This window comes from Kribbella sp. NPDC043289, from assembly GCF_056436705.1.
Genome location: NZ_JBWKCB010000001.1, coordinates 1249765 through 1307119, shown reverse-complemented (window position 1 = coordinate 1307119; position 57355 = coordinate 1249765). Strand labels below are relative to the sequence as shown.

The following is a 57355-nucleotide window of genomic DNA, read 5'->3' as shown; positions in this document are numbered from 1 at the left end:
CCGCGACCAGGCCGAGCGCGCGACGATGTCGATGCTGCTGCCGCCGCAGATGCTGAACACGATCGTTCCTTCGGGGGCGGCCGACTACACCGAGGCGTTCTACGCCGACCCGGTCCGCCGGTACATGCTGCCGGTGTTCACGGACCGCCGTACCGACTGGCCGTCGCACCCGCACGCGACGCGGGACTCGCTGCACGAGCACGAGATGTGGGCCACGGAGGGGTTGACCCACCGTTACCCGACCAAGGTGCTCGCGGAGATCCTGCCGACCTGCCCGCAGTACTGCGGGCACTGCACCCGGATGGACCTGGTCGGCAACTCGACGCCGGTGATCGACAAGCTGAAGTTCGTCGCGAAGCCGCAGACCCGGCTCGACGACATGCTCGACTACCTGCGCCGCAACCCGGGGGTCCGGGACGTCGTCGTCTCCGGCGGCGACGTGGCGAACATGCCGTGGCCGCGGCTCGAGGCCTTCCTGATGAGCCTGCTGGAGATCGAGAACATCCGCGACATCCGGCTCGCCACCAAGGCGTTGATGGGGATGCCGCAGCACTGGCTGTCCGACGACGTCCGCAGCGGCGTCGAGCGGGTCGCGTCGGTCGCGCGCACCCGCGGCGTGATGCTCGCGATGCACACGCACGTGAACGCGGCCCAGTCCGTGACGCCGCTGGTCGCCGAGGCATCCAAGGCGATGCTCGAGGCCGGCCTGCGGGACGTGCGCAACCAGGGCGTGCTGATGCGCGGCGTGAACGACTCCGTCCACCAGCTGCTCGACCTGTGTTTCGCGTTGCTCGACGGCGCGAACATCACGCCGTACTACTTCTACATGTGCGACATGATCCCGTTCTCTGAGCACTGGCGGGTGTCGGTGCGCGACGCGCAGCACCTGCAGCACGGGATCCTCGGGTACCTTCCCGGCTTCGCCACCCCGCGGATCGTTTGCGACGTCCCGTACGTCGGCAAGCGCTGGGTGCACCAGCTCTCGGAGTACGACGAGGTTCGCGGCATCTCGTACTGGAAGAAGAACTACCGCACCGGGATCGAGCAGCAGGACCCGGAGGCGCTGAACCGGACCTACGAGTACTACGACCCGATCGACACGCTGCCGGCCGAGGGTCAGAAGTGGTGGGGCCAGCACACCGGCACCACGCTCGCCGAGGCCGAGGCCCGCGCCGCCGCCTCCCGCGAGGCAGCCGAGGCCCAGAAGCTCCTCGACATCAACTGATTCCCCCGAACTGCCTTCGGTGCCACAACTGCAGGGGGTGGCACCGAAGGCTTCGTCGTATCCGGCTGTTGACGACTTGCAAAGTTCTTCAATTCGCTACATGCTGAAACTGTCATGTCGGCGAAGGGAGGACCCCGTGAGTGGCAACGAGTTCGCGCTCGACCTGCGCCGCCGGGTGCGTGAGGCCAGGCAGGCACAGGCCGAGGCAAGAGCAGCAGGAGATCTGTACGCCGTCGATGTCCGCGAGGGTGAACTCGACAGCCTCCTGCGGCTGGCGATGGAGAACGGCGTCGACCTGACCGGTGACCGCGAAACCGCGGACGAGAGCCGGTGAGCGCTCCGGTCCCGCTTTACCAGGCGAAGGCGGAGTTCTTCCGGATTCTGGGGCATCCGGTCCGGATCCGTGTCCTCGAGTTACTGCAGGACGGTCCGCGGCCGGTGCGTGATCTGCTCGCCGACATCGGCATCGAGGCGTCCAGCCTGTCCCAGCAGCTGGCCGTACTGCGTCGCTACGGCATCGTGGTGTCGCACCGCGAGGCGTCGAGTGTGGTGTACGAGCTCGCGGGCGGCGACGTCGCGGAGCTGCTACGGACCGCGCGCCGGATACTGACCGAGTTGCTGGCCGGCCAGAGCGAACTGCTGGCCGAGCTGCGCGAGGCCGAGGCCGTCACGCGATGAGCCTTGGCGCCCGGGCCCGTGATCTGCTGCCGGCCCGCGACGACCTCGCCGCCATGCTCCACCAGCCCCGCCGCGACCTGGTCGCCGGCCTGACGGTGGCGATCGTCGCCCTGCCGCTCGCACTCGGGTTCGGGATCTCGTCCGGGCTCGGTGCCGCGGCCGGTCTCACGACCGCGGTCGTGGCCGGGGCGATAGCCGCCGTGTTCGGCGGGTCAGGTCTGCAGGTTTCGGGACCGACCGGAGCGATGACGGTCGTGCTCGTGCCGATCATGCACGCGCACGGAGCCAGCGGTGTGTTGACGGTCGGGTTGCTGGCCGGCCTGATCCTCATCGGCCTGGCGATCGCCAAGGCCGGCCGTTACATGGCGTTCGTTCCGGCTTCGGTGGTCGAGGGCTTCACCCTCGGAATCGCCTGCGTCATCGGCCTGCAGCAAGTCCCAGCTGCGCTTGGTGTCCCGACCCCGGACGGCGACCAGGTCGCCGTTGTCGCTGCCCGCGCCCTTGCCGAGGCTGCCCGGCACCCGCACTGGGTCACCACGGCTCTTGCCGCCGGCGCAGCGGTCCTCATTCTCGTCGGGGCCCGACTGCGGCCCGCCGTACCGTTCTCGATCCTTGCGGTGGTCGCCGCCACAGTGCTCGCCGAAGCCGCCGGTCTGGACGTGACGCGAATCGGTGAGCTGCCCACCGGCCTGGCCGCACCGACGCTGTCGTTCCTCGACCCCGCCGCGCTCTGGTCGCTCACGGGCGCGGCGGTGGCCGTCGCCGCTCTGGCCGCGCTGGAATCCTTGCTGTCAGCCGCCGTCGCCGACGGGATGGGCGTCAACCACAAACACGACCCGGACCGAGAACTGTTCGGACAGGGCCTGGCCAACTTGATCACGCCACTGTTCGGCGGCGTCCCCGCAACCGGCGCGATCGCCCGGACCGCCGTCAACGTCCGCTCGGGAGCAGGTTCACGTCTCGCCGCGCTGGTGCACGCCGCCGTCCTGGCCGCGATCATTTACACCGCCGCGCCACTGGTCAGCAAGATCCCGCTGGCCGCGCTCGCCGGCGTCCTGCTTGCCACGGCCGTGCGCATGGTCGAGGTCGGATCGGTCCGCGCGATGACCCGCGCCACCCGATCGGACGCAATCGTGCTCGTCCTGACCGCGATCGCCACGTTGGCCCTTGACCTGGTCAAGGCCGTCATCCTCGGTCTCGTCGTGGCCGGCGCCCTCGCTCTCCGCGCCGTCGCCCGCAGCGCACGCCTACGGCAGATGCCGCTGCACCCGGACCTGCCCGGCGACCACAGCCCCGAAGAACGAGCCCTCCTCGACGAACACATCGTTGCCTACCGCATCGACGGACCACTCCTGTTCGCCGCCCATCGGTTCCTGCTGGAACTGTCCGAGGTCGCCCACGCCTCGGTCGTGATCCTGCGGATGTCGGCCGTCAGCGCGATCGACGCCAGCGGCGCCCTGGTCCTCAAAGACGCAATCGAGAAACTCCAGCACCGCGGCATCACCGTCCTGGTCTCCGGCATCCAGCCCGGTCACCACCGCCCCCTGGACGCCCTCGACGTCATCAACACCCTCCGCGCCGAAGGCCGCGTCTTCACCAACACCCCCGACGCCATCCACGCCGCCCAGACCCACCTCCACCACAACGGCCTTCTGCAACTTCCTGCAATCACCCCCGAGTAACCCATTAGATGCACGCAGCAACCGCTACGATCACACCTCGCCACCTACCCGGGGAGCTTGTGTGCGGGGATTCCACGCAGCCGTTGCAGCCACCGCTTTCGTAGCCCTGGCCGGCTGCTCCGCGATCCCCCCGGTCGACACCGTCACCACGCAAAGCCGTCCCGCGATCAGCAACGACGCGGCGCAGGCGGTGATCAAGCACTACACCGAGGTCAACAACACCGCCAACCATCGCCGCGACGACAAACTCATCGCGACGGTCGAAGGCGGCAACCTGGTGCGGCAGAGTCACGCCTTGTTCACGATCGATCGAGCCACGGACAAGGCCGGCAAGAATCTGGCCAAGCCGATCTCCTTCACCAACTCGGTCGTCGGCGCTCCGTCGTACGGTGGGTATCCGATGCGTTTCGTCACCAAGATGGACACATCGAATTCCAAGGAGTACCTGCTGGTCGGCGTGTGGGAGCGCGCGAGCGCCGGGAGGCCCTGGCTGCACACGTTCTCGGGTTGGGTGCCGAAGGCCACCAAGCTCCCGGAGCTCAAGGAGCTGCGAGAGGTGACGTCGACCGACGCCTCTCGGTGGGTCGCCGCACCGGGCACCCTCGCCAACCAACTCGCCGACTATCTGACGGTCGGGGCGAAGTCGCCGTACGCCGCCACGTTCGCGCCGTCGAAGGACATCAGCGAGCTGCTCGCCGAGGTCGCTGAGGGCAAGTCGATGGTCGTCAAGTACCCGAAGCAGTACCGGAAGGTCACCAACACTTTCAAGGTCACGGATCCGCCGGCCTCGTTCGCGACCAGTTCCGGCGAGTTGCTGGTCTTCGTCACGCTGACCGACGAATACGAGATGGGGATCGGCGAGGGATACAAAGTGTCCTGGTCGACGCCTGACGTGAACGCATTCAGTGCGGCCACCACGTATTACGAGAACGTGCTTTCCAACGTCAGCCTGCACGACGTCGTACTCGTCGTCCCACCGAAGGGTTCGGGGAAGGTCCGCGTCGTCTCCTTCGGCAGTCAACTGATCGATGCCGGTGGGTACTGAGGTTGGGCCGGGTGAGCGCTACCATCACGCGTCGTCTGTCATGCGGTGTGTCTGGGGCATGCCGCGATCTCGGGAGTTCTTGTGCGGGTTGTCCGCTCGATCGTTGGTGTTCTGCTGGCTCTGATCGGTCTGGTCGTCGCGGTGGTTGGTGGTGCGGCGGCGTTCTGGTTGATCGGTCCCGATGACACGGTTCATTCCGGTGATCAGCACCTGGGCAGCAAGGGGCTGGCGATCGCGAGTACGCCGGACTTGCTCAACCGGCATGGTCCGGTGCTGCACGTCGACGTTCACTCGACGAAGGACCAGCCGGTCTTCGTCGGCGTGGCGCGGGACTTCGACGTCAGCAGTTACCTGAAGGGCATCGGGCACACGAAGCTCGTGCAGGTGCAGTACCCGATTGCGTTGAGCACCCAGGACGAGAAGGGTACGGCGGGCCCGCTGGCCGCACCGAACTCGCTCGACTGGTGGGTCGCGAAGGCGAACGGCGCCGGTACGCAGTCCATCGCCTGGCCGATCGAGGACGGCCCGTACGACGTGGTCGTGATGAACGCCGACGGGAAGACCGCACCCGACGTCCAGGTGAACCTCGGGATCGAGATCCCGCACGCGTTCCGCAATGCGCTGCTGATCTTCGTCGGCGGGATCGTTCTGCTTGCCCTGGGCATCCTTCTCGTCCTCCTCCGGCGGCGCTCGCCCAAGGCTCCGAACAAGAGCACCGGCGCGCCCGACCAGCAGTTCCCGCACCAGGGTGGCGGGGGCCAGTATCCGCAGTCTCATGCCCCCGCGCCGCAGCAGCCTGGCGTGCCGCCGCAGTACCCGCCGAACCAGTACCCGCCCAACCAGCAGCCGCCGGTTCAGCAGCCGCCTGTGCAGGGTGGGAGGCCGCAGCGGTCGTCTGGTGCGGTCAAGCGAGTGCTGGCCGTCGGGCTGACCCTCGGGTTGGTGACGGGGTGTTCGGCAGTGCCGGCGGTCGACACGGTGACCGCGTTGACCCGCCCGGCGATCGGGCACGACACGGCGGTGCAGGTGATCGCGCACTACAACGCGGTCAACAACACCGCGAACCGCACCCGCAACAGCAATCTGATCGCCACCATCGAGGGCGGCAACCTCGTCCGTGAGAGCCAGGCCGGCTACAAGGTCGACCAAGCAGCGGGCGCCAAGACCAGTCCCGCGTTCACCTACACCGCCCCGGTCGTCGGCGCCCCGCAGTACGGCGGCTACCCGATGCGCTTCGTCAGCTCGTCAGGGATCTCGGACGACAAGACCTATCGCCACGTCGGCCTCTGGGAACGCACGTCCGCCGGCAGCCCGTGGAAGCTCATGTTCGCCGCCGGCGTACCGACGGCCGTCAAACTGCCGTCCGTCGACGGTCTCCGGCCGGCGACCAAGGCGGACGACACCAAGCTCGCGACCGCGCCGCAGACGGCCGCGACCGCGCTGGCGACGTACCTGACCATCGGGACCAAGTCGCCCAAGGCCGCGGCTTTCGTGCCGAGCTCCGAGATCACCAGCCTGATCAACGAACTCGCGAAGGTGCGGGCGGGCCAAGCGAGCACACCGAACTCGGTGCGCAGCGTCGCCGACGTGTTCACCGCTCCCCAGGCGGCACCGGCGTTCGTGACCAAGTCCGGCACCGGGATCGTCTTCGTCACGCTGACCCACGAACACACCCTGATGGTCGCGAAGAACTACAACTTCTCGTGGGCCGCCCTGCCGATGACGGCGTTCAGCCCGGCGACGGCGAAGTACGAGAGCGCCCTCACCTCGACGACCCTGCACGACCTGGTCCTGCTGATCCCGCCGAAGGGCAAGGGCAAGATCCAGATCGCCTCGCACGAATCCCAGGTCGTCGACGCCGGCGGCTACTGACACCCTGGGGAGGATTTCCTACCCTGAACGGGCCGAAGATCCTCCCCAGCCTCATCATTCCGGGGCCAAGAGGTCGGCCAGTTCGGCGTAGGACCTGATGGAGGGGCCGGCCCAGGCCGGGGCGCTGTTGGAGTGTTCGAGGGTGCGGATCGTGTGCATGCCCAGGGCGGCCGCGGCAGACAGTTCGTTGTCGCGGCCGTCGCCGACGTAGACGCAGTCGGTGGGGTGCGCGCCGAGCGCGGCGCACGCGGTGAGGTAGATGGCGGGCTCGGGTTTCGCCGCGCCCACCTCGGCGGAGAAGGCCGTCGTGTCGAAGTACGGCGCGAGCGGGCTGTGGAACCACTGCAGCTGCGTCTCGGCGGTGATGTTGCTGACCAGACCGATCCGCCACCCGGCAGACCGGAATGCGGCCAACGTGCCGAGAGTCGTCGCCGGTGCCGCAGCGAGTAGACGCTGCGAGAGCGTCCGGCGCAGACTCGTTGCCTCTTGCACCTGTTCGTCGCTCGGTGCTCCCCCGCAGCGCTCCGCGATCACCCGCAGCGTCGTCGGCAGGTCGCCGTACGCCCCGATGAAACGCTCGTACGACGCCGCGTCGAAGGCCCGCTGGAAGTCGATCGGATCGACCCCGAGCAGCTCGCCCATCCGCGAGTTCACCACGTCCCGCTCGGAGTCCCCGCCCGGGATCAGGGTGCTGAAGAGGTCGCTCAGCAGCACCTTCACAGGGCCGGGGGACGGCGCTCGTACGGCGTACTCAGGACGATCGTGGTCGTCGTCGACACGTTCGCCCGGGCCCGGATCACGGCCAGCAGGTTCTCCAGGGCGGCCGGGGACGCGACCCGGACCACCAGGACGTAGCTCGAGTCACCGGCCACCGAGTAGCAGGACTCGATCTCCCGGACCTCGCGGAGCCGCTCCGGCGAGTCGTCCGGTTGCGACGGGTCGATCGGCCGGATCGAGATCATCGCCGTCAGCGGCAGCTCGAGCGCGGTGTGGTCGACTTTCGCCGCGTACCCCTGGATGATGCCGCGCTGCTCGAGGCGCTTCACCCGCTGGTGCACGGCCGACGTGGACAGGCCGGTGGCCTTGCCCAGGTCGGTGAAGCTCATCCTGCCGTCGGTCGCGAGCAGCCCGACGATCTTTCGGTCCAGGTCCTCCATCCTGAAGACCCTACTGCCGAGACGGCCGGGCATGAAAGCATCGCCCTATGGCTGAGACAGGACAGCGGCTGATGCTGCTCGACACGGCGTCCCTCTACTTCCGCGCGTTCTTCGGGGTGCCGGACACGATGAAGGCCGCCGACGGTACGCCGACCAACGCGATCCGCGGGCTGCTCGACTTCATCGCCCGGCTGACCGAGAACCACCGGCCGACCCACATGGTCGCCTGCTGGGACGACAACTGGCGCCCGTCCTGGCGGGTCGCGCTGATTCCGTCGTACAAGGCGCAGCGGGTCGAGTTCGTGTCGCCGAAGGGCGAGCAGGTCGAGGACGTCCCGGACCGGCTCGAGGTCCAGGTGCCGTACATCCGCGCCTGCCTGGACGCCCTCGGGATCGCCGTCGTCGGCGCGCCGGACCACGAGGCCGACGACGTGATCGGCACGCTCTCGCACCAGGCGACGATGCCGGTCGACGTCGTCACCGGCGACCGTGACCTGTTCCAGCTGATCGACGACAGCCGCGGCATCCGGGTCGTCTACACCGCGGCGCGCGGGGTCGGGCGGGCCGATGTCTACGACGAGAAGGCGCTGCTCGCGAAGTACGAGATCCCCGCCCAGCGGTACGCCGACTTCGCCACGCTCCGTGGTGACGCGTCCGACGGCCTACCGGGGGTGAAGGGTGTCGGCGAGAAGACGGCCGCCTCGCTGGTCACGGCGTACGGCGACCTGGACGCGATCCGCGCCGCGGCGGCGGACCCGAGCACGCCGATGGCGCCCGGGGTGAAGAAGAAGATCGTCGCCGCGGCCGACTACCTCGACGTCGCGCCGAAGGTGGTCGCGGTGGCGAAGGACGCCCCGGTCGGGACGTACGACGCGACGATCCCGCACCAGATCAAGGACCCGGAGAAGTGGCTGGATCTCGTCGAGCTGCTCGAGCTGGGCGGCAGCGCGCAGCGGGTGATGTCCGCGCTGAACCTGGGGCCGAAGGCATGAGCCGCACCCGCGAGCTCGCGGAGCAGTTCCGCGACGAGGTGGTCGCTCTGCGGCGGGCCCTGCACCAGGTGCCGGAGTACGACCTGGACCTGCCGAAGACGCAGCACCTGATTCTCGACGCGCTCGACGGGCTGCCGCTGGAGATCACGCTCGGCAAGGAGCTGTCGTCGGTGACCGCGGTACTGCGGGGCGGTCGCCGGCCGGGTCCCGTCGTACTGCTGCGTGGGGACATGGACGCGCTGCCGGTGACCGAGCGGACCGACGTTCCGTTCGCGTCCCGGCATCCGGGGATGATGCACGCGTGCGGTCACGACCTGCACGTCGCGGGGCTGGTCGGTGCGGCGAAGGTCCTCTGCGCGATGCGGGACGAGCTCGCCGGTGACGTGGTCTTCATGTTCCAGCCGGGCGAGGAGACCAGCGGCGGGGCGCCGATCATGATCCGCGAAGGAGTGCTCGACGCCGCGGGCCGGCGGGCGGACGCGGCGTACGGACTGCATGTCGGGGCGTCGTCGCAGCCGCTCGGGATGTGGAGCAGTAAGCCGGGATCGTTCATGGCGGCGGCCGATCAGCTGCACGTCCGGGTGATCGGGGAGGGGACGCACGGGTCGACGCCGTTCCGTGGCAAGGATCCGATCCCGGTGCTGTGCGAGATGGTGACCGCGCTGCAGACGATGATCACCCGGCAGTTCGACGTGTTCGACCCGGTCGTGCTGACCGTGGGGCGGATCGCCGGCGGCACGAAGGAGAACATCATCCCCGACGACGCGCTCTTCGACGCGACGGTGCGGACGTTCTCCGAGAAGACACGCGCGAAGGTGCAGCAGTCGTCGATCCAGCTGGTCGAGTCGATGGCGGCGGCCCACGGGCTGGCGGTCGAGGCGGAGTACCAGATCGGGTATCCGGTGACGGTGAACGACGAGGCGGAGTACGACTTCGCGCGGGAGACGATCGTCGACCTGTTCGGCGCCGACCACTTCCGGCAGCGCGCCAACCCGCGCTGCGGCGCCGAGGACTTCTCCTACATCCTGCAAGAGGTCCCCGGCGTCTACGTCAACCTGAGCGCCTGCGCGATCGACGACCCGGACGCGGCCGCCGACAACCACTCACCGCTGGCCAACTTCGACGACTCGATCCTCCCCGACGGCGCGGCCCTACTGGCCGAACTCGCGGTACGGCGTCTCGCTCGCTGACGGCCTGTGCGACGGCTGGCTGGTTGTAACCGGCCAGCCGTCGCACAACCTGCTAGCGGCCCTCAGCTCAGGGCCTCGGTCAGCCAGCGCATGAAGGCGGCGTAGTCGGCAGAGATCGACATCGAGATCTCGGAGCCGCCTTCGTTCAGGCTCATCCGGGCGATGTCGTCGAGCGCGACGTGCTCCCGCACGAACCGCACGCCCGGCCAGAGCAACGCCGCCGCCAACGTCAGCGCGTCGTGCTGCATGGACCCCGGGTACTTCGCCATCCACCGGTCGAACTGTTCCCGCAGTACCCGCTCCCAGGGGCGGGCGTCCGGCTGGCCCCAGCGTTGGTAGAGCGCGGACTCTGCCGTGATCTCCATCGCTGGGTTGAAGGTCACGTCCGACACCACGAACGTCGGGTTCCACAGGCCGAGCTCCGGCAGCATCCGGATCGCTGCCTCGGGGTCCACCCGGAAGTTGTGCTCGGCGCGCGACGGGTCGCGGTAGTTGATCGCGCCGCCCATCTGCGTGACCACGAACCGCGGCACCAGCAACGGTTCCTCGCGCTGTAGGCGGGCCAGATTCGACAGCGGACCCATGCCGACCCAGCGGATTTGTCCCTCGATGCCCGCGCAAACCTCGTCGATCACGCCGACGACGTCGGGGTCCTGCCGGGGCACCTCGGGCGGGCAGACGCCGTCCATCACCCACATGCGACTGTTGCCCAAATCGGACCCGGCGACGACGCGTACATCCGGCCGGCCGACCAGATCCAGCAGGTACCGCACGAGCCGCGCCCGCTCCCCGCCGTACTCGTCGCTCGTCACCACCAACCGCAACTCCGGCACCTTCCGAGCCGCCACGATCAACGCCACCGTGTCATCCGGATCCCCACCCAGATCGGTATCAATAATCATCGGCGCCTTCGCAATAGCCGGCATCCCAACCCGCGGCGGCGGCCCGCCCTTCAGCATCTCGTCCGCCATGTCCTCCAACCCCTCAAAGCCCGCGGTCGTCTCGGTGAGGGCCATCCATTCCTCTTCCGGGTCGCTTCCCGTCCCGCCGCCCATCACTACCTCCGCTTGCCCGAGTCGAGTTCAGAACATTCTCTACGAAGACCTTCTTGTCCCCGTCCCCGCCACACTGCTCGTACGCCGTCCAGATCGTCTGCCGCTGCGCCTCGGGTACGTGCGCCCGGTCGAGCGCCCGTTGCAGCAGTGCGACCTGATTCTTGTCCGCGCGATGCACGAACGAGTCGAGGACCTCCGCCAGTCGTGGATCGGTGGATCCGCCGCTGATCCAGGCTCGGATCTCGGTCCGGTACCTCTGCGCACCGTCGTCCAGCCAGGCACGGTAGTTGCCTCCGGCATCGCGCACACCGGCGACATCCGCCGCGAGGTCGACGACCGCATGGAGGTTCACCACCTTGACGCCTTCACGCACCGGAAGATGCTCGAGCCGCGAGGAGATCCGGCCGCGGCTCAGCCCTTCCAGAAGCGCCGGATGATGGCGCTGACCGGTCTGTTCAGGGCCGGCCGAGCCGATGCGGACCGGACTCGACATCGGCCCGTCGAGGAGCTCCTCGACGCTGTTGATCGCAAGCTGATGCGAGAACGTCCTGGAAGCATCCGCAGGCAGCTCGTAGTGCGGCAGGCCACCCCGCGTCTCCGGAGCCGTCAGGTGCACCTCGTACCCCTTCTTGCTCCCGGGATGCGGATCGTACGGCGACCCGCCGTGGAACGCGTACCGGCCGGTGAAGGTCGTCTCCGGATACACCGCCGACAGAAGCTCCTGCGCCGTTCCCTTGTAGCTCGTGTCGAACAGACTCACCCGGCTCCCCGACCGACCGACCGGCACTTGCCGCGAGTGCAGATACTCGGTCAGGACCCGGAAGCCACCGACGGTGTCCGCCGGATCCACCCTCGATGCCACCCGCCGGAACTCGTCGACCTGCGGGAACTGCATCCCGTGGTGGTTCTCGAGATCCTGCAGAGCGTTCTCGACCAGAGCCCGCGACACCACCAGGTTCGAGCAGTTCTGCCGGATGAAGTCGCGATCGAGTGTTCTCATCGCCAGCGCCAGGTGGTGCCCGTCACGGCCCAGACCGAGGATCCTGTCGGTACGACGGGATCCGACATCCTCCCGCAGATCGGCCAGCATGTCGTCGGCCACCCGGACCATCAACGGTGCCGGGAATTCGTAGGCGACAAGATAGGCGTCCCGCAGGGTGGTCAGGTCGGCCGGGTCCGTGAGGCCGAGCTTCGCCGCGATCAGCTGCGCCCGTTCGTTGCCACGTCGCCGTACCTCGTCCGCGTCCATTGCCCAAGTACGCCACATTTGGCCTAAGGCGCGCGGAAGTTATCCACAGGGGTTGTGGCCGAGGCCGGCTTTGCGGGCTTGGATGATGGCTTGGGCTCGGTCGGCGACGTGGAGTTTGGCGAAGATGTTGGAGACGTTGTTGCGGACCGTTTTCGGGGACAGGTAGAGCTCGGTCGCGATCTGGGCGTTCGAGCGGCCGGCCGCGACCAGGGCGAGGATCTCGTGTTCGCGGGCGGTCAGTTGCGGGAACGGGCCGCCGGACGGCGCGGCCGGTGTCGCGGCGAAGAACTCGGCCACACGCATCGCGATCGCCGGCCCGAAGATCGCCTCGCCCTGGGCGACGGCGGTGATCGCGCGCAGGATCTCGCCCTGGTTGGCGCCCTTCAGCAGATAGCCGCGGGCACCGGCGCGCATCGCGGCGAACAGTGTCTGGTCCTCCTCGGCCATCGTGAGTACGACGATCCCGATGTGCGGACTGTCCGCGGTGATGGACCGGGTCGCCTCGATCCCGTCAAGCCGCGGCATCTGCACGTCCATCACCACCACGTCCGGCTGCAGTTCGCGAGCCCGTTCCACCGCCTGCACCCCGTCGGCCGCCGTACCGACGACCTCGATCCCGTCCAGCGAGCCGAGCAGCATCGCCAGCCCGTCGCGGTACACCGGGTGGTCGTCCGCCAGCAGAACCCGCACCGCCTCACCCATGAGCAACCTCCGGTACGGCGTCCAACGGCAACCGGACCCGTACCTCGGTGCCACCATTGACCGGGCAACTCACACTGCACACTCCCCCGAGCTCCGCGGCCCGTTCCCGTAACGACAACATCCCCACGCCCGCCCGCACGTCCTCCCCGATCCCCGTCCCGTCATCCGTCACCGTCAGCTCCAGATCCCCCGCCACCCGCAGCACGATCGAGCACCGCGACGCCCCAGCGTGCCGCGCCACGTTCGTCAACGCCTCGGACGCAATCCGGTACGCCGCCACCTCGACGCCGGCCGGTAGCGACCCGATCGGATCGGCCTCGACGGACACGACCAGCCCGCTGAGCCGGAAGCGCTCCGCCTGCTGCTCGATCGCCCGTACCAGCCCCAGCTCGTCCAGCGCCGGCGGCCGCAGATCGTGCACCAGCCGGCGTACGTCGGACAGCACCGCACCGACCTCGCTGGTCGCCTGCTCGAGCATCCGGTCGGCGTCGTCCGGCGCGGACCTCGAGAGGTTGCGCGCGGTTTCGATCCGCAGCGCGACCGCCCCGAGACTCGGCCCGAGGCTGTCGTGCAGATCGCGCCGGATCCTTCGCCGCTCCTCCTCGCGGGCGGCCACCAACCGACTCCGGCTGCGCCGCAACTCCCCGCTCAGCTCACTCGCCCGCGCGGCCGCCGCAGCATGCCGGACCAGGTCGCCGAGCAGCCGCTGGTCCCGCACCGACAGGCGCGTCCCGTCGCCCGGACAGAACACCAATCGGCCGATCGACTCACCCCGGTACCCGACCGGCAACGCGTGCAGCGGACCCGCGACGCGTCCGTGTTCGACGATCGCCGTACCGCCGTCGGACCGTTCGATCTCGACCCGCACGTACGGGAGCCGGAACGCCTCGGCCAGCGACCTGGCCACCGTGCGCAGCTGGTCGTCCGGATCCGCCGCCGACTCCAACCGCTCCGCGAGCGCCGACATCGTCGCGTACGGATCGTCCCGCGATCCGCGCACGAGTCGACGGGCCCACCGCCACAACCGACTCCGCACCGGCGCATACAGCACCGCGACCACGGCGATCGCGACCAGGGCCGCATCCCGCTCACCGAGGACGCCGCCGGCGATCGCGAACACCGCGAGGTCGATCCCGACCACGAGCACCGCGAGGACGCCGTACAGGAAGGTGGCCGAGAGCAGGCGGTCGACGTCGTACAGCCGGTGCTTGGTGACCGCGCCGACGATCGCGGCCGACGTGAGGGCGATCGCGAGTCCGAACAGGACCGCGGGTACGGCGGGTGGGTTCTCCATCGGCACGATCAGCACCAGCATGTCGACCAGCGCCGCCCACATCAGCCACCGGATCTGTGCCCGCCGCTCGGCCGGCGCCCCGCGGTACCGGTGGACGGTCACCGCGAACGGTACGACGAGACTCACGATCACCCCGGCATACGCGACGGGCAGTACCGCGGCCCACACGCCGTACGGCAGGTTGATGCTGATCGGGTCCAGCGCCAACCGCTCGATCTCCGGCGGCAGCGCGGCGCCGTGGTACCGCTCCATCACCCGCATCGGCGCGATGAGCAGCAACACCGGCAACAAGGTGGTCAGAGCCAGGCTCGCGATCGACAACCGCCGCCAGAACTTGGCCGTCGGCAGCCGCCCGTCCGGGAAGAACAGGATGAGCACCGGCAGCCCGAGCAGCAGGAACGCGCCGAAGCGTGCGTAGAGCCAGTACGCCGCCGACGCGCCCGGCAGACCGGGATCGGTGTAGATCGCGTACGTCGCCCAGCTCGACGCGAACCCGTCCACGATCCACAACAGACCCGACCCGGTCAGGATCCAGGCGATCGGATGGCGCGGTAGCCGACGCAGGAGCAGCAGTCCCGGCACGACCTGCGCGAGCCCGGACAGGGCCGCCGCCCAGCCAGCCTCCAGCTCGGCTGCCGCAGGTGCTCCGGCGCCGTTCACAATGTCCAGCGCAACGGTGGCAGCACTCAGCAGGAGCGCGACCGCACCCAGCGCCGCCGGCCCCCAGCCCCCGCGTCTCCCCTCCCCCATCGCTGCATTGTGACCCAGAGTGTGTCCCGCCGTCGCGGGTCCGCTGTCCCGACTTGCACGGGACACCATCAGAGACACCAGAAGGGACGCCGGACCCTGCCGCCCGGGTCACCCTCTCCGGGAGAGTTCAAGGCACAACGAACCTCAGGGGGAGGAACCCGCAATGACCACCACACCAGCCAGGGCCCGCACCGATGTCGTGCCGGCCGTGCAGCCGGCGACCGGCCTGGCCGATTCCACGATCCGCAAGCTCGGCCTCGGGCTGACGGCTGGAACGCTCGCCTGGGCCGCGAGCATCTTCGCCTTCACCACCGTCGCCGACGGCGTACCGGGCCGGATCGGCGACCTCACCGGTCTCGCCTTCCAGCTGGGTGTGTTCTGCCTGCTGGCGGTCCAGTACAGGACCCGCGCGACGGGCCCGTCGACCGTCCTGCTGAAGGTCGAGGCAGTGATTCTCGGGATCGCGAGCGTCTGGTCGCTCCTGCACGGCGTACTGCCGTCGAACCTGCAGGACGCCGCGTGGCTGGTCCCGATGGATATCTGCTGGCCGCTCTCGATGCTGGGAATGATGGTGATCGCCGTCAAGATCGCACTGGCCGGCCGCTGGCGGGGCCTGCTGCGCTGGTGGCCGCTGGCCGCCGAGAGCTGGGCGATCGTTACGGTCCCGTCGCTGTTCCTGTTCGGCGACGGCGTGGCCCGCTGGGTCGGCGGTTTCCACCTGCTGATCGGGTACGCCGCCCTCGGCGTACTGCTCGCCGTACGGCCGGAGCTCGTGAAGAACTCAGAGCTCGTGAAGAACTGAAGACGCCGAAAGGGCGCCACCCGTCACGGGTGGCGCCCTTTCGCTTTGTCGATCAGCGGGCCATCGGCCGGCCGGCTGGTGCTGCTGCCGGAGCTGCGATGGCAGCCGCTTCTTCGTCGATGTCTACTACGGCGCCGCTGAACTGGGCGTTGTAGAGGCGGGCGTAGGCACCGTCGACGGTCAGGAGCTCGTTGTGGTTGCCCTGTTCGACGATGGCGCCGTCCTCCATGACCAGGATCAGGTCGGCGTCGCGGATGGTGGACAGACGGTGGGCGATCACGAAGCTCGTACGGTCGGAGCGCAGGGCGGCCATGGCTCGCTGCACCAGGACCTCCGTGCGGGTGTCGACCGAGCTCGTCGCCTCGTCCAGGATCAGCAACTGCGGGTCGGCGAGGAACGCGCGGGCGATGGTGAGCAGCTGCTTCTCACCGGCGCTGACGTTGCTGCCTTCCTCGTCGATGACCGTGTCGTAGCCGTCCGGCAGGCTGTGCACGAAGCGATCGACGTACGTCGCCTTCGCCGCGGCCAGCATGTCCTCCTCGGTGGCGTCCAAGTTGCCGTAGAGGAGGTTGTCCCGGATGGTGCCGCCGAACAACCAGGTGTCCTGCAGCACCATCCCGATCCGCGACCGGAGATCGTGCCGGGTCAGCTCGGTGATGTCGACACCGTCGAGCGTGATCCGGCCGCCGTTCAGTTCGTAGAACCGCATGATCAGGTTGACCAGCGTGGTCTTCCCGGCACCGGTCGGACCGACGATCGCGACCGTCTGACCAGGCTCCGCGATCAAGGACAGGTCGCTGATCAGCGGCTTCTCCGGGTCGTACGAGAACGACACGTGCTCGAACTCGACCCGGCCGCGCGCGTTCGTCACCTTCTCCGGCGTCGCGTCGTCCGGCACCTGCTCCTTGGCGTCCAGTACTTCGAACACCCGCTCGGCCGAGGCGACACCCGACTGCAGCAGGTTCGCCATCGACGCGACCTGCGTCAGCGGCTGGGTGAACTGCCGCGAGTACTGGATGAAGGCTTGGACGTCGCCCAGCGACATCGTGCCGGACGCGACCTTCAACCCGCCGATGACCGCGATCACCACGTAGTTCACGTTCCCGATGAACATCATCAACGGCATGATCAGACCGGAGATGAACTGCGCCCCGAACGCGGCCTTGTAGAGCTCCTCGTTCTTCTCGGCGAAGTTCGCCTCGATCTCCTTCTGCCGGCCGAAGACCTTCACCAGCTCGTGACCGGTGAACGCCTCTTCGATCTGGCCGTTCAGCGCTCCGGTGTGCCGCCACTGGGCGACGAACCGGACCTGCGACCGTTTCGCGATCGCTGCCGTCAGCACCATCGAGATCGGGATCGTGACCAGCGCGATCAGCGCCAGCAGGGGCGAGATCACGAACATCATCGTGATCACGCCGATCACCGTCAGCAGCGAGGTGAGCAGCTGGCTCAGCGTCTGCTGCAGGCTGGTCGAGATGTTGTCGATGTCGTTCGTCACCCGGCTGAGCAGCTCACCGCGCGGCGCACCGTCGAAGTAGCTCAGCGGCAGCCGGTTCAGCTTGTCCTCGACGTCGGACCGCAGCGTCATGATGGTCCGCTGTACGACGCCGTTCAGGATGTACCCCTGCGCCCACGAGAGGAAGAACGCACCGGCGTACAGCAGCAGGACGCCGAGCAGGACGTTGCGCAGGGCATCGAAATCGATGCCGACGCCGGGGATCAGGTCGATCCCCTGCAGCAGGTCCGCGAGCCGGCCGTTTCCGGACGCGCGGGTCTGCTCGATGACCTGCGCCTTGGTCAGCCCACCCGGCAGGTGCTTGCCGATCGCGCCGGCGAAGATGATGTCGGTCGCGCGACCGAGGATCTTCGGACCGAGCACCGACAGCCCGACGCTGCCGATCGCGAGCAGGACCACGACGGTGACCTGCGCCCGGTGCGGCCGCAGCCGGCCGAGCAGCCGCTTGGCCGATGGCAGGAAGTTCAGCGACTTGTCCCCCGGAATACCTCCGGGCGGACCGAACCCACGACCGGTCGTCGGCCGCTCCGTCGCCTTGACGGTCTTCGCCGCCTGCCCATCCGCAGGAGCCGGACCTTGTCCGTTCGCCGGACCTTGTCCGTTGGGGGACGGCTTCTGTTCGTCGCTCATGCCGCCTCCTCCGCGGACCGCTGGGACTCGACGATCTCGAGGTACGTCGGGCAGTTGTCCAGCAACTCCTGATGCGTGCCCTGACCGACGATCGCGCCGTCCTCGATGACGATGATCTGGTCCGCATCGATGATCGTCGACACGCGTTGCGCGACCACCACCATGCAGGCGTCCCGGGTGACCGGTCGCAGCGCCGCCCGCAATCGCGCGTCGGTCGCCAGGTCGAGCGCCGAGAACGAGTCGTCGAACAGGTAGATCTCCGGCTTCCGGACCAGCGCCCGCGCGATCGCGAGCCGCTGCCGCTGCCCACCGGAGACGTTCGTGCCGCCTTGCGCGATCGGCGCGTTCAGTCCTTCCGGCATCGCCTCGACGAAGTCCTTGCCCTGGGCGATCTTCAACGCCGACCAGAGCTCCTCGTCGGTCGCGTCCGGGTTGCCGTACCGCAGGTTGCTCGCGACCGTCCCGGAGAACAGGTACGGGCGCTGTGGGACCAGCCCGATCCGCTCCCACAAGGACTCGGGCTCGATCTCGCGGACATCGATCCCGTCCACGAGCACCCGTCCTTCGGTCGCGTCGAACAACCGGGGTACCAGCGACAGCAGTGTGGTCTTACCCGCACCGGTGCTGCCGATGATCGCGGTCGTCTGGCCCGGCGAGGCGACGAAGCTGATGTCCCGCAGGACCGGCTCGGCGGCGCCCGGGTACTTGAACGAGGCGTGCTCGAAGGCGAGCTGGCCGCGTCCGGTGAAGGTGGTGATCGGCGTGACCGGCGGCCGCACCGACGAGTCGGTGTCGAGCACCTCGGAGATCCGGTCCGCGCAGACCGACGCCCGCGGCACCATGATCATCACGAAGACGCCCATCATCACCGAGAACAGGATCTGGATCAGGTAGCTCAGGAACGCGGTCAGCGCGCCGACCTCCATCGTCCCGCTCTCGATCCGGGAGGCGCCGAACCACAGCACCGCCACGCTGGACACGTTCAGGATCAGCATCACGGTCGGGAACACCAGCGCCATCAGCCGCCCGGCCCGGATCGCGGTGTCGGTCAGGTTCCCGTTGGCCTCGCCGAAGCGCTCGACCTCGTGCGGCTCGCGGACGAACGCGCGGACCACCCGGATGCCGGCGATCTGCTCGCGCAGCACCCGGTTCACCCCGTCGATGTTCTTCTGCATCTTCCGGAACTGGGGCACCATCCGGCTGGCGATGAAGCCGACACAGCCGGCCAGCAGCGGTACGGCGACCGCGACCAGCCAGGACAGTCCGACGTCCTCGCGGACCGCCATGATCACGCCGCCGACCATCGTGATCGGCGCGGCGACCAGCATCGTCGTGGTCATCACGACCAGCATCTGGATCTGCTGTACGTCGTTGGTGCTGCGCGAGATCAGCGTCGGCGCACCGAACTGGTTCACCTCACGGGCGGAGAACTCCCCGACCCGGTGGAACACCGCGGCCCGGACGTCCCGCCCGAACAGCGCGGCCGTCTTCGCACCGAAGTACACCGCCGTCACCGTGCAGGCGATCTGCAGCAGACTGACCGCCAGCATCCAGCCGCCGGTGGCCATGATGTAGCCGGTGTCGCCCTTGGCCACACCGTTGTCGATGATGTCGGCGTTCAGGCTGGGTAGGTAGAGGGAGGCGATCGTCCCGATCAGCTGCAGGACGACCACCAGGGACAGGTTTCCCGCGTACGGACGCAGGTGCGTACGCAAGACGCGAACTAACATCAATCATCCCCAGAGTCGTGACGATGGGCTCCGTCGAGTGCGTACTCGACAGGCCCTCCGGTCGCCGGGTGCTCGTGCGTGCGGACACCGTCGAGGGCGAAGTCGACGATCTCCTCCGCGGTCAGCACCTGACCGCCGGAAATCATTGGGTGGGTCGCGGAGAACGTGATCATCGCGATCCGCCGGACCACTTCTTCGGGCGTGAACCGCAACTGGGCCGCGTCCGGGCGGATCAGGTCGGCGAACAACTTCTCCGCCGCCTCGATGTCGGCCTTCCGCCGGGCCTCGTCCTCGGGCGAGGGCTTCCAGGACGGCGGGCGTGCCATCCGGAGCGCGAACAACAGTTTGAAGACGCCGCGTAGCCGGCTCTGCTGGGCGTCGACCGCGGCGACCATCCGGTCCCGCAGTTCCAGCTCCGGATGGATCCGCCGGAGCATCTCGGTCAGCGGAGCGGAGTCGAACGCGGTCCGCAGCGCGGCCTCGATGAGGGCGTCCTTACTCCCGAACGCGCGGAAGATGGTGCCCTCGGCGATGCCGGCCGCCTCGGCGATCTGCTTGGTGCTGACCTCCGGGCCGAACTCCTCCAGCAACGGCAGCGCGGCCTCGACGATCGCGGCGCGCCGCTCCTCGGGGGGCAGTGGGGTTGCTCGTGGACTCACGAGATCCAAGGTAACTGAGTGAGTACTCACTCACAACTTCGTTTACCGGTCCGGCGTAGACCGGTTCGCCACCAGCGCGAAAACGCCGTCCAGCACCCGCTGCAGACCGTACTCGAACGCGTGATCGACATCGTACGGCGCGTCGAACTCATTCCCGACCGTGGTCCCGACCCGGGCCGCGAGCGGGAACTTCGCCAGGTCGGAGATCTGGTCCAGGTGCGGGACGTGCGCCAGCCACCACTCCTTATCCGTCATCCCGGACCGCTGGATCACCTGCCGCGCTTCGACCGCCGTTCGCACCGCGCCGTGCACGAAGCCGTTGACGAGCGCGACGGTCGCGTCCATCTCGACGTCGGTGAGCCCGATCCCCTCGACCGCGGACAGCTCCCACTCGTACTTCGCCATCACGTTCGGCCCGAGCGGCGGCCGGCTGATCGCGACCTGGAGCAGCCACGGGTGCCGTAGATACAGCTCCCGGTTCTCGCGAGCGACCTCTTCGAGCGCCGCCCGCCAGTCCCCCGGTACGGCGCGGCGCGGCAACTCGCCGTACACGGTGTCGAGCATGACGTCGAGGAGCTCGCCCTTGCCCGGGACGTAGCGGTACAGGGTCATCGCGCCGACACCGAGCTCGTCGGCGACCCGGCGCATCGACATCGCGGCCAGTCCCTCGGCGTCCGCGACCCGCAGCGCGGCCGCGACGATCTGGTCGACGGTCAACGCCGGCCTCGGGCCGCGGGTCGGCCGCGGGCGGCGGCGCCAGAGCAGCTCGAGGCTCTTGGCCGGGTCACCGCTGCCGCTGTGCTCCTGATTCATGTGCGTGATCCTGGTCGATCGGCTATTCTTCGTACAGTGTACGCAGTTGACCTCAGGTTAAGTCGAGGTTCTAGCGTCGGGTTTTGTCGGTGGTGTGCGGAATCATCGACGACCCCAGCCGACCGAGTCAGCGGAGCACTGCCGTGAGTATGGAAATGACCGCGTGGAACTCGCTGTACCACGCGATGCACGCCCAGGACGACAAACGCCCCTTTTCCCGGGTGACGCTACGGCGGATCCTCGCCTTCGCGCGCCCCCACCGGACCCAGCTGATCTGGTTCCTGATCATGAGCGTCGGTGCCGCCGTGCTGGCGGTCGCGACCCCGATCCTGGCCGGCAGCGTCGTCAACGCGATCGTCGGCGGGAAGGCCTTCGACGTCGTACTGCGACTCTCGCTGCTGATCGCGGTGATCGCCATCGCCGAGGCCGGGCTGAGCATGCTGACGCGGTGGCTGTCGGCGCAGATCGGTGAGGGCCTGATCCTCGATCTGCGGACGGCCGTGTTCGACCACATCCAGCGGATGCCGATCGCCTTCTTCACCCGAACCCGGACGGGCGCGCTCGTCTCCCGGCTGAACAACGACGTGATCGGCGCGCAGCGAGCGTTCAGCGACACCTTGTCGGGCGTGGTCGGCAACCTGGTGATGCTGGTGCTCACCCTCGTGGCGATGCTGCGGATCTCGTGGCAGATCACGCTGCTCGCGCTCATCCTGCTGCCGATCTTCGTCATCCCGGCGCGCCGGGTCGGTTCCCGGTTGGCCGGTTTGCAGCGGGAGGCGGCCAACTACAACGCGACGATGAGCACCCAGATGACCGAGCGGTTCTCGGCGCCGGGCGCGACGCTGGTCAAGCTGTTCGGGCGGCCGGCGCGGGAGTCGACGGAGTTCGCGGTGCGGGCGCGGCGGGTGCGCGACATCGGCGTCCGGACCGCGATGGTGCAGTGGCTCTTCGTCACCGCGCTGACGCTGGTGTCGGCTCTGGCCCTGGCTGTCGTCTACGGGCTCGGCGGGTTCCTGGCGCTCCGGGATCAGCTCGATGCCGGCGCGGTCGTGTCGATGGCGCTGCTGCTCACCCGGTTGTACTCACCGCTGACCGCGCTGGCGAGTGCACGCCTCGAGGTGATGACGGCGCTGGTGAGCTTCGAGCGCGTCTTCGAGGTGCTCGACCTCGAGCCACTGATCAAGGACAAGCCGGACGCGGGCCGCGTGCCCGAGGGACCGGTCGCGGTGGAGTTCGCCGACGTGAGCTTCGCCTACCCGTCGGCGGACAAGGTCTCGCTCGCCTCGCTCGAAGAGGTCGCGAAGCTGGACACCCGCGGCGGTGTCGAGGTGCTCCACGAGGTCTCGTTCCGCGCCGAGCCCGGGCAGATGATCGCGCTCGTCGGCTCGTCCGGAGCCGGCAAGTCGACGATCGCGCAACTCATCCCCCGGCTGTACGACGTGGACTCGGGTGCGGTGAAGCTCGCGGGGGTCGACGTCCGTGACGTGTCGGCGGAGTCGTTGCGGCAGACGCTCGGGATGGTCACCCAGGACGGGCACCTGTTCCACGACTCGATCAGGGAGAACCTGCTGCTCGCGCGCCCCGAGGCCGCGGAGGAGGATCTCTGGGACGCGCTCGAGCGGGCGCGGCTGGGTGAGCTGATCCGGTCCTTGCCGGACGAGCTGGACACGGTGGTCGGCGAGCGTGGGTATCGGTTGTCGGGTGGCGAACGGCAGCGGTTGACGATCGCGCGGTTGCTGCTCGCGCAGCCGCGGGTGGTGATCCTCGACGAGGCGACCGCGGCGCTCGACTCCACGAACGAGGCCGCCGTACAGGCCGCGCTGACCGAAGCGCTGGCCGGGCGTACGGCGGTGGTCATCGCGCACCGGTTGTCGACGATCCGGGCCGCCGACCAGATCCTGGTGATCGAGGCCGGGCGGATCGTGGAGCAGGGCCGGCACGCGGAGTTGCTCGCGGCGGGCGGGCGGTACGAGGAGTTGTACCGGACCCAGTTCGAACAGCCCGGGACCGAGACAGTTCCAGTCTGAGTCCGGTCTGACGTTTCATTCATCGAGTAGGAGGTTGTCGGGTTGGTGGGCACGGGGCAGGAGCTGGCTGGATACGCGGTGGTCTTCCAACCAGCCGATCCACCACGGACGAGCCAGATCGCCTTCTGGGATGCCTCAGGTGCCCCACTCCCCCTGGGTGTGGGCGAGCAGGTAGACCTGCACCTGGTCGTCGACGGTCAGCTTCAGCAGGTACCAGCGATCCAACTGCCTGTTGCTGACGCTGTCCCCGTCCTCGGGCGGATGCGGCGTGCGCCGGGGTCGCATCCGTCGGCGGCCTTCTGGGGAGGGGCGTCGCTGGTCGCACTCCAGCTGGTTGCCCGGGGCAAGCTCCTCCCCGGCGTCTCCCCCGCGGGCCACGACGCCTGGCGCGTCGGCCCGCTGGACCCCGAGGACATCACCCGCGTCCTCACCCTCGCCGAGTCGATGCCCGCCTCGGCCCGAGCGCTGCCACTGCCGGGAGACGAGGTACGGCTACCGGTCGCCGAGGACGTGGTGCGGGAGTTCCTGGATGCGGTCGCCGACGGGATGCCTCGATCGCCGGCCGCCGCCAAGGCACACCAGACAAACCTGTTCACCGCCACCGCACCGCAACGCGCCGATCGTCTTCGTCCCTGGGCGGACGAAGTCTCCGCCGGTCTCGACACCGGTGTCCGCATCTCGCTCCGGATCGACATGACCGAAGCGCTCGCCTTCAGCGCCGCCGTCCAGCTGCACAGCCTCAAGGACCCAACGCTCGTGCGCGACGCCGACGACGTCTGGGCCGAGGACGTTCCCGGCTTCGGACCGCGCGCCCGTATCGACGCCACCCTGGCGATCCGGCGTGCGGCCCGTGTCTGGGCGCCACTCGGTCGCCTGCTCGACTCCGCCGTACCGGATCGGATGGAGTTGGCGGATGAAGAGGTCGCCGATCTGCTCGCTGGGTCGGCGCAGCGGTTGGCTGCGGCCGGTGTCGACCTGCACTGGCCGCGTAGCCTCGGCCGCGCGCTCAAGGCCCGTGCTGCGATCACCTCGGCGGATGGTCCGCCGAGTGACATGCCCGGGTTCTTCGGCGGTGCGAAGACGCTCGACTTCAGCTGGCAGGTTGCCCTCGGCGACGATCCGCTGACCGAGGCCGAGCTCGACCAGCTCGCCGAAGCCACCCGCCCGGTGGTCCGGCTCCGCGACCAGTGGATGCTCATCGATCCCGAGCTGGCGCGCAAGGCCCGCGAACGCGTCCTCAAACCTGTCACGGCCATCGACGCGCTCGGCGTCGCGCTCACCGGCACCGCCGAGATCGACGGCCAGCAGGTCACCGTCACGCCGACGAAGTGGCTCGACGATCTCCGCGCCCGGATCGCCGACCCCGACCGCGCCGACGAACCGATCGAAGCGCCGCCCGGTCTGAACGCCACCCTGCGCGACTATCAGCTCCGCGGCCTCCGCTGGCTGGCCCGGATGACGTCGCTCGGCCTCGGTGGCTGCCTCGCGGACGACATGGGCCTCGGCAAGACGATCACGCTCATCTCCCTACACGTTCAACGCCAGCAGTCCGACGACACCGCCGGCCCGACGCTCGTGGTCTGCCCTGCCTCGCTCCTCGGCAACTGGGAGCGCGAGGTGCAACGGTTCGCGCCCGGCACTCCGGTGCGGCGGTTCCACGGCACGTCTCGTTCACTCGACGACGCGCGCGAGGGGTTCGTGCTCACGACGTACGGCACCCTGCGGCGCGACGCCGTACGGCTGGCCGATCATCGGTGGGGGCTCGTCGTCGCCGATGAGGCGCAGCACGTGAAGAACCCGACCTCCGGTACGGCGAAGGCGCTGCGGACCGTCCCCGCGCAGGCGCGGGTCGCCCTGACCGGTACTCCGGTGGAGAACAACCTCTCCGAGTTGTGGGCGATTCTCGACTGGACGACGCCCGGGCTGCTCGGGCGGCTCGGCAGCTTCCGGAACCAGTGGGCGACGCCGATCGAGGCGGACAAGGACGAGCAGGTCGCGGCGCGGCTCGCGAAACTCGTGCGCCCGTTCCTGCTGCGCCGGCGGAAGTCGGACCCGGGGATCGCGCCGGAGTTGCCGCCGAAGACCGAGACCGATCAGCCGGTGTCGCTGACGCGCGAGCAGGTTGCGTTGTACGAGGCAACGGTTCGCGAGTTGATGGACGAGGTTCGCGCGAGTGACCGGATGGCGCGCCGCGGGCTGATCGTGAAGCTCCTGACCGGTCTCAAACAGATCTGCAACCACCCGGCGCAGTACCTCAAAGAACCCGGCGACGCGCGGCTGACCGGTCGCTCCGGCAAACTCGAGCTCCTCGACGAGCTCCTCGAGACCATCGTCGCCGAGGACGGCGCAGTCCTCGTCTTCACGCAGTACGTCGCGATGGCCCGGCTGCTCGAGCGGCATCTGGCGGAGCGCGGGATACCGACGCAACTGCTGCACGGCGGGACACCGGTGCCTCAGCGCGAGGAGATGGTGGATCGCTTCCAGGCCGGTGAGGTCCGCGTGTTCCTGCTCTCGTTGAAGGCTGCGGGCACCGGGCTGAACCTGACGCGTGCGGATCACGTCGTGCACTTCGACCGGTGGTGGAACCCGGCGGTCGAGGATCAGGCGACGGACCGGGCGTACCGGATCGGGCAGACGCGGCCGGTGCAGGTGCACCGGTTGATTGCCGAAGGCACCATTGAGGACCGGATCGCCGGCATGCTCGCCGCCAAGCGCGAGCTCGCCGAAGCGGTGCTGTCGGGCGGCGAGGCGGCCCTCACCGAACTCTCCGACTCCGAACTGGCCGACCTCGTCGAGCTCCGGGCAGGTGCCCGATGACTGAGGCACAGGGATTCCCGGCGTTCGGGATGCAGCGGCGGAGTACTCGCGGGCGGTCCTGGTGGGCCCGGGCGTGGGTGCAGGCGTTGGAGGACACGTCGCTGGACAACGGTCAGCTCCGCAAGGGCCGCCAGTACGCGAACTCGGGCCAGGTCGGCACCATCACGATCAGTCCGGGCCGGATCGCGGCGACCGTCTACTCCCCCGAGGACACCTACGAGTCCGTCGTGTACGTCGACGAGCTGAGCGACGACGACTGGCGCCGGTTCCAGGAGCAGGTCGCCGCGCGTGCAGGGCACATCGCCGCGTTGCTCGACGGCGAGATGCCGCACAGCCTGGTCGAGGCCGCGGCCGACGCCGGCGTCACGCTGCTGCCGGGCATCGGCGATCTCGACCCGAGCTGTACGTGCGACGCCTGGGAACTCCCCTGCCAGCACGCGGCCGCGCTCTGCTACCAGGTCGCCTGGCTGCTCGACGCCGACCCGTTCGTCCTGCTCCTGGTCCGCGGCCGCACCCGCGAGGCCCTCCTCGACGATCTGCAGGCCGCGTCCACCCAGCCTGTCGAGGAAGCGGGCGTCTCGGTCGCCGACGTCCTGTCCGAGATCCCGGCCGAGCTTCCCGATCCGCCGGAGCTCCCGGCGAAGATCGGTCCGGATGAGCTCGCGGTGACGGGCATCGAACCGCCCGACGGCTTCGGGCCGCAGGCCCTGCAGGTGCTGGTGCTCGACGCCGCCCGCCGCGCGCGCTCGATCCTGAACGCGCTCCTGCACGGCACCGCCGAGCCACAGCCGCTCGACGAGTGGCAGGACTCCGTCCGGCTGGCCACCGACTTCCCCGAGCTCGTCACCGCACTGACCGAGTCCACCGGGCGGAACCTTGCCCCCGGCATCGAAGCCTGGCGGTACGGCGGCGCGCCCGGCCTCGACGTACTGGAGCACACCTGGACTCCCGATGCGGCCGACCTGAACCGCGCACGGACCGAACTGCTCGCTGCGGACGACGACCTGACCATCACGACGTCAGCGAACCACTTGACGCTCGGCGCGGACAGTCAGCTCCGGCTCGATCGCCACGGCCGCTGGCACCCGTACCGGCTGGTCGACGACACGTGGACACCGGCCGGCCCGCCGTCGAAGGACCCGCTGGTCGTGAACTGGTAGACCGGCTGCGTCAGGAGGTGACGGGGCGCATCGCCATGCCCTCGGTGCCTGCCCAGGTCGTGACGAGCTGGCCGTCGTCGGCCTCGAAGGAGGTCACGGGCATCTTCACCCGGACCGGCTCCGGCGCCGGGGCCTCGCCGCCGGGGCTTCCGAGGCTGATCGCGATGAACTTCACCGTGTAGGTGTCCCTGTGACCGCCGGTGGCGAGCACGCCGGCGTACGCCTTCTCGCCGGGAGCGATGGTGATGACCTCGCCGGGTTCGGTCCCGGCCTTGACCGGGGCCGGGCGCTGGGCGTTCCCGAGCGTGACCTCCGGGTAGTTCGCGACCTCGCACTTCGTGGCGCTCGTGTTGGTGGCCTCGAGCATCAGGTGCCGGACCTGCTCACCTTGCGCGTCGTAGTTCGTGACCGTGAACTTCAGGTCGTCCATCGCGCACAGCTCGACGCTCGCCTCGCTCGGCTTCTTGGAGGTCGTCGACTTGGCCGGCTTCGCCGACGGACTCGTGCTCGCCGAAGCGGTCGGCGTCTCTGAGGTCGCAGCGGTCGTTGCCGTAGACGACGGCGTCGTACTGGCTGAAACAGTTGCGTCGGAAGGCTTTCTCCCGTCCGTCGCATTGGCCGAGCCACACGCCGCGGCCGTCAGGAGCGCAGCGGTGACCCCGGCTCCCACGACGTACGTTCTCCATTTGCGAAGACCTTGACGATTCCCCCGAGCGACAACCTTCATAGCAACTCCCCTTGTCATAAGCGTCATCGGAAACTCAGGAGAATTGACGCCTCACCCTCGGTTAAAGTTGGGTTCGACTTCGGAGGAGGTGAGTTGATGACCGCGCGATCCCGCGCTGCGGCACGTCCGGCAGCGCGCTCAGTCCTGCAGCTCATCCACTCATCCTCCGGAAGGACATTCCGTTGTCCCAGCTGTCCTGGAACACCCGTGTCGAGACGCCGTCCGACATCCAAACCCTGCGCTCGCTGACCCGCGATGCCTTCGGCCGGCAGTACGAGGTCGACTTCCTCGACGCGCATCGCGCCTCGCCGGCCGCCTGGATCCCCGGCCTCTCGTTCGTCGCAACGGTCGACGACCGGCCGATCGCCTACGCGCTCCTCACCCGCTGTTACGTCGGCGACGTACCGGTCCTGTCGCTCGGACCGGTCGCCGTGCTTCCGGCGTACCAACGGCAAGGAGCCGGTGGTGCCGCGATCGAGGCCGCCCTGGCGACAGCGCGTGATCGTGGTGAGCGGGCGGTCGTGGTGCTCGGTCACGATACGTACTATCCGCGGTTCGGATTCCGACAGGCTACTGAGTTCGGTATCCACCATCCGGAGTACGACGGACCGAACCTGATGGCGATCGCGCTCGGCAACCACGACGTACCGGCCGGCGACCTGCGGTACCCGGTCACCGTCTAGCAGCGGTCGTAAAAGGTTCAGTCAAACTCGCCGAATCACTTGCGCACCTGGGTTGTATACATGAAACAGTCGGCTGCATCCGCCTACTCAGGAGCACGCGATGACTCGTCGACTTGCACTGAACCGCTTCACCACCAGGAGTCTGGTCGGGACCGGCGCGGCCGTTGTCGCGCTGGCCCTGACCGGCACCGCCTGCTCACCGGTCGAGCCGGCCGGTAGCGACAGTCCGTCCACCGGTAGCCAGGCCGCCGGCGGACAGGATGTGTTCGGGGAGCCCGCCGACGCGGCGCAGGTCAAGCAGGGCGGGACGCTGACGGTCGCGCTCTCCGCCGACCCGGACAAGCTCGACCCGACGCTGTCCCGCAGCCTGTACTCGCGCTACGTCTTCCACACGATGTGCGAGAAGCTGTACGACCTCGGCTCCGACGCCAAGGTGGTCCCCCAGCTCGCGACCGCGCTCCCGAAGATCTCCAGCGACGGCCTCAGCCTGACGATCCCGCTGAAGGAGGGCGTGAAGTTCGCCGACGGCACCGCCTTCGACTCGAACGCGGTGAAGGTCTCGCTGAACCGTCATCTGACGCTGGCCGGCTCGGCGCGCAAGAGCGAACTCGGTCCGATCACCTCGATCGATACACCGGACGCGAAGACGGTCGTCATCAAGCTGTCCAAGCCGTTCGCACCGTTGGCCGCCGCGCTCGCCGACCGCGCCGGCATGGTGCTCAGCCCGGCCGCGGTCACGAAGCTCGGCGCGAACTTCTCCACCGCGCCGGTGTGCGTCGGCCCGTTCAAGTTCGCCAGCCGGGTCGCGCAGAACTCGATCAAGGTGGTCAAGGACCCGCAGTACTACGACGCGGCGAAGGTGCACCTGGACGGGATCGAGTACCGGATCATCACCGACTCGAGCATCCGGTCGGCGAACCTGAAGTCCGGCGACGCGCAGGTCGCGGACTCGCTGTCGACGCAGGACGCACCCGAACTGCAGAAGGACGACACCGTCAGCGTGCTGCAGTCCCAGTCGCTCGGGTACCAGGGCCTGACGATCAACGTCGCCAACGCGAACGGGATCGGCAACCCGCTGAAGCCGCTCGACACCCCGATCGCGAAGGACCCGCGGGTCCGGCAGGCGCTGGCGCTGTCGATCGACCGTGAGGCGCTGGTGAAGTCGATCTTCAACGGCCTGAACACGGTCGCGTGCTCGCCGGTGTCGCCGAAGAGCGAGTTCACGTCCGACGCGGCGCAGACGTGTCCGGCCCACGACACCGCGAAGGCCAAGCAGTTGCTGGCCGACGCCGGCGTGCAGACGCCGTACAAGGTCGAGATGATCACGTCGAACAACCCGGACAGTCTGCGGCTCGCCCAGGCCCTGCAGGGCATGGTGAAGGAGGGCGGCTTCGAGCTGGTCATCAAGCCGGTCGAGTACGCCGCTCTGCTGGACCAGCAGGACCGCGGTGACTTCGAGCTCCTCCAGCTGGGCTGGTCGGGCCGCGTCGACCCGGACGCGAATATCTACAGCTTCGTCGCCACCACCGGCAGCCAGAACGTCGCCGGCTACAGCAGCCCCGACGTGGACAAGCTGCTCACCGACGCCCGCCAGGCCACCAACCAGGCCGACCGCGTCAAGCTGTACGGCGACGTCGTCACCAAGCTCCAGGCCGACGACCCGATCATCTACATGTACCGCCAGCGCAACCTCACCGGTGTCTCCAAGAAGCTGCTCGGCATCCAGGTCTACCCCGACGGCGTCATCCGCACCGCCTTCGCAGGATTCGCGAAGTGAGGCGGTACCTCCTCAATCGGTTGTGGCAGTCGGCGGTGACGCTCGTGCTCGCGACGATCGTGGTGTTCGCCGGCGTGCGGGCGTTGCCGGGTGATCCCGCGCTGGCGCTGGCCGGTGAGGACCGGGATCCGGAGTCGCTCCGTGCGATCCGGCAGCAGTACGGGCTGGATCAGTCCTGGCTGGTGCAGTTCTGGCAGTTCGTCAGTCATGCGGCGCGCGGCGATCTCGGGGAGTCGATCCGGACCGGCGCCCCGGTGCGCTCGATGATCGTCAGCGCGTTGCCGGTGACGATCGAACTGTCGGTGCTGGCGATTCTGATCGCGAGTGTGATCGGGGTCGGTGCCGGTGTGGTGGCCGCGGTCCGGCGTGGCCGGCCGGCCGAGTGGGCGGCGAACGCGCTCGCCTTGTTCGGCCTCTCGGTGCCGCACTTCTGGCTCGGGCTGATGGCGATCCTCTACCTGTCTGTTGCCCTCGGCCTCTTTCCCGCGTCCGGCTTCGTGCCGTTCTTCAGTAACCCGGTGGCGAACCTGCACCACCTGATCCTGCCGGCGCTGATTCTCGGGACCGGCCTGGCCGCGGTGATCATGCGCCAGACCCGTTCCTCGATGCTCGACGCGCTCTCCGCCGACTACATCCGGACGGCGGAGGCGAAGGGCCTGCCGCCGACGGCCGTGATCGGAAAGCATGCCCTGCGCAACAGTCTGATCGTGGTCGTGACGATCGTCGGCCTGCAGCTCGGCGCGCTGATCTCGGGTGCCGTGGTGACCGAACGGATCTTCGCGCTGCCCGGCTTCGGCAAGCTGACCGTCGACGCCGTCTTCCAGCGCGACTACCCGGTCATCCAGGCGGTCGTGCTGGTGACCGCAACGGCGTACATCGTCATCAATCTGCTGGTCGATCTGTTGTACTCCGTCATCGACCCGCGGATCCGCGTGCGAGGTGAGGTGTGATGGCGGTCGCCGAAGCGCTGACAGCGGCACCACTGCGCAGTACCCGGAGCCGAGTGGTACGCCGGATCCTCCACAACCCGCTGGCTCTCACCGGGCTCGCCGTACTGGCGATCGCGATCGTGCTCGCGGTGTTCGCGAACTGGCTGGCGCCGCACGAGCCCACGCAGAACCACCTCGACCGCGCGTTCTCCGCTCCGGGGACCGCCGGCTATCTGCTCGGTACCGACGACCTCGGCCGGGACGTGTTGTCGCGGATCATGTTCGGGCTCCGGGCATCTCTCCACGTCGGCATCCTCGCCGTCGCGTTCTCGCTCGTCATCGGTGTACCGCTAGGTCTGGTCGCTGGCTACTTCCGGCCAATAGACGCGCTGATCTCGCGGCTCACCGACCTGGTGCTGGCGTTCCCGTTCCTGATCCTCGCGGTCGGGCTGGCTGCGATTCGTGGCGCGAGCCTCGGGAACGCGGCGATCGCGATCGGCATCGCCCAGATCCCGGGGATGATCCGGATCGTCCGGTCCGAGACGCTCCGGCTGAAGTCGTTGGACTTCGTCGCCGCCGCGATCGTCGAGGGTGCGAGCGACGCCTGGGTGCTCGGGCGGCACATCCTGCCGAACGCCGGGTCCGCGATCATCGTCCAGGCCACCGTCGGCATCCCGGCGGCGATCCTCGGCGAGGCGGTGCTGTCGTTCCTCGGCCTCGGCATCCAGCCGCCGGCCCCGAGCCTCGGCACGATGCTCGCCGACGCGCAGCAGTTCGCGTCCCGGGCGCCGTGGGCCGCGGTGATGCCGGGCGTCGCGATCATGCTGCTCACGCTGGCGTTCAACATCGTCGGCGACAGCCTCCGTGACGCCCTCGACCCGAAGGCGAGCCGCCGATGAAACCGATCCTCGCAGTGCAAGATCTCACCGTCACCTTCCGGACCGAGGACGGTCCGTTGTCCGCGGTGGACCGGGTCAGCCTGGAGATCGGCGACGGCGAAGTACTGGCGGTCGTCGGCGAGTCCGGCTGCGGCAAGAGCGTCACCGCGATGAGTATCGCCGGGCTACTCCCCCGGACGGCCACGGTCGGCGGCTCGGTCCGCCTGAACGGCACCGAGCTGATCGGCGCCGACAAGCGCACGCTCCGGTCGATCCGCGGCCGCGAGGTGGCGTACATCTTCCAGGAGCCGATGACCTCGCTGAACCCGGTCTTCACGGTCGGCCACCAGATCAGCGAGGTACTGCGGACGCACGTCGGACTCAACCGGCAGGCGGCGCACGCCCGCGCGATCGAACTGCTCAAGCTCGTCGGCATCCCGTCCGCCGAACGCCGGGTCAGCGACTACCCACACCAGCTCTCGGGCGGCATGCGGCAGCGGGTGATGATCGCGATGGCGGTCGCCTGCGACCCGAAGGTGCTGATCGCCGACGAGCCGACGACGGCACTCGACGTCACGATCCAGGCCGGCATCCTCGACGTACTGCGGGGTCTGCGCGAACGTCTCGGGACGAGCATCGTCCTGATCACGCACGACCTCGGTGTCGTCGCCGACCTCGCCGACCGGGTCGCGGTGATGTACGCCGGACGCGTGGTCGAGACCGCCGAGGTCCACGACCTGTTCGCACGCCCGCAACATCCCTACACCGTGGGCCTGCTCGGCGCCTCCCCCGCCGCCGGACGGCACGCGGAGTCGCAACGCCTCAACGAGATCCCCGGCCTGGTCCCGGTGCTCACCGAACAGCCCGACGCCTGCACGTTCGCCGACCGCTGCACCCGGGCCGTCGACACGTGTACGTCGTCCCAGCCGCGACTCACCGACGGTCCGCACCGTGTCGCGTGCTGGAACCCGGTTCGCGAACCAGTGGAGGTCTGATGGACGCGCTCGCTGTCGAAGACCTGGTCATGCACTTCGGACCGGTGCGCGCCGTCGACGGTGTGACGCTCCGGATCCGGCCCGGCTCCGTCGTCGCGCTGGTCGGCGAGAGCGGCTCCGGCAAGTCCACGGTCGGTCGCTGCATCGTGCGGCTGCTCGAACCGACGGGCGGAACGGTCCAGCTGGCCGGAGCCGACATCACCCATCTGGATCGCCGTCAGCTCCGTCCGCATCGTCGCGACGTCTCGATCGTCTTCCAGGATCCGGCGGGCTCACTCGACCCGCGGCTGTCGGTCGGCGACATCGTCGGCGAGCCACTCCGGCTGATGCGCCGCAAGGACATCCCGGCGAAGGTCGCCGACGCGCTCCGCCGGGTCGGTCTGCGTCCCGAGGTCGCCCAGCGGGCGCCGCACGAGCTGTCCGGTGGTCAGCGTCAGCGCGTCAGCATCGCCCGCGCGCTGATCTCCGAGCCGCGGTTGCTCGTGGCCGACGAGCCGACGAGTGCGCTGGATGTCTCGGTGCAGGCCGCCGTACTCAATCTGCTGGCGGATCTGCAGCGGGACCTCGGGTTCGCGTGCCTGTTCATCACGCACGATCTGTCGGCGGTCGAGTACCTCGCTGACGAGGTGGCCGTGATGTACCTCGGTCAGCTCGTCGAGCAAGGTCCGCGCACGCGGATCTTCGGGAAGCCGGCCCACCCGTACACGCAGGCGCTGCTGTCCGCGGCGCCCGTCCCCGATCCCGCCGAGCAACGGGCCCGCCGTCCCGTGCTGCTCGGTGACGATCTCCCGTCCGCGATCGACCCACCGCCCGGCTGCCGCTTCCACACCCGGTGCCCGGTCGCGGTCGACAAATGCCGGACAGTCGTCCCGGAACCACGCACGATCGGAGAAGGTGGACACCAGGTGGCTTGTCACCTCGTGAACGAAGACGGCACCGGCCCGGATGTACGCCTAACAGAAGGAGTGTCTCGATGACGTTCACCACCCGGCCCACCTTGCGCGGCACGTTCGGGATGGTTTCGTCCACGCATTGGCTCGCGTCGCAGTCGGCGATGCGGATCCTCGAGCTCGGCGGGAACGCGTTCGACGCGGGCGCCGCGGCCGGATTCGTGCTGCATGTGGTCGAGCCGCACCTCAACGGGCCTGGTGGTGAGGTTCCGGCGATCATCGCGACCGCCGCGGATCCCACGCCGCGGGTGCTTTGCGGTCAGGGCGTCGCGCCGGCCGGGGCAACGATCGAGCACTACCGCTCGCTCGGTCTGACGCTCGTGCCCGGCTCGGGTCCGCTCGCGGCGACGGTTCCGGGCGCGGTCGACGCGTGGCTGCTCCTGCTCCGCGATCACGGGACGCTGCCGTTGAGCGTCGTACTCGAGCCGGCCATCGAGTACGCGCGCAACGGGCATCCGCTGGTACCGCGGGTCGCGGACACGATCGGCACGGTGCAGGAACTCTTCGAGAAGCACTGGCAGACCTCGGCCGCGCTCTGGTTGCAGGGCGGGCGGCCGGTGACCGGCCGATTCAGCAACCCGGCGTACGCCGCCACGCTGGAAAAGCTCGTCTCGGAAGGCGAAGCGGCTGGCGCCGACCGGCAGGCGCAGGTCGAGCGCGCGCGGACGACCTGGCGCCTGGGATTCGTCGCCGAGGCGATCGACAAGTTCTCCCGGATCCCGCACCGGGACTCCAGCGGCGAGGACCACGCCGGCCTGATCACCGGTGATGACCTGGCCGCGTTCGAGGCGAGCTGGGAGGACCCGGCGACGTACGACTGGAACGGGTACACCGTCGCGAAGACCGGACCGTGGGGCCAGGGCCCTGGCCTGCTGCAGTCGCTCGCGGTTCTCGCGGCGCTCGGTGACGTAGATCTGGACAGCGCCGACGGTGTGCACGCGACGGTCGAGGCGATGAAGCTGTCGTACGCCGACCGCGAGGCCTGGTACGGCGACGGCGCCGACGTACCGCTCGACACGCTGCTGTCCCCGGAGTACGCCGCCGAGCGGGCGAAGCTGATCGGGCCGGACGCCTCACTCGACCTCCGCCCCGGCAGTCCGGACGGACGCGACCCCGTGCTCCCGTCGGTTGCGACGAGCAACGAGTCGGGCGACGCCACGACCGGTGAGCCGACCGTCTCGTCCGGCGGCGTGACCCGCGGCGACACCTGTCACGTCGACGTCGTCGACCGGTGGGGCAACATGATCTCCGCGACGCCGAGCGGGGGCTGGCTGCAGTCGTCACCGACGATCCCGGAGCTCGGGTTCTGTCTCGGCAGCCGCGCCCAGATGTTCTGGCTCGAGGAGGGCCTGCCGGCCTCACTCGCTCCCGGTAGGCGGCCGCGCACCACGCTGACGCCGACGCTCGTCCTCCGCGACGGCGAACCGGTGATGGCGTGCGGTTCGCCCGGTGGCGACCAGCAGGACCAGTGGCAGCTGCTGTTCCTGCTCCGGCACCTCGGCGCCGGGATGGATCTGCAGGAGGCGATCGACGCACCGGCCTGGCACACCACCGGCTTCCCGTCGTCGTTCTACCCGCGCGCCACCGAACCCGGCGGGCTCGTGGTGGAGACCCGCGTCGGCAAGGACGTGCGCGACGAACTCGTCCGGCGCGGACACGTCGTCACCGAGTCCGACCCGTGGAGCCTCGGCCGGCTCTGCGCCGTACGGAAGGAGGCCGACGGCGTGCTCGCGGCCGCGGCGAACCCGCGCGGCATGCAGGGTTACGCGGTCGGTCGCTGACCCAGCGCCGCCTGCGCGGCGGCCTGGACGTGCAGGCGGGCGGCGGTGCTCGCCGCCTCGGCGTCGCCCGCCTCGATCGCGTCGACCAGCCGGACGTGTTCCTCGGACGAGTGCGGTGCCCGCTGCGCCGCGCCGACCCGGAACACCCAGTGCACGTGGTGGTACATCGCGGCCGAGATCGAGTGCAGCCAGCGGTTCCCGCTGACCTCGATCACGGCCCGGTGGAACGCACTGTTCAGCTCGGCGACCCGGTCGAAATCCGCCGCTGCCGTCGCCTCGTTCGCCTCCGAGATCAACCGGCGGAGCGTCGCGATCCCCTCGGCCGTCGCGCGCTCCGCGGCCAGCCCGGCGGCGAGCGTCTCGAGCTGCTGCCGTACGCCGAACAGGTCGCGCACCGCGGTCTCGTCGAGCGTCGCCACCACTGCTCCCCGGCGCGGCAGGATCTGCACGAAGCCCTCGGCCTCGACCACCCGCAGCGCTTCCCGCACCGGATTGCGTGACACCCCGAAGTCGTCCGCGAGCCGGGTTTCGGTCAGCCGCTCCCCCTGGCCGTACTCACCGTCGACGATCCGCCGCCGCAGTTCCGCCAGGACCTGTTCGCGCAGCGCGACATGATCGGCACCGATCGTCCGTACGGTCATCCCGCCCCGAGCCGCACCGTCCAGTTGCTCCACCCCTGGCTCCTCTCCCCGTTCGCCTCACCCCGCTGTGACCCGCGCGCCACGGTAGCCGATCGGGGACGCGGCGGCACCTGATCCAGTGCCGCGTTATGTTGACCACTTGAGCATCCAACTGGTTCCACTGACGGATCCCGACTACCGCCCGCTCAGCCGCCGGCTCGCCTGGCTGGCCACCGAGGCCGACGGTACGCCGGTGGGCTCCGCCTTCCTCAGACTCGACAGTCGCCGGCACCACGCGCACCTGGCCGAGTTCGAACTCACCGTGCACCCCGCCGAACGGCGTCGCGGCATCGGGTCGCGACTGCTCGGCGCGGTCGTCGCCAGCGGCCGCGAGCACGAGATCCGGACCCTGCTGGCCGACGTCGACGTCAACTCCGTCGGCGACCACTTCCTCGAGCACCACGGTTTCGCGATCGGCCTGACACTGATCTACGCCCGACTCGACCTGACCGATCCGACTCCCGACGTACCGGAGGTGCCCGGGTATCGGCTCGTCTCCTGGGAGGGCGTCGTACCGGACGAGCTGGTGCAGACGTTCACCGACGCGCGGACGGCGATGGACGATGCGCCTTCGGGCACAATCCGGATCGGCCCGGACGTGTGGGACGTCGAGCGGACCCGGTACGCCGCACAGCTGATCGAGCAGCGTGGTGAGCACATCTCGGTCGTCGCGGCGATCGACCGCTCCGGGATGATCGCCGGCTTCACCGAGGTCGTCGTACCGGGTGACGGGAAGGGCGACGGGCAGCATTACGGCACCGCCGTCCTCCCCACGCACCGCGGCCGCGGTCTCGCGCTGTGGATGAAGGCCGCGCAGATCCACGAGACCCGCCGACGCTTCCCCGACCTCGACGGTCTCCTCACCGACACCGTCGACACCAACGTGCCGATGCGCCGTACCAACGACCACCTCGGCTACCGCCCCCGCTTCGAAGTCCGCCGCCGCAAACTCGACCTCTAGCAGCCGGGTCGTGTGCCAGCGCTACTGGCCGAGGATCTTCTGGACGGCGGCCGTCGTGATCGGGTGGTAGCCGGGGCGGGCCTTGGCGAAGACCTCGGCGGCGAAGGCGCGGTCGGTGCCGGCGAGCGCCTGGTAGACCGGCAGGATCAGCTTCATCCGCCCGACATCGGTGAGGAACCCAGCCATCTCGGCGTACGCCGCCTCGTAGCTGCTGGCGGCAACGATCTGGTACCAGCGCCGCGCGATCTCACCGTTCGCGGTCCCGGTCAGCCCGAACGCGCGGTCCAACTGCTGCAGCAGCACCGGGCTCAGTACGTCGGGAGCCGCGTCGAGGAACCGCAGCCACTCCTGCGTCGTCCACCGGTCCGCGCCGTGCGGCAGCTCGCCCGTCGTCAGCCAGTTGGCCCGTGCCTCGTCGACGACCTGGAACCGCGCCGACGCCGCGCGCTCCGCGAACGCCGGGATGCCCGGCTCGTACAACCAGGCAGCCACCTCCTCGGACGTCACCACGTCCGGATGCGACGCGAGGAGAGTCTCCTGCAGGTGCTCGACGAAGTTGTCCGAGTTGATGCTGCGGAACGCGAACCGGTCGAAGTACCCACGCAGGAACGGGTCGAAGACCTCCCGCGTGAACCGCTGCTCGAGCCAGGACAGGAACCACGACCCCTTGAGCGGCCCGGTCGACGTCGTCCCGTGGTACTCCGAGCGGTGGTGCAGACCCGGCAGTTCGACCGCGAGCTCGGCCGGCGTCAGCGGGTCCAGCTTCACGACCGTCGCGTGCTGCTTGATCGCGGTCTCCATGAGCGCGAACTCGGTCCCGTAGACCGCCTCGACGATCCGGTTCTCGACGTACGACGTGAAGCCCTCGTTCAGCCAGATGTCGTCCCAGCTGTCCTGGGTGACCAGATTGCCGGACCAGCTGTGCGCGAGCTCGTGCGCGATCACGCTGACCAGCGACTTGTCGCCGATCACCACGGTCGGGGTCGCGAACGTCATCCGCGGGTTCTCCATCCCGCCGTACGGGAAGGACGGCGGGAGGACGAGCAGGTCGTAGCGGCCCCAGCGGTACGGGCCGAAGAGCTCCTCGGTGACCCGCATCATCTCCTCGGTGTCGACGAACTCGGTCGCCGCCTTCCGCACCGTGGCGGGCTCGGCCCACACACCGGAACGCTCACCGAGCGGCTCGAAGACCAGATCGCCCGCGGCGATCGCCAGCAGGTACGACGGGATCGGCTCGGGCATCACGACGTCGTACGAGCCGGTACGGCGGGACGTCGTACCGTTGTCGGCGCTCATCAGCACCATCAACTCCGGCGGCGCGGTGACGTGCGCGGCGTAGCTGAACCGGATGCTCGGCGTGTCCTGCAGCGGCACCCAGCTGCGGGCGTGGATCGCCTGCGACTGGCTGAACATGAATGGCATCACGCCACCGGCCGTCATCGCCGGCTCCAGCCACTGCAGCCCGCTCGCGGTCGGCGCGGTCCGGTAACTGACCTTCACCCGCGGATGGCTCGCCGTCCGGATCGTGAGCGCGGATCCGAGCTCCTTGTCCGGGAGTCCGAGGCTGAACTCCAGCGGCTCCCAGCCGTCGGCCGTCTGCCCCTCGACGCCCAGCACCGTGAGGTCGCGGGTGTCGAGGACGAGGCGGTCGGCCGGGCCGGTCCAGGCGAGGGTGTGCGTGGCACTGCCGGCCAGCACTTTCTCGTCGAAGTCCAGCGCGAGGTCGAGCTCGAGGTGAGTGGTCCGAACCAGCTGCGGCTCGGCATAGGAGTGGCGATCGTGCGTCAAGGGAAGCTCCCGGGTGAGGCGTCCGACGAACAGTACCCACGTCCCGACCGGTTCGGACGACCAATCTGGGTCATCCGCACCAACGTGCCAAAACCCCGGTTCGCTCCTGACACCGGTTGCGCTCCAGGGGGTGCCTACTAGCAGACTGTCACCATGACGTGCGACGGCAGTCCGGAGCTGGTGCTGAGACGGCGGCCGTTCGGATCGTGGCTGCTCGGCCCCGCCGACCAGAGCCCACGGCGGCTGCGCGCCCGGCTGCAGGTCCTGATGACCACCTTCTCGATCGGCACCAACCTGATCGGCGCGCTGGTCGTCTTCGTGCTCGCCGTCTTCGTCCTGCCCGGCCCGTCGCTGGTCGACCAGCTCCAGCTCGTCGACGCGATCATCATCCCGCTGTACTTCGTGTTCGCGATGGCGATCGGCTGTGTCTGGAGCACCCGCTTGACCCGCCGCGTGACCCGGTGGATCGACCTGGACCGACCGGCGACCCGCCGGGAGCAGATCGCCACCCTGCAGTTGCCGCTGCGGCTCACCCTCATCGAGGTGCTGCTCTGGCTGGTCGCCGCGGTGTTCTTCACCGTGATGACGGTGCTGCTGCAGCCGGAGAACGCGCTGCGTGTCGCGCTCACCGTGATCGACGGCACGATCATCACCTGCGCGGTCTCGTACCTGCTGACCGAGTTCGCGCTGCGTCCGGTCGCGGCGCGGGCCCTGGTCGACTCACCGCCGCCGCGCCGGCTGCTCGCGGCCGGGTTGAAGGCGCGGACGGTGTTCTTCTGGGCCGTCGGGTCCGGCGTACCGGTGGCCGGCCTGATGCTGGCCGCCGTACTGGCGCTGATCGAGGGCGACGTCACCTCGACCCGGCTGTCGATCGTGATCCTCGCGCTCGGCATCGTGGCGCTCGGCAACGGTGCGCTGCTGACCTGGTTGTCGGCCAAGTCGGTGGTGGCTCCGGTGCGCTCGGTGCGGGACGCGCTCACGCTCATCGGCGAGGGCCGGCTCGACGTGAGCATCCCGGTCTTCGACGGCACCGAGCTCGGGTCGCTGCAGGCCGGGTTCAACCGGATGGCCGAGGGCCTGCGCGAGCGGGAACGGATCCGCGACGTCTTCGGGCGGTACGTCGGTCCCGGCGTCGTCCAGGAGGCGCTGACGAGCGACCGGCTCGGCGGCGAGGAGCGGTTCGCCGCGGTGCTGTTCATCGATCTGGTCGGATCGACCGAGCTGGCGACGCAGCGGCCGCCGACCGAGGTCGTGCAGCTGCTCAACCGGTTCTTCGCGATCGTGGTCGACGAGGTGGACCGGCAGGGCGGGTTCGTGAACAAGTTCGCCGGTGACGCCGCGCTGGCCGTCTTCGGCGCACCGGCCGAACTGCCCGATCCCGCGGGGAGCGCGCTCAGTGCCGGACGTGAGCTGGCACGGAGGCTTGCCGAGGAGTTGCCGGAAGCAACGGCGGGGATCGGGATCACTGCCGGGATCGTGGTGGCCGGCACCGTTGGCGACGTACGGCGGCACGAGTACACCGTGATCGGGGATCCGGTGAACGAGGCGGCGCGGTTGAGCGAGCTCGCCAAGACCTCTCCGGGGCGGTTGATCGCCTCGATGGCCGCTGTCGACGAGTGCGAGCCGAGTGAGGCCGATCAGTGGCGGACGAGTGAGCTGGTCACTGTGCGAGGCCGGTCGGTGCCGACGCAACTGGCTGTCCCGCATTCATGAGGTCGTGCAGCAGCGCGGCGCCGTACAGCATCGCTTTGGTCTGGCGGTCGTGGGCGGCGCGGCGCTCGGCGATCGCGGCCCGCAGCGCCTCGGTGCTGCCGGTCCTGCGGAGCCCGTCGAGCACCGGTTTGATCTGCTCGAAGTAGTAGTGCCCCTTGCGGAGCATGTGGATGATCCGCGCGTCGCGAACCTGTTCGGCGCCGTACCGGCGGTACTTCGTCCCCGGTTCACGCGTCGGCGCGAGCAGACCGGCGGCTTCCCAGACGCGCAGTGCTGACGGCCGGATGCCGAGGCGATGCGCGAGTTCGCCGACCAGGAGCGACGGGCCGGTGTGCTCGTCAACCTGCTCCGCGGCGAGTGCGGCCAGGGCGTCGCTCGCGGCGTCCGTTGCGAGGCGTTGCTCGTGGAGGGCGGCATGGGACGCGTCGACGAGTCGGTACGCGAGCGCTTCGTCGCCGTTGTGGACTGCGCGCATGATCTCGGTCGCGGTCTCGGCGCCGAAGCCGGGCGCGAGCGCGCGGTACGTCAGCAGCGCCGACACATGCTCCGGACCGTACTGCCGGTACCCGGTGTCCGACCGTGGCGCGGGCGGCAGGATTCCGGCGGCCTCGTAGTTGCGGACGAGCTGGGTCGACACCCCGGCCCGGCGCGCCAGATCTACCGGCCGCAATCCCACTAGCGCCCTCCGGAGACGTCGACGCTCGTCCCCGTCATGTACGACGAACGGTCCGACGCGAGGAAAGCGATCACCTCCGCGACCTCCTCGACCCGTCCCGGCCGGGCCAGCGGCGGCGTCGTACCCAGACGGTCCAGGCGGCCCGGCTCGTGGATATCGGTCTCGATCAGGCCCGGGCGGACCCCGAGGACGCGGACGCCCTCCTGCGCGACCTCGTTCGCCAGGCCGGTGGTGAGCGCGTCGACCGCGGCCTTGCTCGCCGCGTAGTCGACGTACTCGCCGGCCGATCCGAGCACCGCCGCGCGGGACGAGACGTTCACGAGGACTCCCCCGTTGCCGCCGTACGCCGTCGACATCCGGCGGACCGCGGCGCCGGCGACCAGGAAGGCGCTGATCGAGTTGATCCGGAACACCCGGTCGAGGCGTTCGGCGTCGTACTCCGCCACCCGCCCGGCCGGCGAGACGACGCCGGCGTTGTTGATCACGGCACCGATCGGGCCGAGCTCGGCGGTCACGGTGTCGAAGAGGCGCTCGATCTGGTCGGCCTCGACGATGTCCGCCGGTACGGCGATCGCGCGCCGGCCGAGCTCCTCACACGCCTTCACGACGCCCGCCGCCGCATCGGCCTGCGTCCGGTAGTTCACGCCGACGTCCCAGCCGTCCGCGGCGAGCGCGAGGGCCGCGGCGGCGCCGATCCCCCGACTCCCGCCGGTCACCAGCACAACCCCACGCCCGTCAGTCCCGGAAGTCATGGCCCTACTGTTTCACGCGGGCGGAATGACCAAGCCGAGCTGGGTCTCGGAGTCGACGAAACCGACCGACCGATAGATCCGGATCGCGAGGTACTCCGGGTCCGCCACCATCACCAGCGTCTTCGCCCCACCCTCGTTCAGCCCGTACGTCGACGCGCGGTGGACGAGCGTGCTGGCCAGCCCACGACCCCGGTCCTCGAGCGACGTCTGCACGTTCTGGAACCGCGCCAGACCCTTGCCGTCGAACATCAACCCGAGCGAACTCTGCAACCGGTCACCGTCGAACGCGCCGAACCACAGCCCGTGGCCCGCCTCGACCAGCGCGCGCTGCGTCGCCACCTTCCGCCGCGAGAACTCCTCGTAGGCGTCGTCAACTGTTCTCGCGGCTGTGGCCAGCCCCTGCTGGAACAGCTGCTCCCAGTCCCCGTCCCCACTCAGCAAGCGGTACGTCGACTCCTCGTTCGGCCGCTGCGGCGGTACGACACTGTCGGCCGTCATCACAACGCTGGGCTCCACCGTGAAGCCGGCGGCGGTGACCTCGTCGGCGGCCCCGACCTCGCCGTCCACACTGTCGATGCCGAGCGCAACATGCTCCGCGGCCGGGAACTCGCGGTGGAAGTCGTCGAGCCGGATCTTGGTGTCGCCGGGTGCGAACGGCGTCCGGTAGAGCAGGTAGTTCCCCCACCAGAAACCGGGATTGCCTGGGGTCCGCACAACGACGTACGCACCCTTGTCCTCGAACTCGCTGCCGCCCAGCGCGAGCAGCAACAGGTCCGTTCGGTAGCCGAGGCTGGTGATCTCCACGCCACCATCCTCGCTCCGGCGTCAACCAGGTTTGGTGGTTGACATGCAACCTAGCGGCTGCCTATTTTGGTCATGCAACCAATCGGCTGCATGACCTGATCGGAGCGTGATGGACGACGAGGTGTTCCGCGCCCTCGCGGACCCGAGCCGCCGGCGGCTGCTCGACCTGCTGAATGCGCGCAACGGGCAGACCCTGCGCGACCTGTGCGCCGAGCTCGACATGACGCGGCAGTCGGTGAGCAAGCACCTCGCCGTACTCGAGGGCGCGAATCTCGTCACCACCGTGTGGCGCGGGCGAGAGAAGCTGCACCACCTCAACGCCGAGCCGATCAACGCCATCGCCGACCGCTGGATCCAGCAGTACGACCGGCGCCGGGTCCAGCTGTTCGCAGACCTCAAGACGACTTTGGAGGCTCAGACCACCATGAACGACTTCGTGTACACGACCTACATCCGGACGACGCCCGAGCAGCTGTGGCGGGCGCTCACAGAACCGGCCTTCACCGAGCAGTACTGGGGGCTGCACCACGAGACCGACTGGAAGGTCGGCTCCGAGATGATCTGGCACCAGAGCGACGGCAAGGCGACGATCTCGGGCTCGGACCAGGTCGTCGTGGAGCACGAGCCGTACCGGCGACTCGCCTACACCTGGCACCACATCACGCCGGAGTTCGCGACCGCGGTCGGCTTCGACGACGAACTGCGCGACAAGATCAGCCCGGAGCCGCTGTCGACCGCGATCTTCGAGCTCGAGCCGGTCGACGACGGCCAGGTGAAACTCACCGTCGTCCACACGGGCTTCGAGCCCGGCAGCACGATCCGGACGATGATCCAGGATGGCTGGCCGCGGGTGTTCGCCGACCTGAAGTCCTTGCTGGAGACCTCGCCAGTCCGGGTATGAAAACGTTCACACGCGTCAGCTCGGACCACTTTCAGCCGTAACTGGTTCTTCTTCGACTCTTGCCATGGCAACGTTTTCATCCTACGGTCGGGCCGCAGGAAACGGTGCGGGGGTCGAAGGAGAATGTCGATGAGACGAAACATGCTCGCCCTGACCGCCGGGCTGCTGGCCGTCCCGCTGGCGCTGTCCGGCTGCGGTGGCTCCGGGGACGACGATGCGGCCGGCGGAGTCGTCCGGCTGACGTTCCGGCAGTTCGATCCGCCGAGTGAGATCGGCGGACTGCAGACGGTGGTCCAGACCTGGAACGCCAAGCATCCCGACATCCAGGTGAAGCTCGAGACGCTGAGCGGACCGGACAGCGCCCAGCAGTTCGCCCGCGAGGCCAACTCGGGCTCCGGACCGGACGTCGTCCAGATCGCCAACGTGAACGTGAAGGACCTCGCCAAGCCGAAGATCCTGAAGCCGATCGACGACCTGGCGAAGAAGTCCGCCCCGGAGACGCCCGTCGACCAGTACCTGGCGCTCGACCTGGCGAAGTTCCAGGACAAGACGTGGGCCCTCCCCTGGACCGTCGACACCTACGCGCTGGCGTACCGTCCGGACCTGCTGACGGCCGCCGGCCTGAAGCCGCCGACGACCTGGGACGAACTGGCGACCGACGCCGTCAAGCTCAGTGACGCGAAGGCCAAGCGCTCCGGTTTCTGCTTCACCGGCGCGAGCGGTCCCGGCTCCGGTCAGTGGTTCCCGATCAACTACTACCTCTGGTCGCACGGACAGACGCTGGTCAAGCAGGACGGCGACAACTGGAAGGTCGGCGTCGGCCAGGACGAACTGCAGTCCACGATCGACTACTTCAACAAGCTCTTCACCTCGGGCGCGACTGCCAAGTCGATGATCGCGGTCGAGCAGCTGACCGACCCGCAGCTCGTCGGCGGGCTGTCCCGCGGGACCTGCGCGATGACGATGATGGCGCCGCAGACCTTCCGCCAGGCCAAGAAGGCGAACCCGGCCGTGCAGACCGCGCCGATGCCCGACGGGCTGAAGGACGGCGCCACCCACCTCGGCGGCCGGATGCTCGGGATCAGCGCTGCCTCCAAGCACCCCGAGCAGGCGTGGGAGTTCCTCAAGTACCTCAACAGCTCCGAGGCGTTCACCAAGATCTCGCAGTACCCGGCGGCCACCACCGTGCTCACCAAGATGAAGGTCCCGGCGGGCGAAGAGGGCTACCAGCAACAGTTGCCGCATGCCCAGACGTTCGGTCGCTACATCAGCGGTCCGGTGCCGGTGAACACGCTGAGCAAGATCACCAACGCCCAGTTCGGCGCCGTGTACTCCGGGCAGACCGACAGCCACTCGGCGGCGGCGAACATCATCAGCCAGATCGAGGGTGAGCTGAAGTCGCGATGAATGCCGGCCGCCTCCCGCGGCGTCGCGGTCCGTCCGGCGCGCTGACGCCGTACGGGCTGATCGCCCCGGGGCTGATCATCCTGCTGTTGTTGTTCGCCGTCCCGGCCGCCTACAACCTCTGGCTGTCGGTCCACGACGTCACGCCGTACGACGCCCTCGGGGACGGCGTGTCCGTCGGGCTCGGGAACTTCCACTCGGTGCTGAAGAACCCGTTGACGCTGAGCAGCCTGAAGAACACGGTCGTCTGGCTAACGCTCGCGACCGTCGCGATCCGGTTGGTCCTGGGGCTCGGTATCGCACTGTTGCTGCAGGCTCCGGTCCTGCGCCGGCTCCGGCTGGTCGGGGTGACGCGGACGCTGGTGCTGATCCCGTGGATGATCCCGCCGACCGTCGCGGTCGCCGCCTGGCGGTGGCTGCTCGACGGGCAGGCCGGTCTGCTCAACCAACTGCTGATGCGGTTCGGTCTGATCGACCAAGGAGTCCCGTTCCTCGGACAGACGAGCACCGTGTGGTGGTGCGTGATCGCGATCATCTCTTGGCGTGAGCTGCCGTTCGTGATCATCGTGCTGATGGCCGGGCTGCAGGCGATTCCGCAGGACCAGTACGAAGCGGCGGCGATCGACGGAGCCGGCCGCTTCGGGACGCTCTGGAACGTCACGCTGCCGAACCTGCGGCCGGTGCTCGGCGTCGTCGGGCTAATGATCACGATCAACTCGTTCAACAACTTCGTCTACGTGTGGCTGACGACCGGCGGCGGCCCGGGCACCTACACCCAGGTCCTCGCGACGCAGCTGTTCACCACGGCCTTCGTCGACAACAAGCTCGGCTCGGGTGCGGCGATCGGGCTGCTGATGTCGTTCTGCATGGTCCTGTTCACGATCTTCTACTTGGGGGTCCTGCAGCGGAGGTCGAAGGCATGACCGCGACGACGTACACGCGAACGGAAGCCTCGACAACGACCCGGGAGCTGCGGCGGCGCAAGGTCCGGTCGCGGACCGGTGACGCGGTCGTGCTGGCCACGGTCGCGGTTGTGCTCGCCGCGATGGTCTTCCCGTTCGCCTGGATGGTGATGACCGCGTTCCGGCCGGCGGACGAGATGTTCGACCTGAACCGGATCTTGCCGAACCACTTCACCCTGCATGGCTTCCAGCAACTGTTCTCCGGCTCGTCCTTCGGTCGCTACGTGCTGAACAGCGCGATCGTTGCACTCGCCGCGATGGTCATCGCGGTCTTCATCTCCTGCCTGACCGGCTACGCGTTCTCGCGGTTCGAGTTCCGGGGCAAGCGGGTGCTGATGGTGGTCTTCATCGCGGTGCAGCTGTTCCCGTTCGTCATCCTGATCACGCCGCTGTACCTGTTCTTCTCCGAGCTGCACCTGCTGAACACGTACCAGGGCCTGATCCTCGCGTACGTCGGGTTGGTGCTGCCGTTCGCGACGTACCTGATGATGGGGTACTTCAACACCGTCCCGAAGGGGCTCGACGAGGCGGCGCGGATCGACGGCTGCTCACCCCTCGGGGTGCTGTTCCGGGTGATCTTCCCGATCGCCTGGCCCGGGGTGGCGACCGTCGCGATCAACACGTTCGTGATGGCCTGGGAGGAGTACCTGTTCGCGAAGGTGCTGATGACCGACAACCAGCTGAAGACCGTGCAGGTCGGGCTGTCCGACTACTTCGGCGAGTTCACGACACAATGGGACCTCGTCATGTGCGCATCGGTGGTGGCGTCGGTTCCCACCGTCATCCTCTTCGCGATCGCTCAGCGACGTCTGGTATCCGGTCTCGCGACCGGCAGCGTGAAGGAGTGACGATGAACAGTCAGCCCAGGCCGCCGACGATCAAGGACGTCGCCACCCTGGCCGGGGTCAGTATGTCCACCGTGTCGCGGGTGCTGAACGGATCCGCGGCCGTCCAGACCGAGACCGCCGAGCGGGTACGGCGTGCCGTGACCCAGCTCGACTTCGTGCTCAGCGCGTCGGCACGCTCGCTGCGTCCCGGCGTTCGGTCCATGACCTGGGGCTTGCTCGTCGACGCCGTCGAGTCGCACTACTTCAGCACGCTGATCGCCGAGCTCGACCGGGCGGCGCAGGACCACGGTTCCACTCTGCTCGTGTCGGTGACGCAGAAGGAGTGGGCGCGCGAGAAGCATCTGATCAAGGAGATGTCGAGTCGCCGCGTCGACGGGTTGTTCGTCGTACCTGCCAACGGTGACGTGCTCGGCGAGCGGTCGCGCTTGTCGAGTGTGCCGATCGTGTACGTCGATCGGATCCCGAGCGGTGTCGTCGCGGATGTGGTGACGTTCGACTACTACAAGGCGATGGCCGATCTCGTCGAAGAGCTGTGGACGCAGGGCCATCGCCGGATGGCGTTCATCGGTGGCGAGGTGGACACCGATCCCGGATCGCGGCGGTACGCGGCCTGGAACGACATCCTTCGCCAGCACGGCAGCACTCCCGATCCGGACCTGGTGAGCGTCGGCCATCTGGTTGCCGACACCGCGACCGAGGCCGTCGTCGGGATGCTGCGTTCCGATCAGCCACCGACCGCTGTGGTCACCACGACCGGCCTGCTGCTGCTCGGCGTACTGCATGCGATCGCACTCGAAGGCGCTGACATCGAGGCCGCCTGTACGGAGGAGATCGACTCGGCCTTCCTCTCCCCCGTGCCGCTCACCCTGGTGGCCGCCGACTTCAAGCTGCTGGTGAGCAACGCCGTCGAACTCCTCACGGCCCGCGTCGAGAACCACAGCGAGCCGCCGACCACCCGGCTGCTGCCCACCGGCCGCGTGCGGCTCGAACCGCTCCGCTCCTCGACCTCCTGACCACTCCCGAAAGCGAGCTATCTCGTGACCCGACCGAACATCGTGATCGTCTACACCGACGACCTGGGGTGGGGAGACCTCGGTTGCTACGGCAGCCCGGAGATCCGCACGCCTCATATCGACGCGCTGGCGGACCGCGGCGTCCGGATGACCGACTGGTACTCGAACTCGCCGGTCTGCTCGCCTTCTCGGGCCTCGCTGCTGACCGGGCGGCACCCGGCGCATGCCGGAGTTGAGTCGATCCTCGGCGCCCGCCGCGACACCCACGGCCTGGCGCCGCAGTCCACGCTCGCCTCGACGCTCGCGGACGCCGGCTGGAAGACCGCGATCTTCGGCAAGTGGCACCTCGGTGTCGAACCGGGGTCGGCCCCGCTCCGGCACGGCTTCCAGCACCACGTCGGCTTCCGCGCGGGCTGCGTCGACTACTACTCGCACATCATGTACTGGGGCGTCCGGTACCCGATCCACGACCTGTGGTCGGACGACACCGAGATCTGGAACAACGGCGAGTACCTGACGGATCTCATCACCGACCGGGCTGTGGAGTTCATCGAGGAGGCCACTGAGCCTTTCCTTTGTTACGTCGCCTACAACGCCCCGCACTATCCGATGCATGCACCGGAGGATGCGATGGCGAAGTACGCGCATCTGCCGTGGGACCAGCAGGTGATGGCCGCAATGGTCAGCCGGGTGGACGACGGCGTTGGCCGCATCGTTGAAACCTTGTGGGAGACCCGGCAGCTCGACAACACGATCATCTTCTTCTCCTCCGACAACGGCCCGTCCGCGGAGGAGCGGAACTGGCTGGGCGGCGAGGAGATCGCGTACGCCGGCGGCTCGACCGGTGGCCTCCGTGGACACAAGGGGTCGGTCTTCGAGGGCGGCATCCGGGTGCCCGGCATCTGGTCCTGGCCGGATGGATTGCCCGAGGGCCGGACCTGTGACGTGCCGTCGATGATGATGGACGTGACGCCGACGATCCTCGCCGCGGCCGGCCTCGCACCCGACGCCGACCTCGACGGCCAAGACCTGCTGCCCGCGCTGACGGAGGGCGAGACCGATCCGGATCGCGTGCTGTCGTGGGAGTACGAGGGACAACTCGCGGTACGTCGCGGCAACTGGAAGCTCGTCGTCGATCCCAGCGACCGTCTCGGCGTACCGCAGGAACCGGGCCGGCTGCTGTTCGATCTGGCCGCGGACCCGCACGAGACCACCGACGTGACCGCGCGCGAGCCCGAAGTACTGGCCGACCTCGAGAAACAGGTCAGCGTCTGGACCGAGGCCCTCGATGGCTGGCGGAAGTCGCGGGTTTAAGGCCGCTTGTGGATCACCAGGGGTAGCACCGCGGCGGCACCGGCTTCCCGAAGCTTGGCGGTCGCCACGGTGACCGGCCACTGGGACGACGTGGCGTCCACCAGCAGGAGCACGGTCCGCGCGGTGACTGCCTGAGCGGTGGTGTCGTTCACCTGGAGGCCGTCGCGCCAGACCTTCGCCTCCTCGGCGGATGACAGGTCGTCGGTGTAGCCGGTGCGGTCGATCGTGAGCTCGGCGCGATCCAGCCGGCCGACTCCCGCCACGTGATCGGCAATCACCGACGTCAACTCCGGATGACCACCGGCAGCCAGCGGTACGACGACCTCGGGGCGAGCCGACCAGGATCCGCGCCACCGGGACAACGCCGCGACCGCCCCGGCCTTCAGAGCCTCGACTGCCTCCGGGACCGGCGAGCCGTTGAACGCTCCGGCCAACGCGTCCCGCCACTCGGGAGCATCGGCGTACACGACGATGCGGCCGGGCTCGGCCGAGAGCGCGGGCGGGATCTTGCCCCGGGCACCGAACGCCCCACCGGGCCACATCTTGCGCGGCTCCAGCACGTGGACCTCGCCGCGCAGCGAGCGGGTGATCGTCGCGACCGTCTCCGGATCGGGACGCGCCACCAACGGTTCCGGCAGCGCACCGATACACACCGAGCACCGGCCGCACGGCTCCGCGGACGGATCGTCCAGGGACTCCTGTAGAAGTTGCATCAGGCAACGGTCGCCGCGGGTGTACGCGCGCATGATGTCGGCCTCGCGCCGCCGTACCGACACGATCCCGTCGTAGTGCTCCGCGTCGAATGTCCACTCCACCCCGGTCCGCAGCCAGCCGCGCTCGACCCGGTCCACCACGCCGTCGACCGCCAACTGCTTCAGCATCAGCTCGACGCGCGTCCGCCGCAGACCGGTCTCGGCCTCCAGCCCCGGCACGCTCGCCGGCGCATCCGGGCCGTAGCTCTCCAACGCCCGCAGCAGCCGCTGCACGTTCTCCGGCACCGGGATCGTCGCGGTCGCGAAGTAGTCCCACACCCCGGCATCCGCCTCGGACGGCAGCAACGCCACCACCGCGTGATCGATCCCGCGCCCGGCACGACCGACCTGCTGGTAGTACGACACCGGCGACGGCGGCGACCCGACATGCACCACGAACCCGAGGTCCGGCTTGTCGTACCCCATCCCGAGGGCCGATGTCGCGATCAGGGCCTTCAGCCGGTTGTCGCGCAGCGCGTCCTCGAGGCTCTCTCGCTCCCCCGCGTCGAGCTGGCCGGTGTACGCCGCGACCGGCACGTCCCGCCCATGCACCTCCTGGACCACCGCCGCCAGCCGCTGCGCATCCGCGACCGTCAACGCGTACACGATCCCCGACCCCGGAAGCTGCGGCAGCACATCCACCACCCACGCGAACCGGTCGAGCGGCGAGAGCGCATCCACCACCGCGAGCTGCAGACTCGACCGAGCCAGCGGACCACGCAGTACCAGAGTCGACTCGCCCAGCTGCTTCGCGACGTCCTCGGTCACCCGCGCATTGGCGGTCGCTGTCGTCGCCAGCACCGGAGTCTTGGGGTTCAGCTGCTGCAGAACCTCGGACACCCGCCGATAGTCCGGGCGGAAGTCGTGCCCCCAGTCGGACACCGCGTGCGCCTCGTCGATCACCAGCAGACCGACCTGCCCGGCCAGACCGTCGAGCACCCGCCGCCCGAACCCCGGATTCGCCAACCGCTCTGGCGACACCAGCAGTACGTCGATCGCGCCGGACCGCAGGTCGTGTTCGATACTCGACCAGTTCTCGATGTTGTTCGAGTTCAGCGTCGCTGCGCGCAGCCCCGCTCGGCTCGCGGCCGCGACCTGGTCACGCATCAACGAGAGCAGCGGTGACACCACCAGCGTCGGACCGAACCCCTCCGACCGCCGGATCGCCGTAGCCGCCCAGTACACCGCGGACTTGCCCCAACCGGTCGCCTGCACGACCAGCACCCGCGCCGCCGCCTCGCACAGCGCCGCGACCGCGGTCTCCTGGTCCGCCCGCAACCGGGCGTCATCACCCGCGATCGCACGGATCACGTCCCCTGCGACCTTCGCACGGTCGTCGGTCAAGGTCAGCGTCGCATTGGTCGTCGAGTCAGTTGCGGAGTCAGTCGAGTCGGTCCCAGCCATGCCGAAAACCCTAGACGCCTCCACCCCCAGTCCGCTCGCCGCAACCCCGCTCCTGTGGATAACGCCCCCAGAACCCCAAGCAGCCCAACCCGCTCACCCCGCCGCTCACTTGCCGGTTGGCCGACTGGCCGACTGGCCGACTATCCGCCGACTGACGCACTGCAACCCGCCAGCCCAACAACAACCCGCCACCGACGCTCAGCCGGGCAGGCCGAGCGCCAGCTCCCGCGGCGCGCCAGGCGGTGGTCGTGGCCGGCGAAACGGGGGGCTTGGACAGGTACTGGGGGGTGGGGGCCTGTTATTGCCTGTGCGGAGTCACCGGTTGCTGTGTGCAGGTGCTAGCGGCGGGCGGGGCTGGGTTGGGTGGGGTTAGGCGCAGCGGTCGGGGTGGCAGGGGGCGCCGGTGGTTGTGGTCAGGCGGCGGGGGCCGGGGCCGGCCGTGGCGAGGGTGTCGAGGGGGTTGGCCAGGGCGCAGCGGTCGAGGGACAGGCAGCCGCAGCCGATGCAGTCCTTGAAGTCGTCGCGGAGTTGCTCGAGGTGCAGGATCCGGCGGTCGAGTTCGGCCTGCCAGCACTCGGAGATCCGCTCCCAGTCGGCGCGGGTCGGCGTCCGGTTCTCGGGCAGCAGCTTGAGAATCGCGGCCACCTCGCTCAGCGGGATGCCGACCCGCTGGGCGATCCGGATGAGCGCCACCCGCCGCAGCGTGTCCCGCTTGTACCGGCGCTGGTTGCCCGACGTACGGCGGCTCAGCACCAGCCCCTGACGCTCGTAGAAGTGCAGAGCCGAGATCGCCACGCCACTGCGCTGCGACAGCTGCCCGACCGTCAACTCACCCGGCTCGATGTCCATCGCCCACTCCTCCAACCTCAACTAAAGTCGAGGCTAGCGGACGGACTCAGACAGTGACGACCCGCCGCCCGATACTCGCCGACATCAGCGCGGCCGCGGCGCACAACCCACCGGCCAGGTACCACGCGAGGTTGTAACTGCCCTGCGCGTCCCGGATCACACCGGCACCGGTCGCGGCCAGTGCGGCACCCACCTGGTGCGACGCGAACACCCAGCCGAACACGATCGGACCGTCCTGCCCGAACCACTCCCGGCACAGCGCCACGGTCGGCGGAACGGTCGCCACCCAGTCCAGCCCGTAGAAGATGATGAACACCCAGGTGCTCGGCGCGGCGGTCGGACCGAGCAGCGAAGGCAGCACCAGTAGCGACAGACCGCGCAGCGAGTAATAGGCGATCAGCAGGTACCGCGGATCCCACCGGTCGGTCAGATACCCGGAGAAGATCGTCCCGCCGACGTCGAAGACACCGACCAGCGCCAACAGCGAAGCAGCCGTCGTCGCCGGCATCCCGTGGTCGTGCGCGGCCGTCACGAAGTGCGTCCCGACCAGCCCGTTCGTCGACGCACCACAGATTGCGAACCCACCCGCCAGCAGCCAGAACGCCGGCCGCCGCGCAGCCATCCGCAGCGCATTGAGCGCCCGCACCGCACTACTACCCGTCATCTCAACCCGCTGCCCGGCTGTGCTCCCCTCCGGAGCGCCGTACGCCCGCAGCCCCACATCACTCGGGTAGTCCCGCAGGAACAACAGCACCAGCGGTACGACGGCCAGCGCGGCACCGGCAGCCACCAGCGCGGGCACACGCCAGCCGTAGTGGCCGGCGAGCGACGCAATGAGCGGCAGGAAGATGAGCTGCCCGGTCGCACCGGCCGCTGTCAGGACTCCAGTGACCAGACCGCGCCGATGAACGAACCAGCGTCCGGTGATGGTCGCGACGAACGTCATCGACATCGAACCGGTGCCGACACCGACAAGCAGACCCCAGCACAGCAGCAACTGCCAGGACTCGGTCATGAAGACGGTCAGACCGCTGCCGAGCGCGATCAGCACCAGCGCTCCACTGACTACCTTCCGCAGCCCCAAGCGGTCCATCAGTGCCGCCGCGAACGGCGAGATGCCACCGAACAGCAGCAGGTTGATCGACACCGCCGCCGAGATCGTCGCGTGCGACCAACCGAACTCCTCGTGCAGCGGGTCCAGCAGCACACTCGGCACCGACCGGAAGCCGGCCGCCCCGATCAAGGTCACGAACCCGACCACCGCGACCGCCCAGGCCAGGTGCACCCGGGGAGTCTTCTTCGTCTCCAGAATCTGCGTCACCCGACCAAGAGTGCCGGTTCGATGATCATCGAACAAGTGGCCAGAATGCCACGATGTGTCAAGATATGGCCATGCCTACTCGGAGTCCTCGGAGTGCACGCCGGCACCTGGCGTCGGTCGGCCCACACGTGATCGCCGTGCTCGCCCTCGAGCCGGTGGTCGGGTTCGACCTGACCATTCCGCCGACGGTGTTCGGCGCCGCGACCAAGGCCGACGGCACGAAGCTGTACGACGTACGCATCTGTGGCCTCGGTGGACCGGTGCGGGCGGGCGCCGGCTTCAGCCTCGTCCCGGACCACGGCCCCGAGGCGCTGGCCGAGGCCGACACCGTCATCATCCCGGGCACCTACATCGCAAAGCCGCGGTACGAAGGCACCCTGCCCGACGACCTCGCGGCCGCGCTGGCGACCATCCGTCCGGGCACCCGGATCGCCTCCATCTGTACGGGCGCCTTCGTCCTGGGCGCGGCCGGCTATCTCGATGACCGCCCGGCGACCACGCACTGGGAGCGGGCCGAGTTGTTCCGCAGTGTCTATCCGCAGGTGCAGCTCGACGAGGACCGGCTGTTCATCGACGACGGCGACGTCCTGACCTCGGCCGGACTGGCCGCGGGCATCGACCTGTGTCTGCACCTGATCCGCCGCGATTTCGGCAGCGAGGTCGCCAACCGGGCCGCGCGGCATTGCGTCGTCGCGCCGTGGCGTGACGGCGGACAGTCGCAGTTCATCGAGCGCGCCGTACCCGAAGAGGGCAGCGAGGGTACGTCGCCCACGCGGGCCTGGGCGCTCGGACGGCTCGGTGAAGAGATCAGCCTGGCGGGCATGGCCGCGCATGCACAGATGAGCGTCCGTACGTTCAGCCGGCGCTTCAAGGCCGAGACAGGCCAGTCCCCCGGCACTTGGCTGCTGCAGCAGCGCGTGCGCCACGCCTGCCACCTGCTCGAGACGACCGACCTGTCCGTCGACCGGATCGCCGAGGAGGCCGGCCTGGGTACGGCGGCCTCCCTGCGACACCACCTGCGGTCCGAGCTCGGAGTCTCCCCGCTCGCCTACCGCAAGACCTTCCGGGCGGGCTAAACGATGACTAGGTCGTGCGGCTGGTTGTTCATCGACTCGCCGCCGTCCGCGGTCACCACGACGATGTCCTCGATGCGTGCACCCCACCGCCCCGGCTGGTAGATCCCGGGCTCCACGCTGAACGCCATACCCGCCTCCAGCGGCAGACTGTTGCCCGCCACGATGTACGGCTCCTCATGCACGTCCAGCCCGATCCCGTGGCCGGTGCGGTGGATGAAGTACTCACCGAACCCGGCGTCGGCGATCACGTCCCGCGCCGCCGCGTCGATCGACTCCGCCGTCGCACCGGGCCGCACAGCGTCCACAGCGGCCTGCTGAGCCCGCTGCAGTACGGCGTACGTCGCGGCGACGTCGGCGTCCCGCGGCGTACCGACGGCGTACGTGCGGGTCGAGTCGGAGTTGTAGCCCTCGGCCACCGGACCACCGATGTCGACGACGACCACATCGCCCGCCTCGATCACCCGCTCGGACAGGGCGTGGTGCGGGCTCGCGCCGTTCGGGCCGCTGGCGACGATCACGAAGTCCGCCTCGGTGTGGCCTTCCTCGACGATCGCGGCCGCGATGTCAGCGCCGACCTCGGCCTCGGTCCGGCCCGGCCGGAGCCAGTCGCCGACCCGCGCGTGCACGCGGTCGATCGCGGCGCCCGCCTTGCGCAGCGCCTCGATCTCCGCAGCGTCCTTGCGCATCCGCAGCTCGCGCACGATCGGACCGGCGAGCACCTGCTCGGCCTTCGGCAACGCGTCTCGGATCCCCAGCACGTGCAGCGCCGGCGTGAAGTCGCTGACCGCGACCCGCTCGGCGCCCCGCAGCCGATCAGCCGCCAGGGTGTACGGGTCGACGCCGTCGACCCACGTCACGACCTCGACACCGAGCTCCTCCAGCGGCAGACCGGAGAACCCCGGCGCCTCCAGCTTCGGGACGATCAGCGCCGGTACGCCGTCGGCCGGGATGAGCAGCGCGGTGAGGCGCTCGAACGAACCGCCCGGCTGACCGATCAGGTAGCGCAGGTCGGAGCCCGGCGCGATCACCAAACCAGTGCCGGCCGCAGCCGCACGGGCACGGTCGAGACGGGCACGGAGTACGGCGGCCTCGGGAACGGGAGGAAGTGCTGAGCGACGAGCCATGGTGCGACTCTAAAACTGTCGGGGCCGATTGCTACAACTGCTCCCATGACTCTGCACCATGTGTCGATCGGCGAGGGCCTACCGGTGCTCGCGATCCACGGCTGGACACCCGACCACCGGCTGATGACCGGCTGCCTCGAGCCCATCTTCACCGAGCTGCCCGGCTACCGCCGGCTGTACCCCGATCTTCCCGGCATGGGACAGAGCCCGGCCGGTGACATCGACAGCTCGGACGGCATCATGGCCGCGCTCCGAGCCTTCATCGACGAGCAGATCGGCGACCAGCCGTTCCTCCTGCTCGGCGAGTCGTACGGCGGCTATCTCGCCCGCGGTCTCGTCGCGGAACGCCCCGACCAGGTCCTCGGGCTCGGGCTGATCTGCCCGACCGGCCGGCTGTGGCACAAGGACCGGCAGCTTCCCGAGCATGTGGTGCTGCGGACCGAGCCAGGGGTGCTCGAGTCGCTGACCGAGGGTGAGGACTTCACCGAGATCGCGGTCGTACAGACGGCGGCGGCGCTGGCGGCGTACCGGTCGGATGTCGCGCCGGGGCTGGAGATCGCCGACACCGCGGCGATGGACCGGATCCAGCAGAAGTGGGCGTTGACGACAGCTCCGGAGAGCGGCCCGGTGTACGAGCGGCCGTCGCTGATCATGTGCGGCCGGCAGGACTCGGTGACCGGGTACGCCGATCTGTACGAGATCCTCCCCCACTACCCGCGGGCGACGTACGCGGTGCTGGATGTGGCGGGTCACAACCTGCAGCTCGAGCAGCCGGAGTTGTTCGGCGCGCTGGTCCGGGAGTGGTTGCAAAGAGTCGGCTGAGGGCTCCCGCGCGTGGCTACCAGCGGGTAATGTCGGCCGCATGGTGACTGGGAAGCGACCGATCGGGTGGCCGTTGCTTGTCGCGCTGACCAACGGACGGACCAAGATCCCCGACGAGCGGCTTGCCGCGGCCGTCCGCGGCAAGGTGATCCTGGTGACCGGTTCGTCGTACGGGATCGGCGAGGCGACAGCCCGGCGGCTCGCGGCGGCCAGTGCGACGGTGCTGCTCGTGGCGCGGACCGAGGACCAGTTGCAGGTCGTTGCCGACGACATCCGGTCGGCGGGCGGGTCGGCGTACGTCTATCCGGCGAATCTCGCCGACCCCGCCGCGGTCGAGGAGCTGGTGCGGACGGTGCTCGCCGAGCACGAGCGGGTGGACGTGCTGGTCAACAACGCCGGCAAGTCGATCCGGCGGTCGATCGCGGA

The 57355-nt window shown here is 69.0% G+C and carries 51 protein-coding genes (2 of these 51 running past the window's edge); 31 read left to right on the top strand and 20 right to left on the bottom strand.

Translation table 11 applies throughout. The features are described from left to right. From AC0662_RS06135 to AC0662_RS06110, 6 genes are all read left to right on the top strand, one after another. Positions 1–1225 carry the 3' portion of a KamA family radical SAM protein gene (locus AC0662_RS06135; protein WP_452202806.1) on the top strand. It extends 242 nt beyond the left edge of the window, so the window shows 1225 of its 1467 coding nt (coding positions 243–1467); its start codon lies off the left edge, out of view; the stop codon is at positions 1223–1225. A gap of 136 nt (positions 1226–1361) precedes the next feature. Next, positions 1362–1559 (top strand): hypothetical protein, encoded by a 198-nt coding sequence (locus AC0662_RS06130; RefSeq protein WP_452202808.1) that lies wholly within the window; start codon positions 1362–1364, stop codon positions 1557–1559. Continuing rightward, a complete protein-coding gene (locus AC0662_RS06125; RefSeq protein WP_452202810.1) occupies positions 1556–1903 on the top strand; it encodes an ArsR/SmtB family transcription factor in 348 nt (115 codons plus the stop codon). The genes AC0662_RS06130 and AC0662_RS06125 overlap by 4 nt, the downstream gene beginning before the upstream one ends. Beyond that, positions 1900–3585, top strand: a complete 1686-nt coding sequence (locus tag AC0662_RS06120) for a SulP family inorganic anion transporter (RefSeq protein WP_478298871.1) — start codon at positions 1900–1902, stop codon at positions 3583–3585. Before AC0662_RS06125 ends, AC0662_RS06120 begins: the two co-directional genes overlap by 4 nt. Positions 3586–3646: 61 nt before the next feature. Further along, entirely contained in the window at positions 3647–4630 is a 984-nt protein-coding gene (locus tag AC0662_RS06115; protein WP_478298869.1) for a DUF8094 domain-containing protein, read from the top strand. Between the two features lie 81 nt (positions 4631–4711). Continuing rightward, positions 4712–6502 carry a DUF8094 domain-containing protein gene (locus AC0662_RS06110; protein WP_478298867.1) on the top strand — a complete coding sequence of 597 codons (1791 nt, stop codon included), beginning with the start codon at positions 4712–4714 and terminating at the stop codon, positions 6500–6502. A 54-nt stretch (positions 6503–6556) separates the two neighbouring features. On the opposite strand, the gene AC0662_RS06105 is transcribed toward AC0662_RS06110, so the two are convergent. Then, positions 6557–7222: an HAD family hydrolase gene (locus AC0662_RS06105; RefSeq protein ID WP_452202818.1), complete on the bottom strand. Its 666-nt coding sequence runs from the start codon at positions 7220–7222 to the stop codon at positions 6557–6559. Continuing rightward, positions 7219–7659 (bottom strand): Lrp/AsnC family transcriptional regulator, encoded by a 441-nt coding sequence (locus tag AC0662_RS06100; protein ID WP_452202820.1) that lies wholly within the window; start codon positions 7657–7659, stop codon positions 7219–7221. The genes AC0662_RS06105 and AC0662_RS06100 overlap by 4 nt, the downstream gene beginning before the upstream one ends. 71 nt (positions 7660–7730) lie before the next feature. Here AC0662_RS06100 and AC0662_RS06095 point away from each other — a divergent pair, with 71 nt between their 5' ends. Beyond that, positions 7731–8651, top strand: coding sequence for a 5'-3' exonuclease (locus tag AC0662_RS06095; RefSeq protein ID WP_478300197.1), 921 nt, complete (start codon positions 7731–7733; stop codon positions 8649–8651). After that, a complete protein-coding gene (locus AC0662_RS06090; protein ID WP_478298864.1) occupies positions 8648–9841 on the top strand; it encodes a M20 metallopeptidase family protein in 1194 nt (397 codons plus the stop codon). The genes AC0662_RS06095 and AC0662_RS06090 overlap by 4 nt, the downstream gene beginning before the upstream one ends. Positions 9842–9903: 62 nt before the next feature. On the opposite strand, the gene AC0662_RS06085 is transcribed toward AC0662_RS06090, so the two are convergent. The 4 genes from AC0662_RS06085 to AC0662_RS06070 are packed head-to-tail and all read right to left on the bottom strand — an operon-like array spanning position 9904 to position 14891. After that, the gene (locus tag AC0662_RS06085) at positions 9904–10857 is read right to left on the bottom strand and encodes a nucleoside hydrolase (RefSeq protein WP_452202824.1); all 954 of its coding nucleotides are present in this window, start codon (positions 10855–10857) and stop codon (positions 9904–9906) included. Then, entirely contained in the window at positions 10826–12145 is a 1320-nt protein-coding gene (locus AC0662_RS06080) for a hypothetical protein (protein WP_452202826.1), read from the bottom strand. The genes AC0662_RS06085 and AC0662_RS06080 overlap by 32 nt, the downstream gene beginning before the upstream one ends. Before the next feature lie 39 nt (positions 12146–12184). Next, complete coding sequence (locus tag AC0662_RS06075) at positions 12185–12847, bottom strand: response regulator transcription factor (RefSeq protein WP_478298862.1); 663 nt, start codon at positions 12845–12847, stop codon at positions 12185–12187. After that, the gene (locus AC0662_RS06070) at positions 12840–14891 is read right to left on the bottom strand and encodes a sensor histidine kinase (protein ID WP_478298860.1); all 2052 of its coding nucleotides are present in this window, start codon (positions 14889–14891) and stop codon (positions 12840–12842) included. The genes AC0662_RS06075 and AC0662_RS06070 overlap by 8 nt, the downstream gene beginning before the upstream one ends. Before the next feature lie 163 nt (positions 14892–15054). On the opposite strand from AC0662_RS06070, the gene AC0662_RS06065 reads away from it, so the two are divergent. Continuing rightward, positions 15055–15693 (top strand): hypothetical protein, encoded by a 639-nt coding sequence (locus AC0662_RS06065; protein ID WP_478298858.1) that lies wholly within the window; start codon positions 15055–15057, stop codon positions 15691–15693. Positions 15694–15745: 52 nt separating this feature from the next. Here the strand turns inward: AC0662_RS06065 and AC0662_RS06060 are convergent, their stop codons facing one another. The 4 genes from AC0662_RS06060 to AC0662_RS06045 are packed head-to-tail and all read right to left on the bottom strand — an operon-like array spanning position 15746 to position 21041. After that, positions 15746–17839, bottom strand: coding sequence for an ABC transporter ATP-binding protein (locus tag AC0662_RS06060; RefSeq protein WP_452202834.1), 2094 nt, complete (start codon positions 17837–17839; stop codon positions 15746–15748). Further along, positions 17836–19569: an ABC transporter ATP-binding protein gene (locus tag AC0662_RS06055; RefSeq protein ID WP_478298855.1), complete on the bottom strand. Its 1734-nt coding sequence runs from the start codon at positions 19567–19569 to the stop codon at positions 17836–17838. Before AC0662_RS06055 ends, AC0662_RS06060 begins: the two co-directional genes overlap by 4 nt. After that, complete coding sequence (locus AC0662_RS06050; protein ID WP_452202838.1) at positions 19569–20228, bottom strand: TetR/AcrR family transcriptional regulator; 660 nt, start codon at positions 20226–20228, stop codon at positions 19569–19571. The genes AC0662_RS06055 and AC0662_RS06050 overlap by 1 nt, the downstream gene beginning before the upstream one ends. A gap of 42 nt (positions 20229–20270) precedes the next feature. Continuing rightward, positions 20271–21041 carry a TetR/AcrR family transcriptional regulator gene (locus AC0662_RS06045; protein ID WP_452202840.1) on the bottom strand — a complete coding sequence of 257 codons (771 nt, stop codon included), beginning with the start codon at positions 21039–21041 and terminating at the stop codon, positions 20271–20273. Positions 21042–21196: 155 nt separating this feature from the next. Here AC0662_RS06045 and AC0662_RS06040 point away from each other — a divergent pair, with 155 nt between their 5' ends. The 3 genes from AC0662_RS06040 (at position 21197) to AC0662_RS06030 (ending at position 27045) form a co-directional block, all read left to right on the top strand. Beyond that, the gene (locus AC0662_RS06040; RefSeq protein ID WP_452202947.1) at positions 21197–23068 is read left to right on the top strand and encodes an ABC transporter ATP-binding protein; all 1872 of its coding nucleotides are present in this window, start codon (positions 21197–21199) and stop codon (positions 23066–23068) included. Positions 23069–23329: 261 nt separating this feature from the next. Beyond that, entirely contained in the window at positions 23330–25885 is a 2556-nt protein-coding gene (locus AC0662_RS06035) for a DEAD/DEAH box helicase (protein ID WP_478298853.1), read from the top strand. Further along, positions 25882–27045 carry an SWIM zinc finger family protein gene (locus AC0662_RS06030; RefSeq protein WP_478298851.1) on the top strand — a complete coding sequence of 388 codons (1164 nt, stop codon included), beginning with the start codon at positions 25882–25884 and terminating at the stop codon, positions 27043–27045. Before AC0662_RS06035 ends, AC0662_RS06030 begins: the two co-directional genes overlap by 4 nt. A gap of 10 nt (positions 27046–27055) precedes the next feature. On the opposite strand, the gene AC0662_RS06025 is transcribed toward AC0662_RS06030, so the two are convergent. Then, positions 27056–27475, bottom strand: a complete 420-nt coding sequence (locus tag AC0662_RS06025; RefSeq protein ID WP_452202844.1) for a DUF4232 domain-containing protein — start codon at positions 27473–27475, stop codon at positions 27056–27058. On the opposite strand from AC0662_RS06025, the gene AC0662_RS06020 reads away from it, so the two are divergent. The 8 genes from AC0662_RS06020 (at position 27456) to AC0662_RS05985 (ending at position 35765) form a co-directional block, all read left to right on the top strand. Next, the gene (locus AC0662_RS06020) at positions 27456–27746 is read left to right on the top strand and encodes a hypothetical protein (protein WP_452202846.1); all 291 of its coding nucleotides are present in this window, start codon (positions 27456–27458) and stop codon (positions 27744–27746) included. The genes AC0662_RS06025 and AC0662_RS06020 overlap by 20 nt on opposite strands. A 208-nt stretch (positions 27747–27954) precedes the next feature. Beyond that, a complete protein-coding gene (locus tag AC0662_RS06015; RefSeq protein WP_452202848.1) occupies positions 27955–28455 on the top strand; it encodes a GNAT family N-acetyltransferase in 501 nt (166 codons plus the stop codon). A 100-nt stretch (positions 28456–28555) separates the two neighbouring features. After that, positions 28556–30232: an ABC transporter substrate-binding protein gene (locus tag AC0662_RS06010; RefSeq protein ID WP_452202850.1), complete on the top strand. Its 1677-nt coding sequence runs from the start codon at positions 28556–28558 to the stop codon at positions 30230–30232. Beyond that, a complete protein-coding gene (locus AC0662_RS06005) occupies positions 30229–31182 on the top strand; it encodes an ABC transporter permease (protein WP_478298848.1) in 954 nt (317 codons plus the stop codon). Before AC0662_RS06010 ends, AC0662_RS06005 begins: the two co-directional genes overlap by 4 nt. Then, positions 31182–32060 (top strand): ABC transporter permease, encoded by an 879-nt coding sequence (locus tag AC0662_RS06000; protein ID WP_452202854.1) that lies wholly within the window; start codon positions 31182–31184, stop codon positions 32058–32060. The genes AC0662_RS06005 and AC0662_RS06000 overlap by 1 nt, the downstream gene beginning before the upstream one ends. Then, positions 32057–33034, top strand: coding sequence for an ABC transporter ATP-binding protein (locus tag AC0662_RS05995; RefSeq protein ID WP_478298846.1), 978 nt, complete (start codon positions 32057–32059; stop codon positions 33032–33034). Before AC0662_RS06000 ends, AC0662_RS05995 begins: the two co-directional genes overlap by 4 nt. After that, on the top strand, positions 33034–34011 hold the full coding sequence (locus tag AC0662_RS05990) for an ABC transporter ATP-binding protein (protein WP_478298844.1): 978 nt from the start codon (positions 33034–33036) through the stop codon (positions 34009–34011). The genes AC0662_RS05995 and AC0662_RS05990 overlap by 1 nt, the downstream gene beginning before the upstream one ends. Beyond that, a complete protein-coding gene (locus tag AC0662_RS05985; RefSeq protein ID WP_478298842.1) occupies positions 34008–35765 on the top strand; it encodes a gamma-glutamyltransferase family protein in 1758 nt (585 codons plus the stop codon). The genes AC0662_RS05990 and AC0662_RS05985 overlap by 4 nt, the downstream gene beginning before the upstream one ends. Here the strand turns inward: AC0662_RS05985 and AC0662_RS05980 are convergent. Continuing rightward, a complete protein-coding gene (locus AC0662_RS05980) occupies positions 35747–36439 on the bottom strand; it encodes a GntR family transcriptional regulator (protein ID WP_452202861.1) in 693 nt (230 codons plus the stop codon). The genes AC0662_RS05985 and AC0662_RS05980 overlap by 19 nt on opposite strands. A 106-nt stretch (positions 36440–36545) precedes the next feature. Here AC0662_RS05980 and AC0662_RS05975 point away from each other — a divergent pair, with 106 nt between their 5' ends. Further along, a complete protein-coding gene (locus tag AC0662_RS05975) occupies positions 36546–37406 on the top strand; it encodes a GNAT family N-acetyltransferase (protein WP_478298840.1) in 861 nt (286 codons plus the stop codon). A gap of 21 nt (positions 37407–37427) precedes the next feature. On the opposite strand, the gene AC0662_RS05970 is transcribed toward AC0662_RS05975, so the two are convergent. Beyond that, positions 37428–39194 (bottom strand): M1 family metallopeptidase, encoded by a 1767-nt coding sequence (locus tag AC0662_RS05970; RefSeq protein ID WP_478298838.1) that lies wholly within the window; start codon positions 39192–39194, stop codon positions 37428–37430. A gap of 153 nt (positions 39195–39347) precedes the next feature. On the opposite strand from AC0662_RS05970, the gene AC0662_RS05965 reads away from it, so the two are divergent. Next, positions 39348–40907: an adenylate/guanylate cyclase domain-containing protein gene (locus AC0662_RS05965; RefSeq protein WP_478298836.1), complete on the top strand. Its 1560-nt coding sequence runs from the start codon at positions 39348–39350 to the stop codon at positions 40905–40907. Here AC0662_RS05965 and AC0662_RS05960 read toward each other — a convergent pair. Genes AC0662_RS05960 through AC0662_RS05950 form a run of 3 tightly spaced genes read right to left on the bottom strand, consistent with a single transcriptional unit; the run spans position 40855 to position 43139 of the window. Continuing rightward, positions 40855–41583, bottom strand: a complete 729-nt coding sequence (locus AC0662_RS05960) for a MerR family transcriptional regulator (RefSeq protein ID WP_478298834.1) — start codon at positions 41581–41583, stop codon at positions 40855–40857. The two genes, AC0662_RS05965 and AC0662_RS05960, sit on opposite strands and share 53 nt — an antisense overlap. Next, positions 41583–42335: an SDR family oxidoreductase gene (locus AC0662_RS05955; protein ID WP_478298832.1), complete on the bottom strand. Its 753-nt coding sequence runs from the start codon at positions 42333–42335 to the stop codon at positions 41583–41585. Before AC0662_RS05955 ends, AC0662_RS05960 begins: the two co-directional genes overlap by 1 nt. 12 nt (positions 42336–42347) lie before the next feature. Next, complete coding sequence (locus AC0662_RS05950; RefSeq protein ID WP_452202873.1) at positions 42348–43139, bottom strand: GNAT family N-acetyltransferase; 792 nt, start codon at positions 43137–43139, stop codon at positions 42348–42350. Positions 43140–43248: 109 nt separating this feature from the next. Here AC0662_RS05950 and AC0662_RS05945 point away from each other — a divergent pair, with 109 nt between their 5' ends. The 6 genes from AC0662_RS05945 (at position 43249) to AC0662_RS05920 (ending at position 49581) form a co-directional block, all read left to right on the top strand. Then, a complete protein-coding gene (locus AC0662_RS05945) occupies positions 43249–44040 on the top strand; it encodes an ArsR/SmtB family transcription factor (RefSeq protein WP_478298830.1) in 792 nt (263 codons plus the stop codon). A gap of 129 nt (positions 44041–44169) precedes the next feature. Next, entirely contained in the window at positions 44170–45447 is a 1278-nt protein-coding gene (locus AC0662_RS05940; RefSeq protein ID WP_478298828.1) for an ABC transporter substrate-binding protein, read from the top strand. Further along, positions 45444–46367, top strand: coding sequence for a carbohydrate ABC transporter permease (locus AC0662_RS05935; protein WP_452202879.1), 924 nt, complete (start codon positions 45444–45446; stop codon positions 46365–46367). The genes AC0662_RS05940 and AC0662_RS05935 overlap by 4 nt, the downstream gene beginning before the upstream one ends. After that, positions 46364–47254 (top strand): carbohydrate ABC transporter permease, encoded by an 891-nt coding sequence (locus AC0662_RS05930; RefSeq protein ID WP_478298826.1) that lies wholly within the window; start codon positions 46364–46366, stop codon positions 47252–47254. The genes AC0662_RS05935 and AC0662_RS05930 overlap by 4 nt, the downstream gene beginning before the upstream one ends. A 2-nt stretch (positions 47255–47256) precedes the next feature. Further along, entirely contained in the window at positions 47257–48267 is a 1011-nt protein-coding gene (locus tag AC0662_RS05925; RefSeq protein ID WP_478298824.1) for a LacI family DNA-binding transcriptional regulator, read from the top strand. Between the two features lie 24 nt (positions 48268–48291). Next, the gene (locus tag AC0662_RS05920) at positions 48292–49581 is read left to right on the top strand and encodes a sulfatase family protein (RefSeq protein ID WP_452202885.1); all 1290 of its coding nucleotides are present in this window, start codon (positions 48292–48294) and stop codon (positions 49579–49581) included. Here the strand turns inward: AC0662_RS05920 and AC0662_RS05915 are convergent. The 3 genes from AC0662_RS05915 to AC0662_RS05905 all read right to left on the bottom strand — a co-directional run bounded on the left by AC0662_RS05915 (position 49578) and on the right by AC0662_RS05905 (position 53907). Beyond that, positions 49578–51737 carry a RecQ family ATP-dependent DNA helicase gene (locus AC0662_RS05915; protein WP_478298822.1) on the bottom strand — a complete coding sequence of 720 codons (2160 nt, stop codon included), beginning with the start codon at positions 51735–51737 and terminating at the stop codon, positions 49578–49580. The genes AC0662_RS05920 and AC0662_RS05915 overlap by 4 nt on opposite strands. Positions 51738–52106: 369 nt before the next feature. Next, positions 52107–52586 (bottom strand): redox-sensitive transcriptional activator SoxR, encoded by a 480-nt coding sequence (soxR, locus tag AC0662_RS05910; protein ID WP_452202889.1) that lies wholly within the window; start codon positions 52584–52586, stop codon positions 52107–52109. 46 nt (positions 52587–52632) lie between these two features. Next, positions 52633–53907, bottom strand: a complete 1275-nt coding sequence (locus tag AC0662_RS05905) for an MFS transporter (RefSeq protein WP_452202891.1) — start codon at positions 53905–53907, stop codon at positions 52633–52635. A gap of 71 nt (positions 53908–53978) precedes the next feature. Here AC0662_RS05905 and AC0662_RS05900 point away from each other — a divergent pair, with 71 nt between their 5' ends. Further along, positions 53979–54983, top strand: coding sequence for a GlxA family transcriptional regulator (locus AC0662_RS05900; protein ID WP_478298820.1), 1005 nt, complete (start codon positions 53979–53981; stop codon positions 54981–54983). Here the strand turns inward: AC0662_RS05900 and AC0662_RS05895 are convergent. Further along, positions 54980–56107 (bottom strand): M24 family metallopeptidase, encoded by a 1128-nt coding sequence (locus AC0662_RS05895; RefSeq protein WP_452202894.1) that lies wholly within the window; start codon positions 56105–56107, stop codon positions 54980–54982. The genes AC0662_RS05900 and AC0662_RS05895 overlap by 4 nt on opposite strands. A gap of 45 nt (positions 56108–56152) precedes the next feature. On the opposite strand from AC0662_RS05895, the gene AC0662_RS05890 reads away from it, so the two are divergent. Next, positions 56153–56929, top strand: a complete 777-nt coding sequence (locus AC0662_RS05890) for an alpha/beta fold hydrolase (protein WP_452202896.1) — start codon at positions 56153–56155, stop codon at positions 56927–56929. Between the two features lie 40 nt (positions 56930–56969). After that, positions 56970–57355: the start of an SDR family NAD(P)-dependent oxidoreductase gene (locus tag AC0662_RS05885; RefSeq protein WP_452202898.1), read on the top strand. Its footprint extends 493 nt past the window's final position; the window shows 386 of its 879 coding nt (coding positions 1–386); its start codon is at positions 56970–56972; its stop codon lies off the right edge, out of view.

What these genes read in the sequence shown, in the direction of transcription:
- AC0662_RS06120 (WP_478298871.1), top strand. Translation starts at nt 1,900, where the DNA reads ATGAGCCTTGGCGCCCGGGCCCGTGATCTGCTGCCGGCCCGCGACGAC.
- AC0662_RS06100 (WP_452202820.1), bottom strand. Translation starts at nt 7,659, where the DNA reads ATGGAGGACCTGGACCGAAAGATCGTCGGGCTGCTCGCGACCGACGGC.
- AC0662_RS06095 (WP_478300197.1), top strand. Translation starts at nt 7,731, where the DNA reads ATGCTGCTCGACACGGCGTCCCTCTACTTCCGCGCGTTCTTCGGGGTG.
- AC0662_RS06090 (WP_478298864.1), top strand. Translation starts at nt 8,648, where the DNA reads ATGAGCCGCACCCGCGAGCTCGCGGAGCAGTTCCGCGACGAGGTGGTC.
- AC0662_RS06085 (WP_452202824.1), bottom strand. Translation starts at nt 10,857, where the DNA reads ATGGCCCTCACCGAGACGACCGCGGGCTTTGAGGGGTTGGAGGACATG.
- AC0662_RS06080 (WP_452202826.1), bottom strand. Translation starts at nt 12,145, where the DNA reads ATGGACGCGGACGAGGTACGGCGACGTGGCAACGAACGGGCGCAGCTG.
- AC0662_RS06075 (WP_478298862.1), bottom strand. Translation starts at nt 12,847, where the DNA reads ATGGGTGAGGCGGTGCGGGTTCTGCTGGCGGACGACCACCCGGTGTAC.
- AC0662_RS06070 (WP_478298860.1), bottom strand. Translation starts at nt 14,891, where the DNA reads ATGGGGGAGGGGAGACGCGGGGGCTGGGGGCCGGCGGCGCTGGGTGCG.
- AC0662_RS06065 (WP_478298858.1), top strand. Translation starts at nt 15,055, where the DNA reads ATGACCACCACACCAGCCAGGGCCCGCACCGATGTCGTGCCGGCCGTG.
- AC0662_RS06060 (WP_452202834.1), bottom strand. Translation starts at nt 17,839, where the DNA reads ATGAGCGACGAACAGAAGCCGTCCCCCAACGGACAAGGTCCGGCGAAC.
- AC0662_RS06055 (WP_478298855.1), bottom strand. Translation starts at nt 19,569, where the DNA reads ATGTTAGTTCGCGTCTTGCGTACGCACCTGCGTCCGTACGCGGGAAAC.
- AC0662_RS06045 (WP_452202840.1), bottom strand. Translation starts at nt 21,041, where the DNA reads ATGAATCAGGAGCACAGCGGCAGCGGTGACCCGGCCAAGAGCCTCGAG.
- AC0662_RS06040 (WP_452202947.1), top strand. Translation starts at nt 21,197, where the DNA reads ATGACCGCGTGGAACTCGCTGTACCACGCGATGCACGCCCAGGACGAC.
- AC0662_RS06035 (WP_478298853.1), top strand. Translation starts at nt 23,330, where the DNA reads ATGCGGCGTGCGCCGGGGTCGCATCCGTCGGCGGCCTTCTGGGGAGGG.
- AC0662_RS06030 (WP_478298851.1), top strand. Translation starts at nt 25,882, where the DNA reads ATGACTGAGGCACAGGGATTCCCGGCGTTCGGGATGCAGCGGCGGAGT.
- AC0662_RS06025 (WP_452202844.1), bottom strand. Translation starts at nt 27,475, where the DNA reads ATGGACGACCTGAAGTTCACGGTCACGAACTACGACGCGCAAGGTGAG.
- AC0662_RS06010 (WP_452202850.1), top strand. Translation starts at nt 28,556, where the DNA reads ATGACTCGTCGACTTGCACTGAACCGCTTCACCACCAGGAGTCTGGTC.
- AC0662_RS06000 (WP_452202854.1), top strand. Translation starts at nt 31,182, where the DNA reads ATGGCGGTCGCCGAAGCGCTGACAGCGGCACCACTGCGCAGTACCCGG.
- AC0662_RS05995 (WP_478298846.1), top strand. Translation starts at nt 32,057, where the DNA reads ATGAAACCGATCCTCGCAGTGCAAGATCTCACCGTCACCTTCCGGACC.
- AC0662_RS05990 (WP_478298844.1), top strand. Translation starts at nt 33,034, where the DNA reads ATGGACGCGCTCGCTGTCGAAGACCTGGTCATGCACTTCGGACCGGTG.
- AC0662_RS05985 (WP_478298842.1), top strand. Translation starts at nt 34,008, where the DNA reads ATGACGTTCACCACCCGGCCCACCTTGCGCGGCACGTTCGGGATGGTT.
- AC0662_RS05965 (WP_478298836.1), top strand. Translation starts at nt 39,348, where the DNA reads ATGACGTGCGACGGCAGTCCGGAGCTGGTGCTGAGACGGCGGCCGTTC.
- AC0662_RS05955 (WP_478298832.1), bottom strand. Translation starts at nt 42,335, where the DNA reads ATGACTTCCGGGACTGACGGGCGTGGGGTTGTGCTGGTGACCGGCGGG.
- AC0662_RS05945 (WP_478298830.1), top strand. Translation starts at nt 43,249, where the DNA reads ATGGACGACGAGGTGTTCCGCGCCCTCGCGGACCCGAGCCGCCGGCGG.
- AC0662_RS05940 (WP_478298828.1), top strand. Translation starts at nt 44,170, where the DNA reads ATGAGACGAAACATGCTCGCCCTGACCGCCGGGCTGCTGGCCGTCCCG.
- AC0662_RS05935 (WP_452202879.1), top strand. Translation starts at nt 45,444, where the DNA reads ATGAATGCCGGCCGCCTCCCGCGGCGTCGCGGTCCGTCCGGCGCGCTG.
- AC0662_RS05930 (WP_478298826.1), top strand. Translation starts at nt 46,364, where the DNA reads ATGACCGCGACGACGTACACGCGAACGGAAGCCTCGACAACGACCCGG.
- AC0662_RS05925 (WP_478298824.1), top strand. Translation starts at nt 47,257, where the DNA reads ATGAACAGTCAGCCCAGGCCGCCGACGATCAAGGACGTCGCCACCCTG.
- AC0662_RS05915 (WP_478298822.1), bottom strand. Translation starts at nt 51,737, where the DNA reads ATGGCTGGGACCGACTCGACTGACTCCGCAACTGACTCGACGACCAAT.
- soxR (WP_452202889.1), bottom strand. Translation starts at nt 52,586, where the DNA reads ATGGACATCGAGCCGGGTGAGTTGACGGTCGGGCAGCTGTCGCAGCGC.
- AC0662_RS05900 (WP_478298820.1), top strand. Translation starts at nt 53,979, where the DNA reads ATGCCTACTCGGAGTCCTCGGAGTGCACGCCGGCACCTGGCGTCGGTC.
- AC0662_RS05895 (WP_452202894.1), bottom strand. Translation starts at nt 56,107, where the DNA reads ATGGCTCGTCGCTCAGCACTTCCTCCCGTTCCCGAGGCCGCCGTACTC.
- AC0662_RS05890 (WP_452202896.1), top strand. Translation starts at nt 56,153, where the DNA reads ATGACTCTGCACCATGTGTCGATCGGCGAGGGCCTACCGGTGCTCGCG.